This is a genomic window from Kitasatospora sp. A2-31, from assembly GCF_022288725.1.
In the GTDB taxonomy this organism is placed as follows: domain Bacteria; phylum Actinomycetota; class Actinomycetes; order Streptomycetales; family Streptomycetaceae; genus Kitasatospora.
Map to the genome: position 1 here is coordinate 741,749 of NZ_JAKNTA010000002.1, position 56,545 is coordinate 798,293.

The 56,545-nt window shown below is 72.7% G+C and carries 53 protein-coding genes (2 of these 53 cut by a window edge); 22 read left to right on the forward strand and 31 right to left on the reverse strand.

What is annotated here, in order from left to right; all coding sequences use genetic code 11:
- Window positions 1-42: the start of a DUF6480 family protein gene (locus MCM47_RS08250; protein WP_238859879.1), read on the reverse strand. The gene continues 177 nt to the left of window position 1, outside the view; only the first 42 of its 219 coding nucleotides appear in the window; the start codon lies at window positions 40-42; its stop codon lies beyond the left edge, outside the window.
- A 278-nt stretch (window positions 43-320) separates the two neighbouring features.
- On the opposite strand from MCM47_RS08250, the gene MCM47_RS08255 reads away from it, so the two are divergent.
- Both MCM47_RS08255 and MCM47_RS08260 read left to right on the forward strand, forming a co-directional pair.
- Window positions 321-530 (forward strand): hypothetical protein, encoded by a 210-nt coding sequence (locus tag MCM47_RS08255; protein WP_238859882.1) that lies wholly within the window; start codon window positions 321-323, stop codon window positions 528-530.
- Entirely contained in the window at window positions 527-2,041 is a 1,515-nt protein-coding gene (locus MCM47_RS08260; protein WP_238859884.1) for a cryptochrome/photolyase family protein, read from the forward strand. The genes MCM47_RS08255 and MCM47_RS08260 overlap by 4 nt, the downstream gene beginning before the upstream one ends.
- 240 nt (window positions 2,042-2,281) lie before the next feature.
- On the opposite strand, the gene MCM47_RS08265 is transcribed toward MCM47_RS08260, so the two are convergent.
- Complete coding sequence (locus tag MCM47_RS08265; protein ID WP_238859886.1) at window positions 2,282-2,920, reverse strand: carbonic anhydrase; 639 nt, start codon at window positions 2,918-2,920, stop codon at window positions 2,282-2,284.
- Between the two features lie 289 nt (window positions 2,921-3,209).
- On the opposite strand from MCM47_RS08265, the gene MCM47_RS08270 reads away from it, so the two are divergent.
- From MCM47_RS08270 to dmpI, 3 genes are all read left to right on the forward strand, one after another.
- A complete protein-coding gene (locus tag MCM47_RS08270) occupies window positions 3,210-4,577 on the forward strand; it encodes an MFS transporter (protein WP_238859888.1) in 1,368 nt (455 codons plus the stop codon).
- Between the two features lie 619 nt (window positions 4,578-5,196).
- Window positions 5,197-6,093: a LysR family transcriptional regulator gene (locus tag MCM47_RS08275; protein WP_238859890.1), complete on the forward strand. Its 897-nt coding sequence runs from the start codon at window positions 5,197-5,199 to the stop codon at window positions 6,091-6,093.
- Between the two features lie 111 nt (window positions 6,094-6,204).
- Window positions 6,205-6,387: a 4-oxalocrotonate tautomerase DmpI gene (gene dmpI / locus MCM47_RS08280; RefSeq protein ID WP_238859892.1), complete on the forward strand. Its 183-nt coding sequence runs from the start codon at window positions 6,205-6,207 to the stop codon at window positions 6,385-6,387.
- A 382-nt stretch (window positions 6,388-6,769) separates the two neighbouring features.
- On the opposite strand, the gene MCM47_RS08285 is transcribed toward dmpI, so the two are convergent.
- Window positions 6,770-7,066, reverse strand: coding sequence for a hypothetical protein (locus MCM47_RS08285; RefSeq protein ID WP_238859894.1), 297 nt, complete (start codon window positions 7,064-7,066; stop codon window positions 6,770-6,772).
- Between the two features lie 260 nt (window positions 7,067-7,326).
- Entirely contained in the window at window positions 7,327-8,559 is a 1,233-nt protein-coding gene (locus MCM47_RS08290) for an alpha/beta hydrolase (RefSeq protein ID WP_238859896.1), read from the reverse strand.
- A 104-nt stretch (window positions 8,560-8,663) separates the two neighbouring features.
- Between MCM47_RS08290 and MCM47_RS08295 the strand changes: the two genes are divergently transcribed.
- Window positions 8,664-9,692 carry a helix-turn-helix transcriptional regulator gene (locus tag MCM47_RS08295; RefSeq protein WP_238859898.1) on the forward strand — a complete coding sequence of 343 codons (1,029 nt, stop codon included), beginning with the start codon at window positions 8,664-8,666 and terminating at the stop codon, window positions 9,690-9,692.
- Here MCM47_RS08295 and MCM47_RS08300 read toward each other — a convergent pair.
- Window positions 9,679-10,323 (reverse strand): dihydrofolate reductase family protein, encoded by a 645-nt coding sequence (locus tag MCM47_RS08300; protein ID WP_238859899.1) that lies wholly within the window; start codon window positions 10,321-10,323, stop codon window positions 9,679-9,681. The genes MCM47_RS08295 and MCM47_RS08300 overlap by 14 nt on opposite strands.
- A 502-nt stretch (window positions 10,324-10,825) precedes the next feature.
- On the opposite strand from MCM47_RS08300, the gene MCM47_RS08305 reads away from it, so the two are divergent.
- Both MCM47_RS08305 and MCM47_RS08310 read left to right on the forward strand, forming a co-directional pair.
- Window positions 10,826-11,458: a hypothetical protein gene (locus MCM47_RS08305; protein WP_238859900.1), complete on the forward strand. Its 633-nt coding sequence runs from the start codon at window positions 10,826-10,828 to the stop codon at window positions 11,456-11,458.
- 11 nt (window positions 11,459-11,469) lie between these two features.
- The gene (locus MCM47_RS08310) at window positions 11,470-14,610 is read left to right on the forward strand and encodes a M48 family metalloprotease (RefSeq protein WP_238859901.1); all 3,141 of its coding nucleotides are present in this window, start codon (window positions 11,470-11,472) and stop codon (window positions 14,608-14,610) included.
- A 191-nt stretch (window positions 14,611-14,801) separates the two neighbouring features.
- Here the strand turns inward: MCM47_RS08310 and MCM47_RS08315 are convergent, their stop codons facing one another.
- From MCM47_RS08315 to chvE, 6 genes are all read right to left on the reverse strand, one after another.
- The gene (locus MCM47_RS08315; RefSeq protein WP_238859902.1) at window positions 14,802-15,632 is read right to left on the reverse strand and encodes a hypothetical protein; all 831 of its coding nucleotides are present in this window, start codon (window positions 15,630-15,632) and stop codon (window positions 14,802-14,804) included.
- On the reverse strand, window positions 15,629-16,159 hold the full coding sequence (locus MCM47_RS08320; RefSeq protein ID WP_238859903.1) for a SigE family RNA polymerase sigma factor: 531 nt from the start codon (window positions 16,157-16,159) through the stop codon (window positions 15,629-15,631). The genes MCM47_RS08315 and MCM47_RS08320 overlap by 4 nt, the downstream gene beginning before the upstream one ends.
- Before the next feature lie 131 nt (window positions 16,160-16,290).
- Window positions 16,291-17,307, reverse strand: a complete 1,017-nt coding sequence (locus tag MCM47_RS08325) for an expansin EXLX1 family cellulose-binding protein (protein WP_238859904.1) — start codon at window positions 17,305-17,307, stop codon at window positions 16,291-16,293.
- Between the two features lie 480 nt (window positions 17,308-17,787).
- Complete coding sequence (gene mmsB / locus MCM47_RS08330) at window positions 17,788-19,023, reverse strand: multiple monosaccharide ABC transporter permease (RefSeq protein ID WP_238859905.1); 1,236 nt, start codon at window positions 19,021-19,023, stop codon at window positions 17,788-17,790.
- A gap of 2 nt (window positions 19,024-19,025) precedes the next feature.
- Window positions 19,026-20,573, reverse strand: a complete 1,548-nt coding sequence (gene mmsA / locus MCM47_RS08335) for a multiple monosaccharide ABC transporter ATP-binding protein (RefSeq protein WP_238859906.1) — start codon at window positions 20,571-20,573, stop codon at window positions 19,026-19,028.
- A gap of 96 nt (window positions 20,574-20,669) precedes the next feature.
- On the reverse strand, window positions 20,670-21,764 hold the full coding sequence (chvE, locus tag MCM47_RS08340) for a multiple monosaccharide ABC transporter substrate-binding protein (protein WP_308222299.1): 1,095 nt from the start codon (window positions 21,762-21,764) through the stop codon (window positions 20,670-20,672).
- Between the two features lie 283 nt (window positions 21,765-22,047).
- Here chvE and MCM47_RS08345 point away from each other — a divergent pair, with 283 nt between their 5' ends.
- From MCM47_RS08345 to araA, 4 genes are all read left to right on the forward strand, one after another.
- Entirely contained in the window at window positions 22,048-23,082 is a 1,035-nt protein-coding gene (locus MCM47_RS08345) for a LacI family DNA-binding transcriptional regulator (RefSeq protein WP_238859908.1), read from the forward strand.
- 302 nt (window positions 23,083-23,384) lie between these two features.
- Entirely contained in the window at window positions 23,385-25,088 is a 1,704-nt protein-coding gene (locus MCM47_RS08350; RefSeq protein WP_238859910.1) for a ribulokinase, read from the forward strand.
- Entirely contained in the window at window positions 25,085-25,753 is a 669-nt protein-coding gene (locus tag MCM47_RS08355; RefSeq protein WP_238859912.1) for an L-ribulose-5-phosphate 4-epimerase, read from the forward strand. Before MCM47_RS08350 ends, MCM47_RS08355 begins: the two co-directional genes overlap by 4 nt.
- Window positions 25,754-25,764: 11 nt before the next feature.
- Window positions 25,765-27,273 carry an L-arabinose isomerase gene (gene araA / locus MCM47_RS08360; RefSeq protein WP_238859914.1) on the forward strand — a complete coding sequence of 503 codons (1,509 nt, stop codon included), beginning with the start codon at window positions 25,765-25,767 and terminating at the stop codon, window positions 27,271-27,273.
- Between the two features lie 593 nt (window positions 27,274-27,866).
- Here the strand turns inward: araA and MCM47_RS08365 are convergent.
- From MCM47_RS08365 to MCM47_RS08405, 9 genes are all read right to left on the reverse strand, one after another.
- Window positions 27,867-28,355 (reverse strand): universal stress protein, encoded by a 489-nt coding sequence (locus MCM47_RS08365; RefSeq protein ID WP_238859916.1) that lies wholly within the window; start codon window positions 28,353-28,355, stop codon window positions 27,867-27,869.
- Window positions 28,356-28,418: 63 nt separating this feature from the next.
- A complete protein-coding gene (locus tag MCM47_RS08370) occupies window positions 28,419-29,669 on the reverse strand; it encodes an SLC13 family permease (RefSeq protein ID WP_238860060.1) in 1,251 nt (416 codons plus the stop codon).
- Window positions 29,670-29,966: 297 nt separating this feature from the next.
- A complete protein-coding gene (gene galT, locus MCM47_RS08375; RefSeq protein WP_238859918.1) occupies window positions 29,967-31,070 on the reverse strand; it encodes a galactose-1-phosphate uridylyltransferase in 1,104 nt (367 codons plus the stop codon).
- A gap of 225 nt (window positions 31,071-31,295) precedes the next feature.
- Window positions 31,296-32,102, reverse strand: a complete 807-nt coding sequence (locus tag MCM47_RS08380; RefSeq protein WP_238859920.1) for a DeoR/GlpR family DNA-binding transcription regulator — start codon at window positions 32,100-32,102, stop codon at window positions 31,296-31,298.
- Between the two features lie 348 nt (window positions 32,103-32,450).
- Entirely contained in the window at window positions 32,451-33,860 is a 1,410-nt protein-coding gene (gene aspA, locus MCM47_RS08385) for an aspartate ammonia-lyase (protein WP_238859922.1), read from the reverse strand.
- Between the two features lie 38 nt (window positions 33,861-33,898).
- Entirely contained in the window at window positions 33,899-34,915 is a 1,017-nt protein-coding gene (locus MCM47_RS08390; protein ID WP_238859924.1) for an asparaginase, read from the reverse strand.
- A gap of 101 nt (window positions 34,916-35,016) precedes the next feature.
- Window positions 35,017-36,456 carry an amino acid permease gene (locus tag MCM47_RS08395; protein ID WP_238859926.1) on the reverse strand — a complete coding sequence of 480 codons (1,440 nt, stop codon included), beginning with the start codon at window positions 36,454-36,456 and terminating at the stop codon, window positions 35,017-35,019.
- Window positions 36,453-37,130, reverse strand: a complete 678-nt coding sequence (locus MCM47_RS08400) for a FadR/GntR family transcriptional regulator (protein ID WP_238860061.1) — start codon at window positions 37,128-37,130, stop codon at window positions 36,453-36,455. The genes MCM47_RS08395 and MCM47_RS08400 overlap by 4 nt, the downstream gene beginning before the upstream one ends.
- A gap of 85 nt (window positions 37,131-37,215) precedes the next feature.
- Window positions 37,216-38,004, reverse strand: coding sequence for a gamma-glutamyl-gamma-aminobutyrate hydrolase family protein (locus MCM47_RS08405; RefSeq protein ID WP_238859928.1), 789 nt, complete (start codon window positions 38,002-38,004; stop codon window positions 37,216-37,218).
- 261 nt (window positions 38,005-38,265) lie between these two features.
- On the opposite strand from MCM47_RS08405, the gene MCM47_RS08410 reads away from it, so the two are divergent.
- Window positions 38,266-39,204, forward strand: a complete 939-nt coding sequence (locus MCM47_RS08410) for a LysR substrate-binding domain-containing protein (protein WP_238859930.1) — start codon at window positions 38,266-38,268, stop codon at window positions 39,202-39,204.
- Between the two features lie 46 nt (window positions 39,205-39,250).
- On the opposite strand, the gene MCM47_RS08415 is transcribed toward MCM47_RS08410, so the two are convergent.
- A complete protein-coding gene (locus tag MCM47_RS08415; RefSeq protein ID WP_238859932.1) occupies window positions 39,251-40,513 on the reverse strand; it encodes a hypothetical protein in 1,263 nt (420 codons plus the stop codon).
- 460 nt (window positions 40,514-40,973) lie between these two features.
- On the opposite strand from MCM47_RS08415, the gene MCM47_RS08420 reads away from it, so the two are divergent.
- From MCM47_RS08420 to MCM47_RS08430, 3 genes are all read left to right on the forward strand, one after another.
- A complete protein-coding gene (locus MCM47_RS08420) occupies window positions 40,974-41,870 on the forward strand; it encodes an RNA polymerase sigma-70 factor (protein WP_238859934.1) in 897 nt (298 codons plus the stop codon).
- Window positions 41,871-42,227: 357 nt separating this feature from the next.
- Window positions 42,228-42,644, forward strand: coding sequence for an SRPBCC family protein (locus tag MCM47_RS08425; protein WP_238859936.1), 417 nt, complete (start codon window positions 42,228-42,230; stop codon window positions 42,642-42,644).
- 160 nt (window positions 42,645-42,804) lie between these two features.
- Window positions 42,805-43,416: a dihydrofolate reductase family protein gene (locus MCM47_RS08430; RefSeq protein WP_238859939.1), complete on the forward strand. Its 612-nt coding sequence runs from the start codon at window positions 42,805-42,807 to the stop codon at window positions 43,414-43,416.
- 72 nt (window positions 43,417-43,488) lie between these two features.
- Here the strand turns inward: MCM47_RS08430 and MCM47_RS08435 are convergent, their stop codons facing one another.
- From MCM47_RS08435 to MCM47_RS08445, 3 genes are all read right to left on the reverse strand, one after another.
- A complete protein-coding gene (locus MCM47_RS08435) occupies window positions 43,489-43,896 on the reverse strand; it encodes a hypothetical protein (protein ID WP_238859941.1) in 408 nt (135 codons plus the stop codon).
- The gene (ctaD, locus tag MCM47_RS08440; protein ID WP_238859943.1) at window positions 43,893-45,620 is read right to left on the reverse strand and encodes a cytochrome c oxidase subunit I; all 1,728 of its coding nucleotides are present in this window, start codon (window positions 45,618-45,620) and stop codon (window positions 43,893-43,895) included. The genes MCM47_RS08435 and ctaD overlap by 4 nt, the downstream gene beginning before the upstream one ends.
- Before the next feature lie 410 nt (window positions 45,621-46,030).
- Window positions 46,031-48,841 carry an aconitate hydratase gene (locus tag MCM47_RS08445; RefSeq protein ID WP_238859945.1) on the reverse strand — a complete coding sequence of 937 codons (2,811 nt, stop codon included), beginning with the start codon at window positions 48,839-48,841 and terminating at the stop codon, window positions 46,031-46,033.
- 187 nt (window positions 48,842-49,028) lie between these two features.
- Between MCM47_RS08445 and MCM47_RS08450 the strand changes: the two genes are divergently transcribed.
- Window positions 49,029-49,613 (forward strand): hypothetical protein, encoded by a 585-nt coding sequence (locus MCM47_RS08450; RefSeq protein WP_238859947.1) that lies wholly within the window; start codon window positions 49,029-49,031, stop codon window positions 49,611-49,613.
- 305 nt (window positions 49,614-49,918) lie between these two features.
- Window positions 49,919-50,272 carry a hypothetical protein gene (locus MCM47_RS08455; protein ID WP_238859948.1) on the forward strand — a complete coding sequence of 118 codons (354 nt, stop codon included), beginning with the start codon at window positions 49,919-49,921 and terminating at the stop codon, window positions 50,270-50,272.
- Window positions 50,273-50,560: 288 nt separating this feature from the next.
- Here MCM47_RS08455 and MCM47_RS08460 read toward each other — a convergent pair whose 3' ends face one another.
- Window positions 50,561-50,977 carry a hypothetical protein gene (locus MCM47_RS08460; protein WP_238859949.1) on the reverse strand — a complete coding sequence of 139 codons (417 nt, stop codon included), beginning with the start codon at window positions 50,975-50,977 and terminating at the stop codon, window positions 50,561-50,563.
- Window positions 50,978-51,422: 445 nt separating this feature from the next.
- Between MCM47_RS08460 and MCM47_RS08465 the strand changes: the two genes are divergently transcribed.
- The 3 genes from MCM47_RS08465 (at window position 51,423) to MCM47_RS08475 (ending at window position 52,822) form a co-directional block, all read left to right on the forward strand.
- Window positions 51,423-51,659 (forward strand): DUF6296 family protein, encoded by a 237-nt coding sequence (locus MCM47_RS08465; protein ID WP_238859950.1) that lies wholly within the window; start codon window positions 51,423-51,425, stop codon window positions 51,657-51,659.
- A 241-nt stretch (window positions 51,660-51,900) separates the two neighbouring features.
- The gene (locus MCM47_RS08470; protein ID WP_238859951.1) at window positions 51,901-52,296 is read left to right on the forward strand and encodes an STAS domain-containing protein; all 396 of its coding nucleotides are present in this window, start codon (window positions 51,901-51,903) and stop codon (window positions 52,294-52,296) included.
- A 115-nt stretch (window positions 52,297-52,411) separates the two neighbouring features.
- Complete coding sequence (locus MCM47_RS08475) at window positions 52,412-52,822, forward strand: ATP-binding protein (protein WP_238859952.1); 411 nt, start codon at window positions 52,412-52,414, stop codon at window positions 52,820-52,822.
- A 179-nt stretch (window positions 52,823-53,001) separates the two neighbouring features.
- Here the strand turns inward: MCM47_RS08475 and MCM47_RS08480 are convergent, their stop codons facing one another.
- The 5 genes from MCM47_RS08480 to MCM47_RS08500 all read right to left on the reverse strand — a co-directional run bounded on the left by MCM47_RS08480 (window position 53,002) and on the right by MCM47_RS08500 (window position 55,468).
- Complete coding sequence (locus tag MCM47_RS08480) at window positions 53,002-53,412, reverse strand: SRPBCC domain-containing protein (RefSeq protein WP_238859953.1); 411 nt, start codon at window positions 53,410-53,412, stop codon at window positions 53,002-53,004.
- Window positions 53,409-53,723, reverse strand: coding sequence for a helix-turn-helix transcriptional regulator (locus MCM47_RS08485; RefSeq protein ID WP_238859954.1), 315 nt, complete (start codon window positions 53,721-53,723; stop codon window positions 53,409-53,411). Before MCM47_RS08485 ends, MCM47_RS08480 begins: the two co-directional genes overlap by 4 nt.
- A 124-nt stretch (window positions 53,724-53,847) precedes the next feature.
- A complete protein-coding gene (locus MCM47_RS08490) occupies window positions 53,848-54,540 on the reverse strand; it encodes a hemerythrin domain-containing protein (protein ID WP_238859955.1) in 693 nt (230 codons plus the stop codon).
- A gap of 177 nt (window positions 54,541-54,717) precedes the next feature.
- Window positions 54,718-55,011, reverse strand: coding sequence for a WhiB family transcriptional regulator (locus tag MCM47_RS08495; protein WP_238859957.1), 294 nt, complete (start codon window positions 55,009-55,011; stop codon window positions 54,718-54,720).
- A gap of 286 nt (window positions 55,012-55,297) precedes the next feature.
- A complete protein-coding gene (locus MCM47_RS08500; RefSeq protein ID WP_238859959.1) occupies window positions 55,298-55,468 on the reverse strand; it encodes a hydrophobic protein in 171 nt (56 codons plus the stop codon).
- 197 nt (window positions 55,469-55,665) lie between these two features.
- Between MCM47_RS08500 and MCM47_RS08505 the strand changes: the two genes are divergently transcribed.
- Entirely contained in the window at window positions 55,666-56,052 is a 387-nt protein-coding gene (locus MCM47_RS08505) for a hypothetical protein (protein WP_238859961.1), read from the forward strand.
- 211 nt (window positions 56,053-56,263) lie between these two features.
- Here the strand turns inward: MCM47_RS08505 and MCM47_RS08510 are convergent, their stop codons facing one another.
- Window positions 56,264-56,545, reverse strand: partial view of a PRC-barrel domain-containing protein gene (locus MCM47_RS08510; protein ID WP_238859963.1) — the 3' portion only. It continues 87 nt past the right edge of the window; only the last 282 of its 369 coding nucleotides appear in the window; its start codon lies beyond the right edge, outside the window — the gene reads right to left on this strand; it ends in the stop codon at window positions 56,264-56,266.

Here is a 56,545-nt window from a genome sequence, read left to right on the forward strand (position 1 = left end):
AACGGCTCGCTCGTGCACGGGGGCCTGTCGGTCCAGTGTCATGACGTCCTCCCGCAGTGGTGGTTCGGAGGGTTTCGGGGGCTCCGGGGTTCCGTGGCCCGATGCGGAGTCACGGTCCCACGGTGCAGCGCTGCACCGGACGGGGACACTTGGATCGTTTGTGCAGCGTCCTCCTCCGAGGGCCGTGGTCCCGCGCCCGAAGCGATGCGGCACCGATGCGAGTGTCGCCGTCCGCCCTCGTCGACGGAACCTTGGCGTTGGGGCCCGTACCTCGGTCCCCCGACCGAGCTGCGGCGAACGGAGCGGACTAGGAGCGGACCATGAGACAGCAGAACGAAGTACCCGCCGACCACCGCCTCTCCCGGCTCCCCCGCGCGGGAGCCGGACGGTGCGGTGCGGCACTGCTGGCCTTCGGCGCTCCGGGCCGCGCGGACGGGCTCTCGTCGTCGGCCGCTCGCTCCACCGCCTCGCCTGCTCCGGCACGCGAGGGCCGCCGTCGTCCCGCCGTCCTGCCCGGACGGCCGGTGTGAGCGGCCCGCGCCCGCACTGGGTCTTCGGCGACCAGCTCGGCCCGCACTTCCTCGCCCCGGGCGAGGGCGGCCCGGACGAGGGAGCCCCGGTCGTCATGATCGAGGCGCGGTCGGTGCTGCGGCGGCGCCGGTTCCACCGGGCCAAGGCCCACCTGGTGCTCTCCGCGATGCGCCATGCGGCCGACGCCCTCGGGGACCGCGTGCGTTACGTGCAGGCCGAGACCTACCGGGAGGGCCTGGCCGAGGCGGTGGGGCGGCGTCGGGTGACCGTGTCCCACCCGACCTCGCGGGCGGCGCTCGGCCTGGTGGAGGAGCTGCCCCGCGTCACCGTGCTGCCGCCGCGCGGCTTCCTCGTCCCCTTCGCCGACTTCCGCCGCTGGGCCGGCGCGCCGGGTGGGCGGCGGCTTCTGCTGGAGGACTTCTACCGCCGGGTGCGCCGCGCCGAGCACCTGCTCCTGGAACCCGACGGCTCGCCGACCGGCGGCCGGTGGAACCTCGACCGGGACAACCGCGAGCCGCCGCCCAAGGGGGCGACCACGCTGCCGCTGCCGCCGCCGTTCGAACCGCAGGAGGACGAGATCGACCAGCGGGTGCGGGCCGACCTGGACCGCTGGGAGCGCGCCGGTGAGGTCGCGTTCGTCGGCCGCGACGGCCCGCGTCGCTTCGCCGCGACGCGGGCCGAGGCCGAGCAGGCCCTCGCGCACTTCGTCGAGCACCGCCTGGCCGACTTCGGCCGCTTCGAGGACGCCATGCTCCGCGCCGACCCGTGGATGGCCCACAGCGCCCTCTCCGTCCCGCTCAACCTCGGTCTGCTGGACCCGGGCGAGTGCGTGCGCGCCGCCGAGACCGCCCACCGGGCCGGCCGGGTGCCGCTCAACAGCGCCGAGGGCTTCGTCCGGCAGATCGCGGGCTGGCGCGAGTACGTCTGGCAGCTCTACTGGCACCTCGGCGAGGGCTACCGGGACTCCAACGGCCTCGGCCACCACGAACCGCTCCCGGCCTGGTTCCGCGACCTGGACGCCGGGGCGGTCACCGCCCGCTGCCTCTCCGGCGTCCTGGCGGAGGTCCGGGACCACGGCTGGGTCCACCACATCCCGCGGCTGATGGTGCTCGGCAACTGGGCGCTCCAACACGGCTGGGACCCGCGCGAACTCACCGACTGGTTCCACCGCTGCTTCGTCGACGGCTACGACTGGGTGATGACGGCCAACGTCATCGGCATGTCCCAGTACGCGGACGGCGGGCTCGTCACCACCAAGCCGTACGCCGCCGGCGGTGCCTACCTGCACCGGATGGGCGACCACTGCGGACCGTGCCGCTACCGGCCCACCGAACGCCTCGGCCCGCAGGCCTGCCCGTTCACCACGGGCTACTGGGCGTTCGTCCACCGCCACCGGGAGCTGCTCGCCGCCAACCACCGCACCTCGCGGGCCGTCGCCGGCCTGCGCCGCCTGTCCGGGGTGCCCGAACTCCTCGCCGCCGAGCGCGACCGCGGCCAGTCACCGCCCTGAGCCGGCCGGCGCGGCCACCCCCCGGGGCGCGACACCGGGTTGCCGGCCGCGCGGTGGCGTTGCGCCGCTGCTCCCGGCCTCGCTGATGCCACCTCACTCGGCCGTGGCCGCCCGCAGGCCGGGCTTCACCGACGTGGGGGTTCCGCCGAGCGAGCCGGGGTGGCGCCGTCCAACCCCGGCCCACACGGCAGCCGTACGGGGCGGGCGCCGCTCCTGCCCGTGGGCCGGGTTACGAACGGGTCAGGCGGGGGAGCCGACGGGAAGGTCGAGCCCGCGGGCGGTGACCAGGCGGGCGGTGCCGTCGGCCAGCCGGTACGAGAGGCCGACCACGGCGGTGTGACCCGCGTCGACGGCACCGGCGAGAGCCCGGGAACGATCGAGGAGGAGGTCGACGGTGTGCTGTATGTGGGTGTCGATGAAATCGGCCTCCTCGGTGTGGCCGGCGGCGCGGGACGCCAGGACGCTGGGGGTGACGCGCTCGATCACGTCCCGCACGTAGCCGGTGGCGGTGGTGCCGTCCTGGACGGCGGCGCGGGTGGCGGCGACCGCGCCGCAGGAGTCGTGGCCGAGGACGACCACCAGCGGGCTGCCGAGCACGTCGACGCCGTACTCGATGCTGCCGAGCACCTCCGGTCCCACGACGTGGCCGGCGGTGCGGACCACGAAGAGGTCGCCCAGCCCGCGGTCGAAGATGATCTCGGCGGCGAGGCGGGAGTCCGAGCAGCCGAACAGGACCGCGAACGGACTCTGGGCCGGGGCGGTGGCGGCGCGGCGGGCGGCGTCCTGGTTGGGGTGCTCGGGGGTGCCCGCGGTGAAGCGCCGGTTGCCGGCCAGCAGTGTCTCGAGCGCGGTGCGGACGGTCATTCGATCACTGGTCATGGGCGCAGCCTACGACGCGCGGCCGCGGTACGGGCCACCGGTACCGGCTGACGGGGGAGGGGCGCCCCTTCCCGCCGTTCCCGCCGGTGCCGGGGGCTGCGGCCGCTCGGGCGGCCCCGGACCGCGTCCGCGGTTCGGGAGGGGCGAGCCCGCGCCCGTGTCCGCGCCCGTGCCCGCCCGCGTGCCGCGCTCGGGCCGCGCCCGACGTATTTCCTTCAACATGTGCGTACGCGTGCACATGTGGGCTAGCCTGAAGGGGTCACCTCCCTCCGAGCCGGGATACGTCCGCATGGTCGCCGTTCTGCGCAACCGCACGTACCGCCACCTCTTCACCGCCCAGGTCGTGGCGCTGGTCGGCACCGGGCTGGCGACCGTCGCACTGAGCCTGCTCGCCTACCGCATCGCCGGCGACGGAGCCTCGGCCGTTCTGGGAACCGCACTGGCGATCAAGATGATCGCCTACGTCGGGATCGCCCCCGTGCTCGGCGCGGTGGCCGACCGGATACCCCGGCGGGCGGTGATGGTCGCGATGGACCTCACACGCGCCGTGGTCGCGCTCGCCCTGCCCTTCGTCGACCAGGTGTGGCAGGTCTACGTCCTGATCTTCCTGCTGCAGTCCGCCTCGGCGGCGTTCACCCCGACCTTCCAGGCCACCATCCCCGAGGTCCTCCCGGCCGAGCGCGACTACACCCAGGCGCTGTCCATGACCAGGATCGCCTACGACCTGGAGAGCCTGTTCAGCCCGGCGCTCGCCGCCGCCCTGCTGACGGTGGTCACGTACAACTGGCTGTTCATCGGGACGGCGGCGGGCTTCCTCGCCTCGGCCGCCCTCGTCGTCTCCGCCGTGCTCCCCAGGCCGAAGCCCGTCGAGCGGCCGGGCGGGCTCCACCACAAGGCCGCGTTCGGCACCCGTCTGTACTGGGCCACGCCGCGGCTGCGCGCCCTGCTCGCGCTGGACCTCGTCGTGGCGGCGGCCGGCGCCGTCGTCTTCGTCAACACGGTCGTGATCGTGCAGGGGCACTTCCACAAGCCGCCCGGCTTCGTCTCGCTGGCCCTGGGCGCGTACGGCGTGGGCTCCATCCTCGCCGCCCTCCTCCTGCCCGCGGTGCTGCGCAGGCTGGGGGACCGGTCGGTCATGCTGCCCGCCGCCTTCACGCTGCCCGGGGTGCTCGCCGCCGTCGCCGCCGTCACCTCGGCCGGCCCGGACGGCTGGTCCTGGGCCGCGCTCCTGGTGTCCTGGGCCGCGATCGGCGCCGCCTGCTCCGCAGTCCTCACGCCGGCCGGGCGCGTCATCCGCCGCTCGGCCGGCGACGCCGACCTGCCCGCCGCCTTCGCCGCGCAGTTCTCGCTGTCGCACAGCTGCTGGCTGGTCACCTATCCGCTCGCGGGATGGCTGGCCGCGGGCGCCGGCCTGGCGGTCACCGCCATCGTCCTCGGCGTCGTCGCGCTGGCGGCGGTCGTCGGCGCGACCGTCCTCTGGCCCCGGCAGGACCCCGCGACCCTCGGCCACGTCCACCACGACCTGCCGGACGACCACCCCCACCTCGCGGACGCCCGCCGGACCGGCGACGGCTGGTCGCACGGCCACGACTTCGTCATCGACGCCCTGCACGCGCGCTGGCCACGCCCGGTGGAACGCGCGGCCGGCCGGGTCTGACCGGGGCGGCGGGGGCGGCATCGGGGATGATGTGCGGCACGATGAGCGCCGTGCCCGACCTCGCCGACCCCGCCGCTCCGCTGCCCTCCCGGGCGCGGACCGGGCGTCGCGCGCTCCCCGCCGGCCGGGCGGCGCTGTACGGGGGTGGGGGCGGACGCCGCGTCCGCCAGACACCGCGTCCGCCCCGCACCCGCGCGACGGAGAGCGACCCGGGCCGTCGCGTTCCGCCTCGGCGGACGACGAGCCCCCGCAGCGGTGCGCCGTTGGTGGACGGCGAGGTCGGGAGGCGCGGTCGTCACCCTGCCGGCCCCGGTGCCGTGAGGAACGGTACGCGTCGGCGGCCCTCCGCATGCCCGCCGATGCGCAGGGGGGTGCTCCGGCTGCCCGGTGGCCGCGGTGGCTGATCCCGCCGTCCAGGAGCAGACCCGCGAACCCGGCCGACCTCCGCCGTGGACCTCACCGCCGAGCTGGCGCCCGGGCTCCCGCCCCAGCACGCATCCGAGCACGCACCCGCCGGGCGCGGCCACGCCCCTGCGACCCCGGGCGGCAGGGGGGGCGTCGGCGGCTTGCGCCCGGCCTGCGACCATGGCCCCGACGCCTTACCGAGCAGGGGGACCGCATGGAGCTACGACAACTGCGCTGCTTCGTCGCCGTCGCAGAGGAGCTGCACTTCGGCCGGGCCGCCGAGAGGCTACTGCTCGGCCAGCCCGCGGTGAGCCAGCAGGTCCGCCGTCTGGAGCGGGAGTTGAAGGTCGAACTGTTCGACCGCTCGCCCCGGTACGTCCGGCTGACCCCGGCCGGGGAGCGCTTCCTGCCCGCGGCCAGGGGAGTACTGGCGGCCGAGGACGCCGCCCGCGCCCTCGCCGCGGATCTGGCCGCGCCCACCGTGCTCCGGCTCGGCACCGTCACCGGGCTCGGCGAGAAGCTCGACCTGATCCTGGACACCTACCAGCGACGGGCCCCCGACGTGCTCGTCGAACTCCACGCCGCCCCGGTGCGGGACCGGCTCGCCCGGCTGTCGGACGGCCGCCTGGACGCCGCCTTCGTGCGCGGTGCCCCCGCGGACGGCGGCGGCGATCTCCGCTTCCTGCCCGTCTGGCAGGACGAGCTGGTGCTCGCGCTACCCGCCCGGCACGCCCTCGCCGACCAGGCCGAGGTCGACCTCGCGGAACTCGCCGCCCTCCCGCTCCGGCTGACCGAACGCCGCAATCACCCGGCGCTGGTGGACCTGGTGATGGACGCCTGCGCACACGCGGGCTTCCGGCCGGTCCTCGGCCCGGCCCACACCACCCTCCAGGACACCCTCGCCGCGATCGGCACCGGAATACCGATGTGGACGGTGGTGTACGCCGCCAACGCCCGGATGACGAACACCCCCCGGATCGCCTTCCGGCCGTGCCGGACTCCCCTGGCGCTGCCCACCTCGATCGCCATGCGCCGCTCCGCCCCGCTCCCTCGGCTGCTCCTGCAGGCCTGCCGCCAGGCGGCCCCCACCTCGGTCGATCAGGATTCGTGATCGCTGCCGGAGCGAATCGGGTCTGGGTCACGGACGGCCCGATCGGGTGGACTGTTCCTGGCCGGAACACCCGGCGGAGAAACCAGAGAAGAACCAGGTCAGGAGCCGAAGATGCCGATCGTCACCATCCAGCAGGGGCCGCGCGGGGTCGAGCAGAAGCGCGAGTTGGTCGAGAAGGTCACCGAGGCCTTCATGGCGGTGCTGGAGGTGCCCGCCGAGAGCGTGTTCGTCTGGATCCAGGAGTACCCGGCGGAGAGCTGGGGTGTGGCCGGGAAGCTCACCGCGGACCGGTAGCCGGCGCATCGGGACTGCCGAGGCGGCCACTGCGATTCGACCACCCCCCGCCCGGCACCGGGTCCGGCGCGCCGCGGCGTGACGGGAACCCGATCACCGGGTGGGTGGCCGAACCGCCGGCCGCACCGTTGGCCGCACCGTTGCCCCGGGCGCGACGTGGCGCGACCCCGGGGCCGGTCGCCCCGGGGTTGGGAGGCCGCGTCCGACCACTGGTCGTTCCGTGCGCGGATCGGCGGGCCACGGCACGATCGGACCGCCGGAACGAAGGTTCGAGGGTCCGTGGAGTCGAGGATCCGCGGAGTACTGCGCGAAACGGCGGCGCGTGCAGGGTCCCGGGCCGGAGCACCGAGAGGCCACGACGAATCCGGCGGGTCCTCGGGAATCAGGTGCCGGAGTTGTCGACGAATCCCACGATTTCGAGGAATTCGATTCTGGGCGGGACGCCGTAGATCCCCGTCACTTTGTCGACGATCTCTTCCGTGAAGAAGGAGCGGGCCTTCTCCTCGTCGTCCCACACGTAGAAGTTCCTTGCCTGACGGCCGTCTTCGTCCAGCATGAAGCTCTTGAAGCGAAGGCCGGCCATGCCTTCGAACGGTACGCGGAGTTCGCCGGCGATCTCTGCGACAGTTGAACGGTCGAACTTGTCGGTCTGCGTGAACGTCACGAGCACGCCGATCATCGGGCCTCCTGTTGACTGGGTGAGCAACGATCGATCGAGTGATGCTAGCGACGGATCCTATGACACCCCGTCGGAAATTCCGGTCGGTCGGGCCGCGAGTCGGAGAAATGGGCCCGCAGTCGCGATGCGGGCAACGGAGTGCGTCAACACTGGCATGTGCTGACGCTCGCTCGAACGGCGGGCGATGTCGTGCCCGCCGTTCCGACCCGTACCCGCGGCCGTGCCGACCTGACGCGTATCGAGCCGCTGTCGCCCGCCGATCAGTGGCCGGACAGGTGCCGTGCGAAGAACCTGCGGACCGTGCGGCGGACCAGGGGGACCGCTACGGTCGGCTCGACGGTGCCGATCAGCACGTTCCTCTCCGCGGCCGTCATCAACCCGGCTGCCTGGAGCCGTGGGAGCATCGCCGCGAGGTCGGTGAAGACCCAGTGGTCGGCGTCGGCCACTCGCGCGCTGCGGACCCACCGGTCGGAGAGCGCGGCGACGGCCGACCAGGAGCGGTCCAGTTCCTCTCGCCGGTCGAACCGCTCGCTGCCGAGCAGAAGCAGGGGCCGGTCGACCCCGCCCGTCGTGACCGGGAACGGTTGGGCGGCGGCACCGGGCGCGGAGGGAGGGTGGTCCAGATAGCCCTCCAGGTTGATCCCGGCGCGTACCCGCCGGTCCTCGTACATCACCTCGGTCACGGCACTGCCGCCGGCGGAGTGTCCGTACACGCCGAGGCGGCGCAGGTCGAGCGTCTCGGCGAGACCGTGCGGCAGGGGCAGGTCGGCCGCGTGCCCGAGCCGGTCGAGGACGCAGCGCAGGTCGGCGATCCGCGCGTCGATCATCGTGCGGGCCACCGCCGGCTGGTCCCGCGGGTCGCCGCGGAACACGGTCGTCCGCACGGTGTCCGTCCGGTACGGCTTGACATCCGGGAACTCCACCGCTGCGGCGTCGCCGGGGTGGTCGACCGACACGACGACCGCGCCGTGACTCGCCAGGTCCTCGGCCAGGGACGTCCCCAGACCGCGCGGATCGCCGCCGCCCGGGCTGTGCACCAGCACCGGCCATCGACCCGGCAGCGGCGGCGCGCCCTCGAACGCGTGGGACCGGGTGGCACCCCAGTCCACGCCCGCAGCGGGAAGGTGGAGCGGCGTGAGCGGGGTGATCCGTCCGAACCAGGTCGCGGCCTGCGGCGGCATCTGCGGAGCCGGGGCGAGGCCGGTGACGTCGCGGGCCGGGTAGAAGACCGTCAGCATGAGCTCCCGCACCGGGATCGCGGGATCCCAGGGGTCCCGCCGGGAGTCGTCGACGAGGTACACCGGCTGGCATCCCACCCGGTGACGGCCGGTGGGCCTGGGTAGGGCGAGCGCGACGTCACCCGGCGCCTGGGCCGGGGCGCCGGCCCGGGAGCCGGCGTGGGCGCGGCCACCGGCCCCGACCGACAGCGCGGCGGAGCCCGCCAGGAAGGACTTGGCGACGGTACGTCGGCTCATCAGGAAGTCGTAGGTCATACCGCGCATGCTGTCCCGCCCGGACCGACGCGCACGATCGTTTAGGTTTGAGGCTCAGGGATGGTGCCCCGCCACACTGATGGGGCTGACACACAGGGGGCGCCGTGCTCCGGATCCACTTCACGCCGGACGACTTCGCCCGGGTCGGCCTCGCGCCCCGGCCGGCGCCGCTCCAGGAACTCAACGTGGCACTGATGCTGATGTGCCGCCAGGACGGCGAGCTCCTCCACGGCTCCTGGCGGAGAAGGGCGTTGCGCGCGCTGCCGAAGGCGGCCCTCCCGCTCGCGGACCTCGTCCCGGCCGGCCTGGCACCGAGCTTCCTGGACGTCCTGGCGGATTCCCTCCCGGACGCCCTGGAGCAGGTCCGCTCGGCCCCGGCCGGGCTGGTCGGTGCCGAACTGGAACGGGTCTACGCACCCGCGCGCACGCCCGCCCCGGCGTGGATCCACGAACTGCACCGGGGCGCTCCCGAGGCGTGGCGCTTGATCCGTCGTGCGCAGCACGCAGCGTTCGAGGTGCTGCTCGGCCCGGTCTGGGCGCAGGTGCAGGACCTGCACCACGCGGAGTTCGTGCGCCGGGCCGTGCAACTCGCCGAAGGCGGCGTCGGCTCGGTGCTGGCCGGGCTGCTGCCCGGCGCCCGGCTGCACGGAGGCGTCTGGGAGCTCCCGGGCAGGCCGCGGGAGGTCCGTCTCGACGGGCGCGGGCTGCTCCTCCTGCCCACCTTCCACTGGACCGGCGGACCGCTGGTGTCCGACCTGCCCGACCGCCCGGTCGCCGTCACGTACCCGTCGGGCGCCGGCTCCTTGCCGCAGCCCGACGGCTCCGCCGGTCCACAGGCGCTGGGCAAGGTGATCGGGCACACCCGCGTCGAGCTGCTGCACCTGCTGGCCGGGGAGCGCACCACGACCGAGCTCGCCCGACGGCTCTGCGTCAGCGCCGCCACGGTCTCGGCTCACACCGCGGCCCTTCGAGGCGCCGGACTGATCTCCACTTCACGTGCCGGCAAGGCGGTTCTGCACCGGCGCACCGCGCTCGGCAGCCTGTTGCTACGGCAGGACGCCCGGGACGGCAGGCCGACAGCCGGCTCCTCCGGTCCGGGCGCGGCTGCCGCCCGTGACCTCAGACGCGCGTGAAGGTCACGTGCGTCACCCCGCTCGGGCTGGTCACCGCCTCGGTGCGGAACCGCTCCTCGATTCCTTCCAGTCCGTCCCACAGACGCTCGCCGCGCCCGAGGAGGATCGGCACCACGACGACGTGCAGGTGGTCGACCAGATCGGCGGCCAGGAAGGCGCGTACGGTGCGGGGCCCGCCGCCGATCCGGACGTCGAGGCCGCCGGCGGCCGCCCGGGCCTGGCGGAGCGCCTCCTCGGGGGAGGCGTCGACGAAGTGGAAGGTGGTGCCGCCCGCCATCTCCACCGAGGGCCGCGGATGGTGGGTCAGCACGAAGACCGGGGTGTGGAAGACCGGATCCGGCCCCCACCAGCCGTTCCAGTCGTGGTTCTCCCAAGGGCCGCGCTGGGGGCCGAACTTGTTGCGCCCCATGATCTCCGCACCGATGCCGTCGCCCCAGCCGCGGGCCATCGCGTCGTCCACGCCGGTGTCGCCGCCCTCCTTCCCCTGCATCCGGTGGAACGTCCTGGTGCCGAAGAACCAGCGGTGGAGGCGGTCGCCGGCGTGCCCGAACGGGGCCTCCAGGCTCTGCCCCTCGCCGGTCCCGTAACCGTCGAGCGAGACCGAGAAGTTGTGGACGCGGACCAGGGACACGGAAGACCTCCGGCGTTCGGCGCTCCGGCGGGCGGGCCGCACCGGCCGGAGTCCGAGGCTAACCCGCGTCCACCGGGCTGCCCGGTGACCGACGCGCCCACGGCCCGGGTCGGGCGGGGGAACACGGGCGGCGGCGCTCGTCCTCCGAGCCGATCCGGCCGGCTGCCGTCATGTCGGGTGCATGCGGGGCCCGCGATCGTGGCTGTCGGTCACCGCGGTCCGGACGGACGCGCGGGCCCTTCCCTGGAACGGCTGCCCACGGACGGTCGGGCCGCGCGCGGCTTCCCGTCTGACGATCCATCAGCTGTCCGCTGGGTGGGTTTGTGAAGTCGGCCCTGGTCAAAGGTGGTTGGTCAATTCTTTATCCGGATCCCTCTTCCGGTGGCGGTGGTGAACTGGGAGAGTCGCCCACCACGCGCCCGGGCGCCCCGGGGCGGTGACCGGCCCGGAGCGTTGGCCCGGGACAGACCGGCATGGACACGCACAGTGGTGGGAGACCGGAGTGGCTGACACCGGAGCCGTATCGGTTGAGGAGTTCGTACGGGAGGCGGTCCGTCGGCATCGGCCCGAGGAGCTTGCCCGGGTCGACGACGCGCTGACCATCTACTTCGCCAATCCCGGGACAGTGCTCGCCACGAGGCGCCGCGAGGGTGAGGCAGGGGCAGGTGCGGGGATCGGCGCAGCGGCCGCCGTGGTCGCGCCGGCGTTGCTCGCGATCCTGCACGACCTCGCGATCGCCCTGACCGCCGATGCGGCCAGAGGCGGACTGCGGGCGGTGTGGCGCCGGGTGCGGGCGCGGTTCGGCAAGCCGGAGCTGGCCGTGCGGCGGGACGGACCGGTGACGCTCCTCACTGTCGACCAGGTCGCCGCGCTGCGGCCGGAGATCGAGCGGAAGCTGGCACGTCGGCTACCGGCCGAGCTGGCCAAGGCGCTGACGGACTACCTCTGCGAGGAGCTCCTCGCGGCGGATGCCCCAGCGCCTGGCGACGGACCGGAGACGGGCGCACGGGCCGAAGCCGGCGTCCGCGCCCGAACAGGAATCCGCGCCCGAGCCGGCATGCACCCCGAGAGGAGGAACCGGTCCGCCACGGCGGAGCCGGGCGGGGAGGGTGCCCGGCCCGGACTCGGCGGCTGAGGCGAGGCGTCGTGTCGGCCACCCGTGAAGACGCCGTCCGCCCACCCGCGGCGAGTACCGCCGCCGTCCTGCAGGCCCCGTCAGCCACCTGGACGCGCTTCGTCCTCTTCGGTGCGACCTTGCTGTTCGCGGCGATCCCCTTCTACCACTGGCTCCTGGAGATCGCGTTCCGCTGGACCCCGGACGTGGGCGACTGCTCGCGACGGACCGCCTCGGCCACCGACCCCGGCGCATACGCGTCGGCCCTGGCCGGCTGCCCGACCGAGACGTTCCGGTCGGCCATGCTGCTCGACCTCGCCCCGCTCGTCGCGCTCCTCGCCCTGGCGGGCATCCGCTACCTGCGCCACCCGGCCAGGATCCGTCGCCGCCGGCACCTCGTCCCGCTGGCGCAGTCGACGGTCCTGCCCGCTGACCACCGCCTGGCCGTGGAGGCCGAGCTGGCCCGGCTGGCCGACGAGAGCGAGGTGCGTGGGCTCCCGGTCTTCCTGACCCATGACGACGACCGCGGCAGCGCCTCGACCTTCGGCCTCCCGCCCCGCCACGAGATGCGGCTCGACGCCGGACTGCTGATGAGGGCGAAGTCGGACGACGAGGTCGACCGGCAGCACTTCCGCGGCACGGTCCGCCACGAGCTGGCCCACCTGCGCAACCGCGACATCGGCATCATCCAGCTGACGGACGCGCTGCGGTGGGCGTTCCTCGTCCTGACGGCCGGCCCGGTGCTGGCCGTCGCCGTGTTCGACCTCACCCGCGACACGGCATGGGCGGAATTCGTCGCGGGCGAGGTGCGGGGCCTCGCCGCCGTGGTCGTCCTGGTGCTCCTCGCCCATCGCTCGGTGAGACGCGCCCGTGAGCACTACGCGGACCTGCGAGCCGCCCTGGTCGACGGCGGCGTGTGGTTCGCCCGCTCGGTGGCACGGGCCGCGGAGGAGGAACAGGAGGAGACGCGACGGCTGCACGGGCGGGCGGCCCGGCTGCGCCACTGGTACGACCGGGCCGTCGATCGTCACCCGTCGCCGACTCGGCGGGTCGAGGTGTTCGGCGATCCGACCGTCCTGCTCCGGTTCCACCTGGGTGAGGCCGCCGTGGCCGGGACGGCGGCCGGGCTCGGCTACCAGGGGGTGCACCTCGCGATCTCCCGGCTCCTCGGGACGTGGCCCTGGGCCCCGGTCCTGGTCGGCATCATCCTGGCGCTCCCGGTGGCCGCGGTTCTCGCCGCAGGTGCCCTCCGCGAGGCCTGCGCCGGGCCGGCACGCCGCCGGTTCGTACTCGCCCGGGCCCTGGCGGCGGGGCTGGTGACGGTGGCGGGGCTGCTCCTCGGCGAGAGCCTGAGCTGGAGTGCGTTGGTCGTCCGGTGGTGGCCGGCCACGCTGACCGAACCCGGAACCGGACTCGTGGTGGCCGGTGTACTGGCGGCAGGCGTCGTGCTCGTGGTGGGGTGGCTGGTGGTCTCGGCCGACCTCGCGGTGTCGAACGGCGCTCTCCGGCGGCCCCGCCTGCTGCTGGCGGCCGCCACCGGCGCGGCGGCCGTTCCGCTCGGCGGGCTGTTCGCCTTCTGGGGGCAGGCACACTTCAGCGGCCTGGGCGAGTCCTGGTCGCGGCAGCTGTCACTGACCTACCTGACGATGACGACGGCCCACAAGGGCTTCCTGACCGCCGCACTGGTGGTGCTCGCCGTCCTTCCGCTGGCTGCGGCCTGCCTGGCCGCCCGCCGCCCCGGCGCGGATGACGGCCCGTCGGGCCCCTCGGACCGGCGCCCGCCTTCGACCCGAGGCATGCCGCTGGCGCTGGTCTTCACGCTGTCGGCGGCGGCGGCCGTCGTGGCACTCGCCCTCACCCTGCTGACCGACGGCTGGTGGTCGTCGACGCTGAGCCATCCCGTGGTGGACCCGTCCGGCACCGGCCTCGCGCCCCGGCTGACGGCGTTCGCCGTGCTGCAGGGGCTGGTGGCGCTGGCTGTGGCCACCGTGGCGGGTCGGCGCGGGACCGGGCTCGGCTGGGTCTCCGGCTTCGCGGCTGCCGTGCTCGCCGGTGTCCTCGTCACCGGCGTGGTGGCCGGTGACAACCTGGTCCGGCGATCGGTGCCGGACGGCGGCGTCCCCTGGGGAGAGTTCCGCAACGCCTGCGTCTGGCTGCTCGGCCAGGGGGCGCTGGTGGCCCTGCCCGTCGCGCTGGTCGGCGCCGCCCTGGGCCGCTGCACCGCACTGGTCCGGCGCGGCGATCCGGCGGGCACGGTGCCGGCGGCCGGTAACCCGGCCCACCCGGGCAGGTCGTGGCGGGTCGCTCGGGTGGTGCAGCTCCCCGCCGTGCTCATGGTCCTGATCCTCGGAGTGGCGGCCGTCGGAGCACCCCCGCAGTTGCCGGAGAACGAGTTGCCCGTCGACCGGTCGGACCGGCTGGCCCTCCCGCCGGACCTCGGCGCGGCGTCCCTGTGCGCCTGGCTGCCGCCGGACGAGGTCTGGCTCTTCAAGACCGTGCCCGCCGCGCGTACGAAGAAGGAGGGCGGGAACGCCGATCTGGTGGGCCGGCTGACCTGGTACGGGTCCGTCCTGACCCACGCCGACGATCCGGAACTGGCCAGGCTCGGTCGGGCGGTGGTCGACAGCACCCGGGCGCCCGATCCGGCGGGGGCGACCGACGCCTTCACGGCGCTGGGCAACTACTGCCTGACTCTCGACCCGGAAGCCCCGCACCCGGCCGGCACCCCGGTGGACCGTGCCCCGGACGGCTGCCTGCCTGGGCGCTGGCGGCTGACGAGGAGCACCGAACACCTGAACCTCTCGTCGTTCGGGCTGGGTGTGGTCGACGTAACCGGCGCGTCCTCCTTCACCGTCACCATCGCACCCGACGGGACAGCCGTCGACGACTCCCCGTCGCTCGCCATGTCAGGACGGGCACCCGACGGCAGCACGGTGACGATGCTGGAGTCCCGGCACGCCACCTACCGGTGGACGGCCGGTCTCGGAGTCTTCCTGTCGAACGGGCAAACCGCCGAAGGGGTGCTCACCATCAGGCAGGGAGACCGGGAGATCCATCGCGAGCCGCTGCGTGCGAACCCGGAGAACCGGGGAGACCCCTACACCTGCTCGTCCACCACACTCCGCTTCGACTACGTCGACGGCGTCTTCGAGGAGTTCACCCGGGTGGACTGACGACACCTCGGCCGCCGCCGGAGCCACCCCCGGCCGCGTCCGGATCCGGGGCGGCCCGCTCGGAGGAGCGGGCCGCCCCGGCGGCCGCGGCCGCACCCGGCGTGCAGGGCTCCCGGGCGCGTGAGGCCCGGGCGACCGGCGGTACGGCAGCCGCCGACCACGGCGCGCCGGGCCCTCGGTCTGCCGGGCCCTCAATGTGCCGGGCCGAAGCCTCCCCAGACCGAGGCGGGGCCGCCGGCCGACTGGGCGTCGACCCGGTAGCCGTCGTTCGCGGCGCTGCGCACGCCGACGGCGTGGTTGAACTGGCCGGCGAACTGGTGCTGTCCGACCGGGACCGTGCGGCCCGGCTTCAGGACCCACCGGTAGAGCAGCACCCCGCCGGACTCCTGGACGGTGACGGTGAAGTCCTCGCTCGGCAGGGTCCGCCAGTTGCCGGTGTCACGGACCTCGCCGGTCTGGGCGATCCGCAACTCGACGGTGAGGGCGGTGAGCGGCTGGCTGGTCCTGAGGACGAGGTTGCTCTGGGCCCAGTAGACGGTGCTGTGCGGATCGACCGATCCCTCCGACGACAGCGATCCGTTCTGAGGGCGGCTGCTCGCCGAAGCGGTCGGGTGCGGGGTGGCCGGAGCGGCCGGGGTGGTCGGCACGGTCGGGGTGGTCGTGCCGGGGGCGGGTGGTGGCGCCGGCGCGACGGGCCGCGGGGCGGTCGACGGCGTCGGTGAAGGGGTGGCCGACTCGGACGGTGTGGCCGCCGGGGGCGGCGTGGTCGGAGCGGTGGTGACGGTGCCCGACGGCGGCTGCGTGCGGACGATTCCGGCGACGGCGAGGCCCCCGGTCGCCAGGATGCCGGCGGTGGCGAGGCCGGCGAGGGCGGCCTTGGACCACGACCTCGCGAACGAGGGTGCGCGGTGACGGACGGCCGGGCCGGCTGCGCCGCGTTCGACCCGGGCCAGCATCCGTGCGCGGTCGGGTCGGTGGGCTTCGGCGGCCTCCCGCAGCTGCCGGGTGATGTGCTCGTTCACCGGTTCCTCCTTCCTGTCGCCAGTTCGCCGACCGCTCGTGCACCGAGTGCGCGTTCCAGCTCGGCCATGCCCTTCGAGGTCTGGCTCTTCACCGTACCGACCGAGACGCCCAACGCCGCGGCGGTGTCCTTCTCCGACAGGTCGAAGGCGTGGCGCAGCACCACGCAGGCCCGCTTGCGGAACGGCAGTCGGGCGAGCGCCGTCCGGACGTCCAGCACGGCGGCCGTGTCCGGACCGTCCGTCCTCTCGGGGACGCGGGACCAGAAGAGCAGGACCCTGCGCCGCTCCCGGACGGCGCTGCGGATCCGCGCCCGGGCCATGTTGGCGACCACCCCGCGGGCGTAGGCGAGCGGGTGGTCGGCGGCGCGGAGCCGGTCCCAGCGTTGCCACAGCGCGATCAGGGCGTCGGCGGCAAGGTCGTCGGCCGCGTCCGTCTCGCCGGTGAGGAGATGGGCGAGACGGGCGAGTTCGGCGTAGTGGCGTTCGAAGAATTCGTGGAACTCCGCGGACGCGTCATCGAGGAGCATTTCCCCCGGTCGCCCTCTCCCTGCAGTGTGAGCGTTAACAACAGGCGTGAGCGTAGCAGTGTCCGTATCCGGCTCCGGTCGGGGGGCGCCCCGGCGGGGGAGCACCGCCGGCTGCCGGGCGAGCGGCGCGGTCAATGCCGGGCGAACTGGACTCGGGTCGGCTGGGCGACGTCCGGCTTGACGGCGATCCCGTCGACGGTCAGTTGTTCCCCGTAGACGTCGGTGACCCTGAGCGGCGCGCCGCACCCGCTGCCGTCGGGGGAGAGGAAGTAGTTGTAGTCGGTCCGGGTGAGCTGTCGCCAGCCGGCGGTGGTCCGGACCTCCAGCGCCGCCACCGGGTTCCGGTGGCCGATCACCTGGATCCCGCACCACCACTGGCTGGAGCCGGTCTTGTAGCGGATCGACATCGTGTCCGGCGCCGTGGCGGGGCTCAGCACCGTCCAGCTGATCGGGAGGCGGCCCACCGAGAGGTCGGCCAGTCGGGCGAAGGCCTCGTGGCTGAGGTCGAGCTGCCCGGGCGCGCAGGGCAAGGGGCACTCGTTGACGATCCGCACCGTGATGCTCGCCCCGTTGGCGGCACGGACGAGCACGGACGCCCCGCAGGCCCTGGACGACTCGTAGTCGGTGTGGTTCATCGCCGCGACCATGAGGTCGCCCGCTGGGCCGAACGAGCAGGCGCCGTTGCCGTCGGCGGCGTCGTAGGAGGTCGCGACGCCTTGGTAGTCCGTCCCGGGCTTGATCCGCCCGGCCGGGGGCGGGGTGGTCGGTGCGGTGCCCTGGCCCCGGGTGGGGGCCGGGGCGGCTGAGGCGCGGGCGGGGACCGAGGTGGCCGAGTCGGCCGACGGGGACGGGATCGCCGTGCCGGCGGTGGGGGCCGACGGCCGCGGGACGGAAGTGGCGGAGGTCGACGGGGTGCCGGTGGCCGACGGCGACGGCGGGCCGGTCACCGAGGGGGACGCCGCCGGGAGCGTGGGATCGGCCGGGACGTCGGTGCCGGGCGGCGCACCCGGCCCGGTGGCGGCGACGGCCGCGACGGAGGCGGCGGTGGCCGGCCTGGCGGAACCGGCGTCGCCCCCGCCGCCCGGCAGGAGCCCGAAGGCCAGGCAGACCGGTACCCCTACCGCCACCAGCGCCAACGCAATGCCCATGACCGGCCCACGTCTGCGGTTCCGCTGCGGGGCGGCGTGCTTCGTTGCCCTCATTCCCATCCATTCGGTAGATCGACTCGACGCTGCACTGCCCAGTGGGCGCCGACGAGCCGAAAGGTTGCCGCGCCGGCGAAAGTTCTTCTCCGGGGTCTTCCCGGGCCGGGCCCGTGGGCGGGCGCCGCGGATCCGCCCGGCCCGTTCGGCGGGGCCGCTCCCTGCTTCGGCCCTGCCGGCGGCACCCGTCGGCCGGGCGGGTGCCGCCGGCGGTCGGCGGGTGCTCGATCGGATGACCCTTGAGCGGTGTCCGTTCGCGGTCACCCGTCAGTTGCCGCCGTGGCGGCAGAGGTTGCCGCTCGCCCGGGAGGAGCCTCGGGTCAGCTGTTGCCGACCCGGTCCGAGGGGCCCGGAAACGCATGTCGCCCCCGGCCGTCCGGTGGCGGACGGCCGGGGGCGAGGGGCACCCGGGACGGTGTTCCGGGGTCAGGAACCGGCCCGGCGCTTGTTGTAGACGTCGAAGCCCACCGCCGCCAGCAGCACCAGGCCCTTGATCACCTGCTGGTAGTCGGTGCCGACGCCGACCAGCGACATGCCGTTGTTGAGCACGCCGAGCACCAGGCCGCCGATGATGGCGCCGAGGACGGTGCCCACGCCCCCACTGGCCGAGGCCCCGCCGATGAACGCGGCGGCGATCGCCTCCAGCTCGAAGTTGATGCCCGCCTGCGGCGTGCCGGCGTTGAGACGCGCCGCGAAGACCAGTCCGGCGAGCGCGGCCAGGACACCCATGTTGGTGAAGGCGAGGAAGACGACCCGCTTGCTCTTCACCCCGGACAGCTTCGCCGCCGCCTCGTTGCCGCCGATGGCGTAGGTGTGCCGGCCGATGATCGAGTTGCGCATCAGGTAGCCGAACCCGACCAGCAGCGCACCGAGGATCAGCAGGACGATCGGGACGCCGTGGTAGCTGGCCAACAGCAGGGTGAAGACCAACACGGCGGCGGTGATCACGGCCAGTTTGGCGAGGAACAGCCCCAGCGGGAGCACATCCAGCCCGTACGAGGCGGTCCGCCGCCGCCCGCGCACCTCCTGGAGGACCGCGACGGCGAGGACGGCGAGTCCGAGCAGCAGGGGGAGGTTGTGGTAGTTGGTGTGCGGGCCGACCTCGGGGAGGAAGCCGCTGCTGATGCTCTGGAAGCCCTTGGGGAACGGCGCGACCGACTGGCCCTGCAGCAGGATCTGGGTGCCGCCGCGGAACAGCAGCATGCCGGCCAGGGTGACGATGAACGACGGGATCCCCAGATAGGCGATCCAGAACCCCTGCCAGGCGCCGGCGACTGCGCCGACCAGCAGTGCGGCCAGCGCGGCCACCGGCCACGACACGTGGTGCTCGACCATCATCACCGCGGCGGCGGCCCCGACGAAGGCGGCCAGCGAGCCGACCGAGAGGTCGATGTGCCCGGCGATGATGACGATCATCATCCCGATGGCCAGGATGAGGACGTAGCCGTTCTGCTGGACCAGGTTGGTGATGTTGAGCGGCTGGAGCAGGATGCCGTCCGTCCAGATCTGGAACAGCAGCACGATCAGCGCGAGGGCGACCAGCATGCCGTACTGGCGCACGTTGCCGCGCAGCGCGCGGGCCAGCACACCGCCGACGGAAGGGCTCGGGCCGGACTGCGGGGCCTTCGGTGACGAATCCGGGATGATCTCGGTCTGGGCCATGCCTACACCTGCTCGTTGCTGGATGCGGTGCTCATGGTCATGAGCCGCATGAGGGATTCCTGGGTGGCGTCGGCGCGGGCCACCTCGCCGGTGATCCGGCCTTCGGCCATGGTGTAGATCCGGTCGCACAGGCCCAGGAGTTCGGGGAGTTCGGACGAGATGACGAGCACCGCCTTGCCCTGGTCGGCCAGCGCGGCGATGACGGTGTAGATCTCCGCCTTCGCGCCGACGTCGATGCCGCGGGTGGGCTCGTCGAGGATCAGCACCTCCGGTTCGGCGAAGATCCACTTGCTGAGGACGACCTTCTGCTGGTTTCCGCCGCTGAGCGTGCCGGTCCGGGTGAACACCGTCGGGGCCTTGATGTTCATGGTGCGCCGGAAGGACTCCGCGACCCGGGCCTCCTCGTGCCGGTCGACCCGGCCGAACCGGGCGACCTTGCCGAGCGCGCTCAGCGAGATGTTCCGGCTGATGTCGTCGATGAGGTTGAGGCCGAGCTGCTTGCGGTCCTCGGTGACGTACGCGAGGCCGTGCCCGATCGCCTCCGGCACCGTCCGGGTGTGGATCTCCCGGCCGTGCAGCCGCACCCTGCCGGCGGCCCACCGGCCGTACGAGCGGCCGAAGACGCTCATGGCCAGCTCGGTCCGGCCGGCGCCCATCAGGCCGGCGATGCCGACGATCTCGCCGCGCCGCACGTTGAGCGAGGCGCCGTCGACCACCATGCGCTGCTGGTCGATGGGGTGCCGCACGCTCCAGTCCTCGACCTCGAAGGCGACCTCGCCGATCTCCGCGGCGCGCTCGGGGTAGCGGTGCTCCAGGTCGCGGCCGACCATTCCGCGGATGATCCGCTCCTCCGAGATACCCTCGTCGCCGATCGCGAGGGTCTCGATGGTGCGCCCGTCGCGCAGGATGGTCACGGCGTCCGCGACCCGGGCGATCTCGTTCAGCTTGTGCGAGATGACGATGCAGGCGATGCCCTGCGCCTTGAGCTCCAGGATCAGGTCGAGCAGCTTGCGGCTGTCCTCGTCGTTCAGCGCGGCGGTCGGTTCGTCCAGGATGAGGAGTTTGACCTTCTTGGCGAGCGCCTTGGCGATCTCGACCAGCTGCTGCTTGCCCACACCGAGGTCGGCGACCCGGGTGTGGGGGTTCTCGTCGAGGCCGACCTGGCGGAGCAGCTCGGCGGCGTGGGTGAGCGTCCGGTGCCAGCCGATGATCCCCCGCGTGGCGTGCTCGTTGCCGAGGAAGACGTTCTCGGCGATGGACAGGTAGGGAACCAGCGCCAGTTCCTGGTGGATGATGACGATGCCGCGCTGCTCGCTGGCCCGGATGTCCCTGAACCGGCAGGGCTCGCCCTCGAAGAGGATCTCGCCCTCGTAGCTGCCGTGCGGGTGGACGCCGCTGAGCACCTTCATCAGGGTGGACTTGCCGGCGCCGTTCTCGCCGCAGACGGCGTGCACCTCACCGGGGGCGACGGTCAGGTTGACCTCGGCGAGTGCCTTGACACCGGGGAACGACTTGCTGATCGACCGCATCTCGAGAACGGGTCCAGCCATGGTTGTGCGTCCGTATCGTTCGGGGCGGTGCGGTGGGGAGGCCCGGGACTGCGCACCGCCGGTTCGGCACGGGCCCGTCGAACGGGCCCCTCGGGGCTACTTGAGCTGGTCCGCGGTGTACTGACCGCTGTCGACCAGGACCTTCTGGTAGTTGTCCTTGTCGACGCTGACCGGCTGGAGCAGCTGTGCCGGAACGGTCTTCACGCCGTTGTTGTACTGGCTGGTGTCGTTGACCTCGGGCTTCCCGCCGGTCAGCAGGGCGTCGCCCATCTGCACCGCCACCTTGGCCAGCTGGCGGGTGTCCTTGTAGACGGTCTGGGTCTGCTCGCCCGCGATGATCGACTTGACCGAGGCCAGCTCGGCGTCCTGCCCGGTGACGACGGGAAGCGACCTGCCGGTGCCGTAACCCACGCCCTTGAGGGAGGAGAGGACGCCGATCGAGATGCCGTCGTACGGGGAGAGGACCGCGTCGATCCGGGCCGAGGTGTAGGACTTGCTCAGCAGGTTGTCCATCCGGGACTGGGCGAGACCGCCGTCCCAGCGCAGCGTGGCGACCTGGTTGAAGTCGGTCTGGCCGCTCTGCACGACGAGCTTCTTCGCGTCGAGGTACGGCTTCAGGACGCTCATCGCGCCGTTGAAGAAGAAGGTGGCGTTGTTGTCGTCCGGCGAACCGGCGAACAGCTCGATGTTGAACGGGCCCTTGCCGTCCTTGAGGCCGAGCCTGTCGGCGATGTAACCGCCCTGGAGGACACCGACCTTGTAGTTGTCGAACGTTGCGTAGTAGTCGACGTTGCCGGTGCCGCGGATCAGCCGGTCGTAGGAGATCACCGGGATGTGCGCGTCGGCGGCCTTCTGCAGCACGTTGGTGAGGGAGGAACCGTCGATGGCGGCGATCACCAGCAGCTTGGCGCCCTTGGTGATCATGTTCTCCACCTGGGAGACCTGGTTCTCCACCACGTTGTCGCCGTACTGCAGGTCGGTCTTGTAGCCCTTGGCCTGGAACTCCTTGACCATGTTGGTGCCGTCGTTGATCCAGCGTTCCGACGACTTGGTCGGCATCGCGATGCCGACCAGCCCGCCCTTGGCGTCCCCCTTGGCCGCGCCGTCGCCGACGCCGTTGGCGCTCTGACCGCAGGCCGCCAGCGAGAGCAGCAGGCCCGCGGCGACGAGGCCCGCCGAGATCTTCCGCACAGTTCCTCCAGTGATGTTCGGCGACCGTCACAGAGCGACCCTGACCGGGCGGCTGGGAGCGGTCGGGCGGGGCCGGGGAGCGGACCCCGGGTGGGGAGCAGGGCCCCGGCCTGGTGAGACATGAGTGTTAACGCTCACAATGGAACCGTCAAGAGTCCTGGATCACGGTTCGGTACCCGACGGACGGCGGCGCCGGAGCGCTCGTCGCCGCTGGAATCCCCGGACCGCGGCCCGGGGTGGAACCGGTCGCGTAGTGTGGTCCAAACCGAGGAGGGAACTGCGAGTGGGAACCGATAGCGCCGGGACGGAACAGCGCCAGCCCGTGATGGCGGACGTGGCGAAGCTGGCCGGAGTGTCCCACCAGACGGTGTCCCGAGTGCTCAACGGCGCCCCGCACGTCCGGCCGGACACCCGCGAGCGGGTGCTGGCCGCGATCCGGGAGCTCGACTACCGGCCCAACTCCGCCGCGCGCGCCCTGGTCACCCGCCGGTCGCAGACGCTCGGCGTGGTGAGCTTCGACTCGACCCTCTACGGCCCGGCCTCGATGCTGGACGGAATCGAGCAGGCCGCGCGGAGCGCCGGGTACTTCGTGAGCGTGACCAGCCTGCGCTCCCTGGACGGCCGGTCGGTGCAGGGGGCGGTCGACCGGCTGCGCGACCAGGGGGTGGAGGGCGTGGTCGTGATCGCGCCGCAGACCTCCTCCGTCAGTGCGGTGGCCCGGCTCTCCAGCTCGGTGCCGGTGGTCGCGGTCGGTTCGGGCGACCAGACCCAGGTGCCCATGGTGTCGGTGGGCAACCGCTCCGGCGCCGAGGCGGCCACCCGTCACCTGCTCGACCTGGGGCACCGCACCGTGCACCATCTGGCAGGGCCGGTCAACTGGCTGGAGAGCCAGGACCGGGAAGAGGGCTGGCGCCGCACGCTCGAGGCGGCCGGGGCCCCGGTGCCGGACGTGGGGCGCGGCGACTGGAGTGCCCGCTCCGGCTACCAGGTGGGCCTGCGCATCGCCGAACTGCCGGATGTCACCGCCGTCTTCTGCGCCAACGACCACATGGCCCTCGGTCTGCTGCGCGCGCTGCACGAGGCCGGCCGGTCGGTGCCGCGCGACATAAGCGTGGTCGGCTTCGACGACATCCCGGAGGCCGCGTACTTCACCCCCCCGTTGACCACGGTGCGCCAGGACTTCGGTGAACTCGGCCGCAGGGCACTGGAGCTGCTGGTCGAGGAACTGGAGGGTGCGGCGCTCTCCCGGGCGGCCCATGTGCAGATCTCCCCGGAGCTGGTGCTGCGGCGCAGCGTGGGCCCCACCGGCCGTCGCTGAACGGCCGCCGGACCGCGGCGCCCCGCCAGCCCGCCAGCCGGCTCGGACGAGGTCGTCCACTTCCCTTGACATCGCAAATGTGAGCGCTAACAATCCGTGTGAGCGTTAACAGGAACGCCCCGAACTCCGCCGGCCCGACGTCGTCCCTGCTCCTCGGCGCGCCGGCCGGCGGCCCCTCGTTCCGCCCTCCTGACGGGAGGAGCGGAACGAACCTGTCGCCGGTGTCCTCCGCCCTGCCCCGGTCGAGGAGACAGCACCGGCGACAGGCCGCACCGCAGCCCTCCCGCACGAAGGATGAGGAAGTGACCGTGATCCCTGCCGCCCACGACCCGGACCGCTACGTCGTCGGCGTCGACTTCGGTACCCTCTCCGGCCGCGCGGTGGTCGTACGCGTGCGGGACGGGGAGGAGGTCGGCACGGCCGTCCACGACTACCCGCACGCTGTCATCGAGCGCGAGCTGCCCGGCAGCGGGCGGCCGCTGCCTCCCGACTGGGCGCTGCAGCACCCCGCGGACTGGCGCGAGGTGCTGCGCACCGCCGTCCCGGCCGCGCTCGCCGCCTCCGGCGTGGATCCGGCGGACGTCATCGGGATCGCCACCGACTTCACGGCCTGCACCGTCCTGCCGGTGCTCGCCGACGGCACCCCGCTCGCCGAGACCGCCGCCTGGGCGTCCCGGCCGCACGCCTGGCCCAAGCTCTGGAAGCACCACGCCGCCCAGGGTCAGGCGGACCGGATCAACGCCCTGGCCCACGCCCGGGGGGAGAAGTGGATCTCCCGGTACGGCGGCAGGATCTCCGCCGAGTGGCAGTACGCCAAGGCGTTGCAGGTCCTGGAGGAGGACCCGGCCGTCTACGCCGCGTGCGAGCGCTGGATCGAGGCTGCCGACTGGATCGTCTGGCAGCTCACCGGCGCCGAGAGCCGCAACACCTGCACGGCCGGTTACAAGGGCATCCACCAGGACGGGAGCTACCCGAGCGCGGACTACCTCGCCGCGCTCCACCCGGACTTCGCCGACTTCGCCCGCACCCGCCTGGAGCACCCGCTCTCCCCGCTCGGCTCCCGGGCCGGCTCGCTCACCGCGCAGGCGGCGCAGTGGACCGGCCTGCCGGAGGGCATCGCGGTCGCCGCCGGCAACGTGGACGCGCACGTCGCCGCACCGGCCGCGCGCGCCGTCGACGACGGCCAACTCCTCGCCATCATGGGAACGTCGACCTGCCACGTCGTCAACGGAGCGACGCTCGCGGACGTCCCCGGCATCTGCGGCGCGGTGGAGGACGGCATCGTCGCCGGCTCCTACGGGTACGAGGCCGGTCAGAGCGCCGTCGGCGACATCTTCGCCTGGTGGCTGCGCCAAGGGGTCCCCGCCGACTACCTGGCCGAGGCCGAGGCCGAGGGCAACGGCGAGGACCTGCACCGGCTGCTCACCCGCAAGGCCGCCGCCCAGCCCGTCGGCGCGCACGGCCTGGTGGCGCTCGACTGGATGAACGGCAACCGCTCCACCCTGGTCGACCACCACCTCTCCGGCGTGATCGTCGGACTCACCCTCGCCACCCGCCCCGAGGAGATCTACCGGGCCCTGCTGGAGGCCACCGCCTTCGGCACCCGCGTCATCGTCGAGGCCCTGGAACAGGGCGGCGTCCCCGTCACCGAGTTCATCGTCACCGGAGGCCTCAAGAAGAACGCCCTGCTGATGCAGATCTACGCCGACGTGCTGCGCCGCCCGGTCTCGGTCGCCGAATCGGAGCAGGGCCCCGCGCTCGGCTCGGCGATCCACGCCGCCGTCGCCGCCGGGGCCCACCCGGACGTGCGGACCGCGTCCGCCGCCATGGGCCGGGTGCACCGGCACGCCTACCAGCCGGACCCGGCCGCCGCCGACACCTACGACCTGCTGTTCGCCGAGTACCGCGCCCTGCACGACCACTTCGGCCGCGGCGCCGACAAGCTCCTGCACCGCCTGCGCGACATCCGCAACGCCGCCCTCACCACTTCGAGCGAGGACCTGTGAACGCGACCACCGACCTCATCCGCCGCCAGGTCAGCGACCTCCACCAGGAGCTGGTCCGCTACAACCTGGTGGTCTGGACCGCCGGCAACGTCTCCGCCCGCGTCCCCGGAGAGGACCTGCTGGTCATCAAGCCCAGCGGCGTCTCCTACGAGGAGCTGACCCCGCAGAACATGATCGTCTGTGACCTGGAAGGCAACGTCGTCGAGGGTGATCACGCGCCCTCCTCCGACACCGCCGCGCACGCCTACGTCTACCGTCACCTTCCCGAGGTCGGTGGGGTGGTCCACACCCACTCCACCTACGCCTGTGCCTGGGCCGCCCGCGGTGAGGCCGTCCCCTGCGTGCTCACGGCGATGGCCGACGAGTTCGGCGCCGAGATCCCGGTGGGACCGTTCGCGCTGATCGGCGACGACTCGATCGGCCGCGGGATCGTGGACACCCTCAAGGGCCACCGCTCGCCCGCCGTCCTGATGCAGAGCCACGGCGTCTTCACCATCGGCAAGGACGCCCGCGCCGCGGTCAAGGCCGCCGTGATGTGCGAGGACGTCGCCCGCACCGTCCACCTCTCCCGCCAGCTCGGCGAGCCGCTGCCGATCGCGCAGGCGGACATCGACAGCCTCAACTTCCGCTACCAGAACGTCTACGGCCAGCCCCAGGCCCGGTGAGGAGCCACCCCATGAAGAAGCCACCGGAGCGCCGCCAGGTCTGGTTCCTGACCGGCAGCCAAGGACTCTACGGCCAGGACACCCTGCACCAGGTCGCGCAGCAGTCCCGGCGGATCGCCGAAGCACTGAACGGCGACCCCCTCCTGCCGGTCGAGATCGTCTGGAAGCCCGTCCTCACCGACGCCGCCGCGATCCGCCGGGTCTGCCTGGACGCCAACTCCGCCGACGACTGCATCGGCCTGATCGCCTGGATGCACACCTTCTCCCCGGCGAAGATGTGGATCGCCGGCCTGGACGCCCTGCAGAAGCCACTGCTCCACCTGCACACCCAGGCGAACGTCGACCTGCCCTGGCAGACCATCGACATGGACTTCATGAACCTCAACCAGGCCGCCCACGGCGACCGGGAGTTCGGCTACATCCAGTCCCGCCTCCGGGTCCCGCGCAAGACCGTCGCCGGCCACGTCAGCGACCCGACCGTGTCCGCCCGGATCGCCACCTGGGCCCGCGCCGCGACCGGCCGCGCCGAACTGCGCAGCCTCAAGCTCGCCCGCTTCGGCGACAACATGCGCGACGTCGCCGTCACCGAGGGCGACAAGGTCGAAGCCCAACGGCGCTTCGGCGTCTCCGTCAACACCTACGGCGTCAACGACCTCGTCACCGCCGTGCACGCCACCGACGACGGCGACGTCACCACCCTCACCAAGGAGTACCAGGACGCCTACCGCCTCGCACCCGAGCTGCGCACCGGCGGGGAGCGCCACGAGTCACTGCGCTACGCGGCCCGGATCGAACTCGGCCTACGCGCCTTCCTGGAGCAAGGCGGCTTCCGGGCCTTCACCACCAACTTCGAGGACCTCGGCGGCCTGCGCCAACTCCCCGGCCTGGCCGTTCAGCGGCTGATGGCCGACGGCTACGGCTTCGGCGGCGAGGGCGACTGGAAGACCGCCACCCTGCTGCGCACCCTCAAGGCGGCCGCCACCGGACTGGCCGGCGGCACCTCGTTCATGGAGGACTACACCTACCACCTGGAGTTCGGCCGCGAGCTGATCCTCGGCGCCCACATGCTGGAGGTCTGCCCCAGCATCGCGGCCGGCACGCCCTCCTGCGAGATCCACCCGCTCGCCATCGGCGGACGTGAGGACCCGGTCCGGCTGGTCTTCGACGCCGAGCCCGGCTCCGCGGTGGTGGTCGGCCTCGCGGACCTCGGCGACCGCTTCCGGCTGGTCGCCAACGAGGTCGACGTGGTCGCACCGCCCGCGCCGCTGCCCCGGCTGCCGGTCGCCCGCGCCGTGTGGAGGCCGCGGCCGGACCTGCACACCTCCACCGAGGCCTGGCTGACGGCCGGCGGACCGCACCACACCGTGCTCTCCGGCGCGCTCGGCACCGAGGAGCTCGAGGACCTCGCCGAGATGCTCGGCGTCGAGCTGCTGGTGATCGACGACGACACGAACCTCCGCCGGTTCACCAAGGAGCTTCGCTGGAACCAGGCCTACCACCGCCTGGCCCAGGGGCTCTGAGGCCCCGTCCGGCGCCGGCGCCGCCCGCCCGCCCGGCGGGCGCCGCCCCCTTCCCCGTCGTGTCGAGCGGAGCACGCCGTGTCCGGAGGCGCACTCGTCTTCCCCTGACGGGCTGACGGTGGCCCGGCAGGCCCCCGTGGGCTGCGGGACCGGGGGAGCAGTACCGGTCAAGGACGGTGTACCGCTTCTCGGCCGGGTGGTGAACGCTCCGCCGGGAGTGAACGGGGCGGTGGGCCCGGCGGGGCCCACCGCCCCTCGCGCGTCAGGAGGCGGCGAAGACCCGGACCTCCCGGGCGTCGGGGCCTACCGAGCGGCCGGCGGAAACCGCGTCGCCGGACAGCACAGCCGGGCAGCACAGCCGGCGAGCACAGCCGGACAGCACAGCCGTCGAGGTCGACCGGCGCCGGGACCGCGACCGGCTGCCGGCTCCGGTCGTGCACCCCGCGGACACCGCGCCCGTCCGGCGACGTCCCGGTCGTAGCCGGGACGGGCCTCGGCAGGTCGTACCAGCCGCCGACCGGAACGGGGCGCCAGCCGGCGGCGAGCTTCCGGGCGAGGTCGCGTCCGGTGCGGCGCGGGCACGGGGGCGGACCCTAGGCTCCGTCGGGCGGGGGAGGGATCGTGGCGGTGCCGGGTGCCGCTTCCGGCCAGACCAGCAGCACGGGGCAGGGAGCGTGGTCGACGACGAAGCGGGTGGCGGGACCGAGGCTGTGCGGCCCGAGACGGCTGCGGTCGCCGTCGCGCGCGAGCACGAGCAACTCGGCGCCCTCCGCCGCCGCGACGACCTCGCGCTCGACGCGGCCGGTGCGCTCGACCCGGGCGCACGGCCGGCCGAGGCGGTCGGCCGCGGCCGCCAGGAGGTGGCGGGCGGAGGCCGCCGCCAGGGTCTCCACCCGGGTGCCGGGGTCCCGCTCGCGGTGGCCGCGTCCGAGCAGCCCGGCGAACGCGCCGTGTGCCACGCCCGGCACCTCCTGGCCGCTCACGTGGAGCAGGACGATCCGGGTACCCTCCGGGACGTGCGCGCGAGCCGCGTCCACACAGGCGGGCCAGGTGCCTTCGGCGATCCAGACGACGACGGTCACGTGCTCGTTCTCCTCATGCTCCCGGTGCTCCTGACGTTCCCCACGGTCCGCTGCTCCTCGTCCTCAGAGGACCTGCAGTGCTCCCCACAGTGCCACCACTGCCAGTACCAGGGCGGCGGGCACGACGAGCAGTCCGAGCCGGGTGAACTCGCCCAGGCCGATGTCGGTGTCGTGCTCGCTGACGATGCGTCGCCACAGCAGGGTGGCCAGGGACCCGGCATAGGTGAGGTTGGGGCCGATGTTCACGCCGAGCAGCACCGCCAGGACCGCGCCGGCGCCGGACGGGACGGCCAGCGGGAGCAGCACGAGGGTGGCCGGCAGGTTGTTGATGATGTTCGCCAGTGCCGCCGCCAGCGCCGCCGTGCCGAGCAGCGCGGGCAGCGAGGTGCCGTGGGGGACGAGGTGCCCGAGCGCGGAGGCCAGCCCGTTGTCGACGACGGCCCGGACCACGATGCCGAGCGCCAGTACGAAGGCCAGGAACGGCACGGCGGCCGAGCGGACGATCGCGACGGGGGTGGTGCGGTGCCGGACCAGGGCCCGGACGGCGAGCACGAGCGCGCCCGCCAGGGCCGCCCAGGCCGGGTCGATGCCGACGACCGAGGTGAGGACGAATCCGGCGAGCGTGCAGGCGACGGTGGCGAGGGCGAACACGGGCGTCGCCGGTGCCGTGACCTCCGCCGCGGGCGGGGCCGCGGCGTCGAGATCGGCGGTGAAGAACCGGCGCAGCACCACGTACTCGACGGCGATGGCCACCGTCCAGGGCAGCGCCATCAGCGCGGCGAACCGGGTGAAGCCCAGCCCGCTGGCGGCGAAGGCCAGCAGATTGGTCAGGTTGGAGACCGGCAGCAGCAGCGAGGCGGTGTTCGACAGGTGGGTGCAGGCGTAGACGTGCGGTTTGGGCCGCGCACCGAGCCGGGCCGCGGTCACGAACACCACCGGCGTCAACAGCACCACGGTCGCGTCCAGGCTCAGCACCGCCGTGACCACCGAGGCGGCCACGAACACCTGCGCCAGCAGCCGCCGCGGGCTCCCGGCGGACGCCCGGGCCATCCATGCCCCGCAGGCGCGGAACAGGCCCTCGTCGTCGCACAGCTGCGCCAGCACCAGGACCGCGGCGAGGAAGCCGATGACCGGGCCCAGTCGCTCGGCCTCGTCCGCCGCGTGGGCCGGCGAGATCGCGCCGGTGGCGATCACCAGCCCGGCGGCCGGGACCGCGACCACGGCCTCCGGCCAACCCCACGGCCGAACCACCGCGCAGAGCAGAACCAGCGCCAGCAAGCCGATGGACAGCGCTTCTGCGGTCGACGTACTCAGGGGTCTGCTCCTTGCGTCCTGCGTCCTTGCGTCCTGCGTCCTTGCGTCCTCGCGGCGACGGTGACCGCTGACAGCATCCGCAATCGAACCCGAAACACCACGCCACGGCCGGTCGGCTGGCACCGACGGGACCCGTTGCTCACCCGGTGGACGTAACGCGCTCCGCATCCGCCGCTGAACGGCGTCCGCCGACCGATCGAGGAGACGGGCCGCAGGACGGTCGCGGGCCGCAGGACGGCCGGGCCGGTGAGGGCCCGGTGCGGACGACGGGTACGGTCTCCTCCCGCGGGCGCCGGGTCAGCCGGCCGCGACGCCCCGCAGCCGCTCCGCGGCGGCCTCGGGACTCACGTCGGTGACGAAGGCGTCCAGCCCCGATTCCACCCCCGCCAGGTACTTGAGCTTGCCGGGCGCGCGCCGGACGGTGAACAGCTCCAGATGCAGCGCCAGTTCGTCGCCGCCGCCCTTCGGCGCCTGGTGCCAGGCAGCGATGTACGGTGTGCGGTTCGGTGCGGAGCCGGCCGGCGCGGGGAACAGACGGTCGAAGCGGCGCAGCAGGTCGAGGTAGAGGCCGGGGAACTCGGCGCGCTCGGCCTCGTCCAGCGCGGTGAGGTCGCGGACCCGGCGGTTGGGGGAGAGGTGGACCTCGTACGGCCAGCGGGCGGCGAACGGTACGAAGGCCGTCCAGTGCTCGCCGCGCAGCACCAGCCGCTCGGGGGCGGCCCGTTCGGCGGTGAGGAGGTCCTCGAAGAGGTTCCGCCCGGTGCGGATCCGGTGCGCCGCTGCGCGGGCGATCATCCGGGTGGTGCGGGAGGGGACGAAGGGGAAGGCGTAGATCTGGCCGTGCGGGTGGGGGAGCGTGACACCGATCTCCTCGCCGCGGTTCTCGAAGCAGTAGACCTGCTGGACGTCGGGCAGGGCGGACAGTTCCGCCGTGCGGTCGGTCCAGGCGTCCAGGACGAGGCGGACGGCGGCCTCGTCCAGGTCGGCGACGGAGGCGTGGTGGTCGGGGGAGAAGCAGACCACCTCGCAGCGGCCGGTGCCCGGCCGGACGGTGTGCAGCGGGTCGTCGTGGGCCGCGACGTACGCTGCGGAGTCCGTGGCGAGCGAGGGGAACCGGTTCTCGAACACCACCACCTCGTAGTCGGCCGCTGGGATCTCGCTGAGCCGATCATCCTGGGAGGGGCAGAGCGGGCACTCGCCGGCCGGCGGGTGGTAGGTCCGCTGCTGGCGGTGGGCGGCGACCGTGACCCACTCGCCGAGCACCGGGTCGAGCCGGGTCTCGGAGAGGCTCGCGGCGGGCACGAGCGGGCGCCGGTCCACGGCGGCGCGGTCCGCGGCCCACTCCTGGTCGTAGTAGAAGAGTTCACGGCCGTCGGCCAGCTTGGTCGCGGTCCTGTGCACCGCTGTGCTCCTTACGCAGGGGGCGTCGGCCACCGAGCCGATCTTCAACAGAATCAAACATATGCAATCACATGTCAACGATGTGGACCGGGGCGACCGATCACCGAGGGTCGCTAAATGCGGCCTTGTTCCCAGCTGAGCCCAGACTGTGACCCCGGGCGCCTGGCATGTTTGATTATGTTGAAATCGGCTCCGCCGGCCGTGGTAACCCCTGGAGAGCCTCGGTCAGCCGGCCGCCGGAACGACGACGAGCTCGCCGACCGCCTCGGCGAGCGCGCTGCGGGCCGCCGCCGGAAGGGCGTCGTCGGTGATGAAGCAGTCGACCTCCGCCAGGGTCGCGAAGCTGCTCAGGCCGACGACGCCCCACTTGGTGTGGTCGGCGACCACGACCGTGCGGCGGGCGGAGGCGATCAGGGCCCGGTTGGTCTGGGCCTCGGCCAGGTTGGGCGTGGTGAGCCCGGCCCGCTCGCTGACGCCGTGCACGCCGAGGACCAGCAGGTCCACGTGGAGCGTACGGATCGTCTGTTCGGCCAGGGCTCCCACCAGGGCCGCGGAGCGGGTCGGTGCGCCTCCCGTCAACAGGAGCGTCGGGACGGACTCCCTCCCGTCGTTCTCCGCCGCCCACAGCAGCTCGGCGATCCGCAGGGAGTTGGTCACCACCGTCAGCTGCCGGACGTCCAGCAGACGGGCGGCGACCGCGTAGGTGGTGGTTCCGGCGGACAGCGCCACCACGCTGCCCGCTTCCACGAGCTGTGCCGCCGCGCCGGCCAGCGCGGCCTTGGTGCCCTCCTCCAGCGCCGACTTGGCGTCGAAGCCGGGTTCGAAGGTGCTGGCGGCCCCGGTTGCCACCGCTCCGCCGTGGACCTTCTGGACGGTGCCCTCGCGGGCCAGCGCGTCCAGGTCCCGGCGGATCGTCATGTCGGACACGCCGAACTGCGCGACCAGGTCGGCGACGCGGACGGCGCCCGTGCGACGGATCTCGTCGAGGATCAGCGCACGCCGCTGCGCGGCGAACAACGTCTGGTCAGCCACGGAGGTCCTTCCGGTCGGCCGGGTACTGGGGTGGGAGCGGTCTCGTCCGTTGGCCGGGACACGTTCGGGTCGGCCCGGTCCATTGTCGGCCGGACCCGTCACCGGACCCGTCACCGGACCCGTCACCTGACCCGTCACCGGCCCCGGCGGCCGGCTTCAGCGGCGTAGCGGGTCCGGCAGGCGCGGGGCCCGCGCGCACGACGAACGGGGCGGGTGGCCCGTAGGACTCCACGGGCCACCCGGCCCCTCCGCCGAGGGCTCGCCCACTTCTCGGTCGGGCCGAGGTCCGGCTGCTCCGGAGCTCCACCGTGTGGGGGAGCCTCGCGGCCTGCAGCCGCCGGGCAGTCCTCAGACCACGGCCACGCCGCTGCCGGCGATGACCTCGGGCCGGAGCAGGGCCGCGAGCCGTTCCGCGGGCAACAGCCCCCGCTCCAGCACGAGTTCGGCGACCCCCCGGCCGCTGGCCAGGGCCTCCTTGGCGATGTCGGTGGCGGCGGTGTACCCGATGTGCGGGTTGAGGGCGGTCACCAGGCCGATGGAGTTCTCGACGGTCGCGCGCAGCACTTCGGTGTTGGCGGTGATGCCGACCACGCAGCGCTCGGCGAGGGTGAGGCAGGCGGCGCGCAGGTGGGTGATGGACTCCGACAGCGAGTGCAGGATGATCGGTTCGAAGGCGTTGAGCTGGAGCTGCCCGGCCTCGGCGGCCATGGTGATCGCGACGTCGTTGCCGATCACCTCGAAGGCGACCTGGTTGACGACCTCGGGGATCACCGGGTTGACCTTGCCCGGCATGATGCTCGAACCGGCCTGCACCGGCGGCAGGTTGATCTCGCCGAGGCCGGCGCGCGGCCCGGAGGACAGCAGCCGCAGGTCGTTGCAGGTCTTGGACAGTTTGACGGCGATGCGCTTGAGGACGCCGGACATCTGGACGAACGCGCCGCAGTCCTGGGTGGCTTCGACCAGGTTGACGGCGGTGACCAGGGGCAGCCCGGTGATGTCGGCGAGGTGGCGCCGGGCGGATTCGGCGTACCCGGCAGGGGCGTTCAGGCCGGTGCCGATCGCGGTGGCGCCGAGGTTGATCTCGTGGATCAGCTCGACGGCCTCCGCGAGCCGGCTGCGGTCCTCGTCGAGCATGACGGCGAAGGCGGAGAACTCCTGGCCGAGCGTCATCGGCACGGCGTCCTGCAACTGCGTGCGGCCCATCTTCAGGACGTCGCGGAACTCGACGGACTTGCGGGCGAAGGCGTCCTGGAGAACGGCCATCGCGTCGAGGAGGCCGCGCACGGCGAACACGGTCGCGATCCGGACGGCGGTCGGGTAGACGTCGTTGGTGGACTGGCCGAGGTTGACGTCCTCGTTGGGGTGCAGGTGCCGGTACTCGCCCTTGGCGTGTCCCAGCAGTTCCAGCGCCCGGTTGGCGAGGACCTCGTTGGCGTTCATGTTGGTCGAGGTGCCGGCCCCGCCCTGGATGACGTCCACGACGAACTGGTCGTGCAGCCTGCCGCCGCGGATCTCCCGGCAGGCGGTGGCGATCGCGGCGGCCTTCGCGGGTTCCAGCAGGCCGAGTTCCTCGTTGGCGAGGGCGGCCGCCTCCTTGACGGCGGCCAGCGCGTCGACCAGGTGCGGGTAGGCGGAGATCGGCGTGCCCGTGATGGGGAAGTTCTCGGTGGCGCGCAGAGTGTGGACGCCCCAGTAGGCGTCGGCGGGGACGTCGCGGTCCCCGAGCAGGTCGTGTTCGCGGCGGGTGGCGGCGGTCATGGTCGTGCGGGTCCTCTTTCTCGCAGTGATGGTTCGGGTCACGGGCGGGCGAGCAGGGCCGCCGGTTCCAGCGCGGCCGCCGGGCGCACGCCGCCGACGGGCCGGCCGCCGCCGAACGTCGGCTCGCCCGCGAAGCCGGTCAGCAGCCGCGGGTCGACTCCCGCCAGCGCCAGGGCGGCTGCCGTCACCGGGATGCGCGCCCGGTCCGCCCCGTCGGCGATCTTCAGGGCGACGGCGCGGCCGTCCGGCAGCGCGGCGATCTGGACGCCCTCGAAGCCGTCCTTGGCGAGCAGCCCCGGCACCGCCTGCATCAGTCGAGCCACGTCCCGCCCCGCGCCGGAGGCCATCTCGGGGTGGCTGCGCAGCGCGTCCGCCACCCGGAACTCGGGTGTCCCGGGCGCCCCGGTGGCGATGCGCGCGGCGGCACGGGCCAGACCGTGGAGGGAGACGGCGAACAGCGGGGTGCCGCAGCCGTCCACCGTGACGTGGGCGATGCGCTGGCCGGTGAGGTCCTCCACGACTTCCGCGATCACCCGTTGGAGCGGGTGCTCGGGGGCGTCGTAGTCGTCCAGCGGCCATCCGTTGAGCTTGCAGAGGGTGAGCATCGCGGCGTGCTTGCCCGAGCAGTTCTGGGCGAGCCTGGACGGGGGCCGGTCCTGCCGGATCCAGGTGTCGCGGACGGCCGGGCCGTACGGCAGGTCCGGGACGTTGCGCAGGTCGTCCTCGGTGAGGCCGGCGAGCGCCAGGATCCGCCGGGTGGCGGCGAGGTGGCGTTCCTCGCCGGAATGGCTGCCCATCGCGAGGGCGAGCAGTTCGCCGTCGAGCGGCAGTCCGGCGCGGACCATCGCGACGGCCTGGACGGGCTTGAGGGCCGACCGCGGGTAGCACGCGGCCTCCGCGTCGCCGAGGTGGAACCGGAGCCTGCCGTCGCCGTCGAGGACGACGACGGAACCGTAGTGGGTGCCCTCGACCACGCCGGCACGGGTGACGTGGGCGACGGGTGCGTGGCGGGGCTCGCGGATCGCGGGCGCGTCCGCGAGGGGGCTGGTGAGCATGACTGCCTCGATCGTGATGGCTCGGGACTGCTGGTCTGGTGCCTGCGTGCGGCCGGCCCGGGCGGATGCGCGGTCCGCGGATCCGCCCGGGCCCGCCGGGTTCAGTCGTCGGTTCCGGCGGCGACGCGCGCGATGCGTCCGCGGATCGCGTACCAGCCGGCGACGAGTGCCGCGGCGATCAGCGGTACGCACAGCACGGTGGTGCGTCCGGCGCCGCCGTCGGCGTACATGAGGACCAGGACGGCGGCGAGGAAGGCCAGGGTCACGAGTTCGGTCCAGGGCGAGCCGGGCAGGCGGTAGGCGGGGCGGGTCAGTTCGCCGGCCGTGGTCTTCCGCCAGAACAGCAGGTGGCAGACCATGATCATGCCCCAGGTCGCGATGATGCCGATGGCCGCGAGGTTGAGCACGATCTCGAACGCGTCGGCGGGGACCACGAAGTTGAGGCCGACACCGAGGACGCACATGCCGCTGGTGAGCAGGATGCCGCCGTAGGGCACCTGGGTGCGGCTCATCCGGGCGGTGAAGCGCGGCGCGGATCCGTTGACGGCCATGGAGCGCAGGATGCGGCCGGTGGAGTAGAGGCCGGAGTTGAGCGAGGACATCGCCGCGGTGAGGACGACCAGGTTCATCACGCTGCCCGCGGCCGGCACGCCGATGTGGGAGAGCACGGTCACGAAGGGGCTCTGGCCGGAGGTGTACCTGTTCCACGGCATCAGCATCGACAGCAGCACGACCGAGCCGACGTAGAACAGGCCCACGCGCCACATGATGGAGTTGATCGCCTTCGGCATGATCTTCTCGGGGTTCTCGGTCTCACCGGCCGTCACGCCGACCAGTTCGACGGAGGCGTAGGCGAAGACGACGCCCTGGATGATCAGCAGCATCGGCAGCAGGCCGTTGGGGAAGATCCCGCCGTTGTCGGTGATCAGGGACGGGCCGGGTACGACGCCGTCGACCTGGTGGCGGGTGACGAGCAGGAAGATCGCGATGCCCATGAAGATGACCAGGGCGCTGACCTTGACGATGGCGAACCAGAACTCCAGTTCGCCGAAGATCCGTACCGAGATGAGGTTCACGGTGAGGACCACGGCGAGGGCTATGAGCGCGATCACCCATTGCGGGACGTCGGAGAACAGGTGCCAGTAGTGGGTGTACGTGGCCACCGCGGTGATGTCGGCGATGCCGGTGGTCGCCCAGTTGAGGAAGTACATCCAGCCGGCGGTGTACGCGCCCTTCTCTCCCAGGAACTCCCGGGCGTACGACACGAAGGCGCCGGAGGAGGGGCGGTACAGGACGAGTTCGCCGAGCGCTCGCACGACGAGGAACGCGAAGACGCCGCAGACGGCGTACGCGACGAACAGGGAGGGCCCGGCGTCGGCGAGCCGTCCGCCCGCACCGAGGAACAGCCCGGTGCCGATGGCTCCGCCGATGGCGATCATGTTGACGTGCCGGGCCTTCAGGGACTTGCTGTAGCCGGTGTCGCCGGCATCGACGTGACGGGTCGTGGGGCGCTTCTCGTCTTTGAGGAACTGCTCGCTCACGCCTCGGCCCTGCCTTCTCTTGAGGTGTCCGCGCGCTGGGGGCGCACGATGTCGGTGAGGGTGGCCTCCACACGGTGGAGGTGGTGGGACATCGCCTCGACGGCGTCGGGCTCGGAACCGTCGATCAGGGCCTCGACGATCGCCCGGTGCTCGCAGTTGGACTGCTCGCGGCGACCGCCGAGTTCGTTGAGGAAGGTCGACTGACGCGCCAGTGCGTCACGGATCTCCTCGATCACCCGGCGGAACACCGGGTTGCCGGAGGCCTCGGCCACCGCCAGGTGGAACACGGTGTCCAGGGCGACCCACGCGGTGGTGTCGGTCTCCCGCTCCATCCGGTCGAGCAGGTGGCCCAAGTGGTCCAGGTCCTCCGGGGTGCGGCGCAGCGCCGCGTAGCCGGCGACCGGGATCTCGACGTGCCGGCGCACCTCCAGGAGATCGCTGGCCGCGTAGTCGCCGAAGGTCGGGTCGTCGACCGTGTTCGCCACGACGAAGGTGCCCTTGCCCGTCCGCGAGACCGTCAGGCCCATGGTCTGCAGGGCACGGAGTGCCTCCCGCAGCACGGGCCGGCTGACCTCCAGGGTCCGGCACAGCTCGGCTTCCGAGGGGAGCTTGTCTCCCACGGCGTACTGACCGCGCTCGATGGCGCTGCGCAGGTGGCCGAACACCGCTTCCATCGCGCTGACGCGCCGCGGGGCCGGACCACCTGTCTGGCTGTCTGACAGGTTCACGGGCTGATCCTGGGGCCTGCAGTGACGTCTGTCAAGACACCGGCGTCGTACCGGAGAGCTCCGAAGCGCTCCGCCGGACAGGCACCTTCCGCTCGTCGGCACCCGTCGGCGCAGGGCTCTGGGTCGACCTGGCCGCGGCCACCAGGGCGTGCACCACCGCCGAGTCGAAGGCCATTTCGGGGTGCCACTGCACGCCGACCGCGAAGCGGTGCCGGGTGCTCTCGATCGCCTCGACGGTGCCGTCCGCCGTGCGGGCGCCCACGACCAGGCCGGCTCCGAGGGACTCCACCGCCTGATGGTGGTGCGTGGCGACCTGGCGGGTCCCCGGAAGGAGCGCGCCGATCCGCGTCCCCGGCACCGTGGTGACGGCATGGGGGGAGAAGTGGCCGCCGTGCAGGTTGTGCCCGTGGTGGCCCACGGTCTCGGGGAGGTGCTGGATCAGGGTGCCGCCCGCGTGCACGTTCATCAGCTGCATTCCGCGACACACTCCGAGCACCGGCATGTCACGCGCGAGAGCCTCGTCCAGCACGGCCCACTCCCACCGGTCGCGCTCGCGCATCGGCGGCCCCGTGCAGGGATGCGGCTGCGCCCCGTACAACGCGGGATCCACGTCCTCGCCGCTGGTGAGGACGATCGCGTCCAGGCGTGCCACGACGTCCGGCGCGGCCTCCGGCGCGTCCGGCGGCAGCAGCACCACCCGGCCGCCCGCCGCCCGGAGGCAGCTGACGTACGCCGCGGGCAGCAGCGCGGCGGGCAGCTCCCACTCACCCCACTGAGCGTCGGCGAGGTAGGTGGTCAGTCCGATGAGTGGCTTGGGCATACCACTTCCTTTCAGCAGCGGGGGCGGATCGTCGACGGCCGTCCCCTCCGCGGCCCGCCCGACCGATGCGGGTGCGGGCGGGTCGCGGAGGAGGGGGTGCACGGCCCGCGGGCACACGAACGAGCCCGAGGAGGGTGGGGATTGGTCGCGGACCCGGGAGCGGAGGCTTGCACATCCGGGCCGCGAACATGAATCCTGCTGCCGTTCACGCTTAAGTACAAGAAAAGACATCTTCGCGACAGATAAGTGAGCCTTAACTCCGTGCAGAGACTCGACCCCCGGCTGCTCGCCACCCTCGAGGCCGTGGTCCGCCACGGCTCCTTCAACGCCGCCGCACGCGAACTGGGCTACAGCGCGCCCGCCGTCTCGCAGCAGATCGCCGAACTCGAACGCCGCGCCGGCCTCATCCTGATCGAGCGGCGGCCCGTGCGCGCCACCCCGGCCGGGATGGTGCTCCTCGACGCCGAACAGCGCGTCCGGGGCGCACTCGCGGCTGCGTCCGTGGAACTCGACGCCATGCGGGCGGGCACCGCGGGACGGATCAGACTCGGCGCCTTCGCCTCGTCCGCCGCCGGCATCGTCCCGCAGGCGCTGGCGGAACTCCACGCGACCTATCCGGACATCCAGGTCAGCCTCTCCCAGGTGGAACCGGACGCCGGCTACAGCCGCCTCAAGCGGGGAGACATGGACCTGGCCCTCAGCTACGACTACGACTTCATCCCGATGCCACCGCCCCGGACGCTGCGCCGAACGCTGGTCGCACGCGACCCGGTCGTGGCAGTCGTCCCGGCCGACCACCACCTCGCCGACCGGGACGTCATCGACCTGGCGGACCTCGCGTCCGAGACGTGGATAGCAGCTCCGGAGGCCGCGTTGCGCCTGGAGCTGCTCGCCCAGATGGCCAAGACACCGGCATTCCAGGCCCGCCTGGAATACGACGGCGACGACTTCAACACGGTGCTCGGCTTCGTGGCTGCCGGCCTCTGCGTCGCCGTCATGCCGCGGCTGGCCCTTCCCCCGGGCAGCACCCAGGTCGTGGCGCGACCCCTCGCCGACCCGGAGCTCACGCGCTTCATCTACACCGTCCGCATCGACACCCGGCACGCCCCGCGCGCCCTGCTGGCCCTGGAACGGATGCTCGCCGCGCAGGCACTGGCCGCCCTCTCCGGAGCCGCGGGCAACGCCCCGACGAGTGCGTGACGGAACGCCGCCGCCCCTCCTGCGGGCAGGGCCTCCGGGCAGCCGCTCACGCCTCCGACCGGTGGCCCCGGTCGGCGGTGAGCCGCTCACGCCACTCGGCCACGGCGACGGGGGACATCGCCGCGAGACGAGCGATCGCCTCGTCGTCCCGCCCGTCGGTCCAGCTGAGGACCCGGGTCAGGACGGTGTTCCGGACCAGGCGCACCTCCTTGAGCAACTCCTCCAGGCGCTCGAGTTCCTCCCCGGTGGCGGCCAGCGTCTCGTCGACCGCCGACCTCTCCTCGGCGCGCTGCTGCCGCAGGTAGGCCGGGAGGCCGGTGAGGACCACGCCGTCGTCGGCGGCGGCGCTGCGGAACGTCTCGGCGAGGTGGTTCAACACGCAGTCGGTGGCGTCGGCGAGACTCGCTCCCACGACCTTCGCGTCCTCCCAGCTGCTCCGTCCGGCCTCGCTGGTCCGCAGCCAGAGCCCGGCGTCGACCGGAGTGCGGTCGCCGCAGGCCGCCGCGCGGTAGGCGTACAGAGCTGCACGGTGGCCGTAGAAGGCGTAACCCTCCTCGATCCGGACGCCCGCCTGGGCGCAGACCCGTCCCGGCACGCCGCCGTAACCGGAATCGGGTTCGTAGGCGGCCCAGTCGTCCAGCTCGGCGTCGGTGGCTGTCGCCCAGGCCGGGTCGCACAGCTCCGGATTCCGGTCGAGGAAGTCCGCCACTTCGACCCGCCACGCGGGAACCGGGTTCGCGCGGGGTTCGGCCCAGGCCGCCGTCCCCGTCGCGTGGAGCGTGAACCGGCAGGCCTGTTCGAGGTCGGTCCAGGCCGTAGCAGCCTCGGCGGACCATTCCAGGCTCCCGCTCGGGCCCACCCGGTGCAGCGAGTCGATCACCCGCTGGACCAGGGGCAGGACCCGCCGGACGAGCGCATGGAGCTCCTCGGCGCTGAAGAAGCGCCAGACGTCGGAGCCGTGGTCGTCCACCGTGCGGTGGGCGAGCGGGACCGTGAACACGGCCGGGGACGGCAGTGCGCCGTCGCCGACCGTGGCCCGGCGATGTCCCGGGAGCTCGGGGGCGGTCTCCTCGCCCTGTGCTCGCCAGTCGGTGTCCCCGAACCAGACGGCACCGGTGGCGAGATCGACGGCGAGCCACTGCTGGTAGCAGTTGCCCGGCCCGAACCGGTCCCGGCGGTGCTCGGCCTGCCGGTCGTGCCACACGTATTCCGCCGGAGGCGGACTGAACTGGACGGCGACGAAGGCGTCCTGCGGGGTATACCCGACGACCACGTGTGCCGTCGGTTTGCTGTGCTCGGTCCCGGACATGCGGCTCCCTCCGTGCCGGAACGTGGCGGTTCCACCACTGTGCGGCACCGAGCCTGCCTTGCGAGAGCCGTACGATCAAATCCGATCAGTCGGGGACGTCTCGTCGAAAGGGTCCGTGCACGAGCGGAGCCGACGCCAGGCGACCGCAGGCTGCCGGCGCCCCTCCCCGGCGAGTCGGGGCAGGTACCGCACCTTGACGCCGCGCCGTCGGGCGGCGCATCATCGAGCCGCACCTGTCAGACAGCAGGACAGCCTTCGACGCCCCCGACCCCGTCACCATCCCCCTGTGGCTGCTGCGCCCGGCACCAGCGGCCCGCACCGTCGTGTCCACCGTGTTGCGTCGGCCGGCCGGCCGACGCCAGGCCCGAGGCTGGGCCCGGCTGGACCCGATCCTCCTGAGAAGCGCGGCCGGGCTCAAGTCCCTTGCCCGGGCGGCGGCCACCCTGGCAGCCTGACCGCCATGATCAACTCTTCCGCCGCGCACCCTTCCGCCGACGAGGCCGCCGGCCTGGACGACTTCACGGAGCACCGGCGGCTCCTGTTCGGGACCGCCTACCGGCTCCTGGGGAGCGTGGCCGACGCGGAGGACGTGCTGCAGGACGCCTGGATCAAGTGGGCGCAGACGGAACGGGGGGTGGTGGCCAATCCCCGCGCCTACCTGGTGCGCACGGTCACCAACCTGTCGTTGAACCGGCTGACCTCGGCGCGCGCCACTCGCGAGTCCTATGTCGGCCCGTGGCTGCCCGAACCCCTGCTCACGGCCCCCGACATCGCCGAGGAGGCGGAGCTGGCCGACACCGTCTCCACGGCGATGCTCGTGGTGCTGGAGAGCCTCACCCCCGTGGAACGCGCCGTCTTCGTGCTGCGCGAGGCATTCGGCTATTCCCACGTGGAGATCGCCGAGATCCTCGGCCGCAGCGAGGCGACGGTCCGCCAGACCGCGCATCGGGCACGGGGGCACGTCCAGGCCCGCCGTCCCCGCTTCGACGCCGACCCGGCGCAGCGCCGCGACGTCACCGACCGCTTCCTCGCCGCCTGCACCGGCGGCGACCTGAACGCGATGATGGAACTGCTCGCCCCCGATGTCACCGCCTGGTCCGACGGCGGCGGCAAGGTCACCGCCGCTCGTCGGCCGCTGCACGGGACCGATCCGGTGGCCCGCTGGATGCTCGGCGTCCTGGCCAAGCCGGAACTGCGGGGGATGGCCTGGCAGGCGGCGAGCATCAACGGCGAGCAGGGGGTGCTGTTCACCATGGGCGGTCACCCCGTCGGCGCCCTCAGCTACGACATCGCCGAGGGCCTCATCCGGAACCTGCGGTTCCAGGTCAACCCCGACAAGCTGCGCGGGCTCAACTGAGCTTGACGTGCATCCGATTCGGCCCCTGCTCGGGGTGCATGAGTGCGAGCCGGGCAGGGGCCGATCGCCGTCTGGTCGCACGTCGTCGGAGGGGCCCGTGAGGGCGCTCCTCCATGCACGCCATTACCTCTATTCGAGTTACCTCGTTTCGATGTACAGTTCCGTGTGTGGAGGCTCCTTCCTCCCCGCCGCGGGTTCTCGCTGTCGCCGTCCGGCAGGGCCTTCCGGCTCCGGCCGGTCCCCTCCGCCCGGAGCCGATCCCCGGCACCGCCGGCACAGGCGACCAGCCGCCCCGCGCAGATGCTCTGCGCGCCGATGATCCGCAACTGCACACCTGTCAATGAACCGGAGGCCACCGTGTGGAAGTACGAACACAGCGTCGAGACCAGCGCCGCACCCTCTGCCGTCTGGCGCATCTGGGCCGATGTCGCGACCTGGCCCGAGTGGAACACCGACATCGAGAAGATCGAGTTGCGCGGCGGCTTCACCGACGGCGGTGAGATCACCATGGTGCCCCGGGGGCAGGACCCGGTCGAGCTCCGCCTCGACGAGGTGACCCCCGGTGAGAGCTTCGTCGACGAGGCGGTCTTCGGTCCGGTCCGCCTGCGCACCGTGCACCAGGTCCTCCCGGTGGAAAGGGGTGCTCGCATCACCTACCGGCTGGAGATCACGGGGGAGGGCTCCGACGACGCCGGCCCCGGGATCGGCCCGCAGATCACCGCCGACTGGCCGGAGACCATGGCTGCGCTGGCCCGCCGGGCCGAGCGGTACTGAACCCGCCCGTCCGGCCGGCGGGCCGTCCCCGTCAGCGCCTCCCGCCGGCAGCGGCCCGTGACGCGCCGGGCCGTTCGGCCGATCCGCACCGTGCCGTCACTCGGGGGTGGCAGCGCCGGGAAGAGGCGGCCCCGGCCGCCCAGGAACAGAAAGGGACGTCATGAACCGCTTGGTCGTGGCGATGCAGATCTCCATCGACGGCTGTGTGAGCAGCACGCTCGCGGATTCGACCTGGCAGCTGTGGAACTGGGGGCCGCAGTGGCCCTGGAGCGAGGACCTGCGCGAAGCGTTCAACGACCTGTTCGCCGACGCCGCGGGGATCCTCCTCAGCCGTCCGATGGCCGACGAAGGCTACCTCGCCCACTGGGACGCGATGGCCCGCCGACACCCGACCGACGGGGAGTGGAACTTCAGCCGCGCCATCGGCGCTCTGCCCAAGTTCGTCGTCAGCCGAACGGGCCGGCCGGAGCGCGCCTGGCCGAACACCACCGTCCTCAACGGCGAGTTCGACCAGGCCGTCGCCCGGGCCAAGAAGGAGGCCGCCGGCGACCTGCTGTGCTTCGGCGGCGCGGGGTTCGTGACGTCCCTCCTACGGCAGGACCTGGTGGACGAGTTGAGGCTCTTCACCAACCCCGGCTTCGCCGGATCCGGGGCCGGCATCTTCGGCCCCTGGCTCGCGGACCGTCGTCTCCGTGCCGCCGCGGCGCACGCCTACACCTGCGGCATCGCGGAAACCCGCTGGGTCAGGCACTCGACGACGACCGACGCCTGACCCCCGGCCGGCTGGACGGACGCGAGGTGCCCGGCTTCGGCGGGAAGGCGGGCACCGTCGGGCCCCGGCCGGTCAGCGGTGGATCAGGCTGAGGACGGCGCACAGCACGGCCGTGGTCGTCACGAGGAGTGCGGTGAGCACGCATCGCGCCCGCAGGTGGCGGTAGCGGGCCTCGTACTCGGCGCGCAGTTCGTCGCGGCGACCGCGCAGCCGGGTGAGGTACGCGCGGGACACGTGGAGGTGGGCGCGGGTGTAGTGGTGTTCGAGGTCGTGGCGCTGGGTGCCGGTGAGCCAGGGGAGGTGGTCGGCCAGGTCGCGGGCGGCCTGCCGGGCCTCTTCGGTTTCGGCCTGCCAGTACAGGTATCCCTCGAGTTGCTGCACGCCGTGGCCGGCATCGGTGTCGGCGGCGAGCGAGGGGCCGGGCGGGGGCGGGCGCCGGGGCTGGTGGGGCCGGGGCTGGTGGGGCCGGGGTGTCCTCATCCGCCGTTCCGGTCCCTGGTGGTCACGGCGGGGGCTCCGCTCTGGCGCCCGGCGTCCTGGAGGTCGTCGGGGATGTCGGGGTGGTGGAGGTTGAAGGCGGGGGATTCGGAGCGGATCCGGGGAAGGGTGACGAAGTTGTGCCGCGGCGGCGGGCAGGACGTCGCCCACTCCAGCGAACGGCCGTAGCCCCAGGGGTCGTCCTCGGCCACGAGCTCGCCGTACTTGGCGGTCTTCCAGACGTTGTAGAGGAAGGGCAGGATCGACAGGCCGAGCAGGAACGAGCCGATGGTGGAGACGGTGTTCAGGGTGGTGAAACCGTCGGAGGCGAGGTAGTCGGCGTAGCGGCGGGGCATGCCCTCGGCGCCGAGCCAGTGCTGCACCAGGAAGGTGGCGTGGAAGCCGATGAACAGCGTCCAGAAGCACATGCGGCCGAGGCGTTCGTCGAGCATCTTGCCGGTCCACTTGGGCCACCAGAAGTGGAAGCCGGCGAACATCGCGAAGACCACGGTGCCGAAGACCACGTAGTGGAAGTGGGCGACGACGAAGTACGAGTCCGAGACGTGGAAGTCGATCGGGGGAGAGGCCAGCATCACCCCGGTCAGGCCGCCGAAGAGGAAGGTGACCAGGAAGCCGACCGACCAGAGCATCGGGGTCTCGAAGCTGAGCGAGCCCTTCCACATGGTGCCGATCCAGTTGAAGAACTTCACACCGGTCGGGACCGCGATCAGGAAGGTCATGAACGAGAAGAACGGCAGCAGTACCTGGCCGGTGACGAACATGTGGTGCGCCCACACCGTCACGGACAGACCGGCGATCGCGATGGTGGCGGCGATCAGGCCGGAGTAGCCGAACATCGGCTTGCGGCTGAACACCGGGACGACCTCGGAGATGATCCCGAAGAACGGCAGCGCGATGATGTACACCTCGGGGTGGCCGAAGAACCAGAAGAGGTGCTGCCACAGGAGCGGTCCGCCGTTGGCCGGATCGAAGACGTGGGCGCCGAACTTGCGGTCCGCCTCCAGGGCGAACAGCGCGGCGGCCAGCACCGGGAAGGCCAGCAGGACCAGCACCGAGGTCAGCAGGACGTTCCAGACGAAGATCGACATCCGGAACATCGTCATGCCCGGCGCGCGCATGCAGATGACCGTGGTGATGAAGTTGACCGCACCGAGGATCGTGCCGAAGCCGGAGAACGCCAGACCCATGATCCACATGTCGCTGCTCACCCAGGGGCTGTGCGTGCCGTCGGACAGCGGCGTGTAGGCGAACCAGCCGAAGTCCGCTGCGCCGTTGGGGGTGAGGAAGCCGCTGACGGCGATGAGGGAGCCGAAGAGGTACAGCCAGTAGGCGAACATGTTCAGCCGGGGGAAGGCGACGTCGGGTGCGCCGATCTGCAGCGGCATGATCCAGTTGGTGAACCCCGCGAACAGCGGCGTCGCGAACATCAGCAGCATGATCGTGCCGTGCATCGTGAACAGCTGGTTGTACTGCTCGTTCGACACCAGCTGGGTGCCCGGGCGGGCCAGCTCGGCCCGCATCACCAGGGCCATCACCCCACCGAGCAGGAAGAACACGAACGAAGTCGTCAGGTACAGCGAGCCGATCTTCTTGTGGTCCGTCGTCGTCAACCAGACCACGACCATCCGTCCGGCGTTCCTCCACCCGGATCTGGAGCGGGTGGGGGGTGGTGCGGCCGCGCTGCCGGGTTCGGTCAGGATGGTCATGGACTGGGTCTCCGTTCTCGTTCGGACACGCCCATCCATATCAGTAGTCGGGGCGACACGCTGAGTGCTGGTGCTCGGCGTGGCGGCTGAACATCACCCCGCCCGAGAGGCGACGACCGGCCGCTCATCGGCTTCATCGACTCGCCGGAGGGCCGGGCTCAGCGCTGCCCGGAGGCGCCGCGGACACACCCGGCAGGCCCGCCGCGCCGCACGCCCGTGCCCGGATCGGCGCCCTGCTTCACACGATGGACGGAGCGCGGGGTGCCCGGGCCGCGCCGTCCTTCCGGTCCACGGCCACGCGAAGCCGTTCCCCGTTCAGCAGTTGTCCGACGGGATCCGCAGCCGCGGGCCGGAGCGGCCGGGACCCTTCCCCGCCGCGGCCGCGGGTGGGTTCGGGCCCCCATGAGGCCTCATGAGGGGAGGAGGCCGCGCAGGGCGTGGGGGAGGATGCCGCCGTGCCGGTAGTAGTCGGCCTCGGTCGGGGTGTCGAGCCGGATGCGGGCCGTGAAGCGGGTCGTCCCGCCGGGACCGGTGGCCTCGACGTCGGCGTCGCCGGACGGGTCGGCGATCCCGCGTACGGCGTAGGCCTCCTCGCCGCTCAGGCCGAGCGACCGGGCGTCCTGCCCCGGCTGGAACTGCAGGGGCAGCACACCCATGCCGACCAGGTTGGAGCGGTGGATGCGCTCGAAGGACTCGGCCAGCACGACCCTGACGCCGAGCAGGGCGGTGCCCTTGGCCGCCCAGTCCCGGGACGACCCGGACCCGTACTCCCGGCCGGCGATGACCAGCAGCGGTACGCCCTCATCGGCGTACCGGACGGCCGCCCCGTGGATGGTGGTCGGTTCGCCGTCGGGCAGGTGGCGGGTGAAGCCGCCTTCGGTGCCGGGCGCCAGGAGGTTGCGCAGGCGGATGTTGGCGAAGGTCCCGCGGATCATCACCTCGTGGTTGCCGCGCCGGGAGCCGTAGGAGTTGAAGTCCCGCGGCGCCACCCCCTGGGCCTGCAAGTACTCGCCGGCCGGGGAGTCACGCCGGATCGCGCCGGCCGGGGAGATGTGGTCGGTCGTCACCGAGTCGCCCAGCAGGGCGAGGACCCGCGCACCGGTGAGGTCACCGGGCGGCCGCGGCTCCGGGCCGAGGCCGTCGAAGTACGGTGGGCATCGCACGTAGGTCGAGTCGGGATCCCACGTGAACAGGTCGCTCTCGGGCACGGGCAGGGCGCGCCAGCGTTCGTCCCCGGCGAACAGGTCGGCGTAGCCGGCGGTGAACATCTCGGGCCGCAGGCTGGTGGCGATCACCCGTTGGACTTCGTCCGGGTCGGGCCAGATGTCGGCCAGGCGGACGGGCCGGCCGTCGCCGTCGGTTCCCAGCGGGTCGCGGGTGAGGTCGAGGGCCATCGACCCGGCCAGGGCGTAGGCGACGACGAGCGGCGGCGAGACGAGGTAGTTGAGTCTGACCTCGGGGTGGATGCGGCCCTCGAAGTTGCGGTTCCCGGAGAGGACGGACGCCACCGTCAGGCCGTCGGCGGTCACCGCCCGCGACACCTCCTCGATCAGCGGCCCGGAGTTGCCGATGCACGTGGTGCAGCCGTAGCCGACCAGGTCGAAGCCGAGCGCCTCCAGGGACGGCAGCAGACCGGCGTGCGCGAGGTAGTCCATGACGATCCGTGACCCGGGCGCGAGACTGGTCTTCACCCACGGCTTGGACTGAAGACCACGCTCCACGGCCTTCCGGGCCAGCAGGGCGGCGGCCACCATCACCTGGGGGTTGGAGGTGTTGGTGCAGGAGGTGATGGCCGCGATCACCACCGAGCCGTGCCCGAGCCGCTGGGTCCCAGGGGGCTCCGGTACGGAGTCCGCGGGCGGGGGCACGTCCCCGGACAGGGGCGCTTGCGCCGCCCGCACCGGCCGGTCGTCGGGGCGCTCGCCGGTCACCGACAGCGGGTCGGAGGCGGGGAAGGACTCCTCGTCGCCCTCGTCCACGCCGGCCCGTCCGCCGGTGTCCGCGCTCGTGTCCGTACCGGTCCGTCCGCCCGTGTCCGTGCTCGTCTCCGTTGCGAGGGCGGCGAGGAGAGCACCGGGCGCGTCCGCCAGGGCGATGCGGTCCTGCGGCCGTTTCGGGCCGGCGATCGAGGGCACGACGGCGGACAGGTCGATGTCCAGGGTCTCGCTGTACTCGGGGGTGTGTGCCGGGTCGTGCCACAGGCCCTGCTCCTTCGCGTAGGCCTCCACCAGCGCGATGTGGTCCTCGTCGCGGCCGGTGAGCCGCAGGTAGGACAGGGTCTCGGCGTCGATCGGGAAGATCGCGCAGGTGGCGCCGTACTCCGGGCTCATGTTGCCGATCGTCGCCCGGTTGGCCACCGGCACCTCGGCGACGCCCGGCCCGTGGAACTCGACGAAGGAACCCACCACGCCGTGGGCCCGGAGCCGCTCGGCGATGGTCAGCACCAGGTCGGTCGCGGTGCTGCCCGCCGGCAACGCCCCGGTCAGCCGCACGCCCACCACCCGCGGGAGCGGCATGCTGACCGGTCGGCCCAGCATCGCGGCTTCCGCCTCTATCCCGCCGACGCCCCAGCCCAGCACCCCGAGGCCGTTGACCATCGGCGTATGGGAGTCCGTACCGACCAACGTGTCGGGGAAGACCAGACCGTCCTCGGTGAACACCACCCGCGCCAGGTGCTCCAGGTTGACCTGGTGGCAGATGCCGGTGCCCGGCGGGACGACCCTCAGGTTGCGCAGGGCCCGCTGTCCCCACCGCAGGAACTCGTACCGCTCCCGGTTGCGCTCGTACTCCAGGTCGACGTTGCGGCCGAACGCCTCCGGGGAGCCGAACCGGTCGGCGATCACGGAGTGGTCGATCACCAGCTCCACCGGCCGCCGCGCGTCGATCAGCGTCGGGTCGCCGCCGAGCGCCGTCATCGCCTCCCGCATCGCGACCAGGTCGACCAGGCACGGAACCCCCGTGAAGTCCTGCATCAGCACGCGGGCCGGCGTGAACTGGATCTCGGTCCCCGGCGCGGCCCGCGGGCCTCCCCACCCGGCCAGGGCGGTGATCTGGTCGCCCGTGACGGTACGGCCGTCCTCGTTGCGCAACAGGTTCTCCAGCAGCACCTTCAGGCTGTACGGGAGCCTTCCGGACCCGGGGACGGCGTCGAGCCGGTAGAGCGAGCGGGACGCACCGAGCACCTGGAACGTGCCGGGGGCGGAAAAGGTGTCCGAGGTCATGGGAACGACTCCTCGCAGGCAGGCAGGCAGGCGGGTAGGCAGGAAGACAGGCCGGCGGCGGGCTCACGACGGTGCGACCCGGCAGGCCGGGAGCCGCGGGTGCGGCACCCCGAAGGCCGGCCGCACGGGCGGCGTTCCGTGCCCCGCGGCTACCCGCCGAACCGCTTCCGAACCGGGGACGCGTGCTATGTTCCCGTCGCGGATCGAACGGCAGTTGCTGGGCACGGGGGCTGGGGTGACTTTGCTGGAAGCGCTGATCACGACCGTCACGGGAGCGGCCTCGGCGACCGTGGGAGTGCTGGTGGGCGGGATCGTCACCAGGAGAGGCCAGGACCATCAGTGGTCGCGCGATCAGCAACTGATCGCCTACCAGGAATTCCTCGGCCACTACGCCAAGTTCACGATGGTGATCAAGCGCGCACACGCCGACCGTCGCGGCTGGGACTACGACTGGGCCGAGTGGAGCGCCGTTCTGACGCGGGTCGGCTTGATCGCTCCCCCGGAGGTCGCGGTAGAGGTCGACGGCTTCGGGCAGTCGGTCGACCGCTTCCTGGACCGCGTCGCGCGAGAGGTCGATCCGGCCCGTGCTCCACTCGGCGAGGAGGAGTTCCGGGAGGCCAGCGCGGAGGTGGCCCGGTCGCAGATACGACTGGTCAATGCCATGCGACGGTCGCTGGGAGGCAGACGGAAGCCCCTGACGTTCTGGATCGGCGGGTCGCACGCCCGCGCAGGGGTTCGCGGATCGTCGGAGCGGTCACAGCCACTCGGTTGATGACGGCGGCGGTGACGGTGGCCTCGTGGCGGACGGCGAGGGACCGAGCTCGGCCACATGTCCCCGCCGCAGGTACGGGCACGCGAATACGCCACCGAGGCGTGCGCGGCGACGCTCGACCGGTTGGCCGGCGCGCCTCGGCGCACCGCTTGTGCCGGTGCCTCACTCGCTGTCACGGCCGGCCCTGTGGCAGCCCGAGGAGCGCTGACACGGGCTGGCGGCCTCGTGCAGCCAGCGGGGGCGGCTTCGTCCGGACGGCGGCTGCGCGGGGGCACACGTCTGCTGCTGCTCCTAGCGTCGGGGTTATGACGATGGAGAACACGGTGGTGGTGGGCGTGCGGTCGGCGGAGGAGGTGTTCGGAGCGCTGGAGGAGGTCGACGCGCGGCGCCGGCCGTTCACCGGCTACGAGCAGGGGCTGCTGGAGGCGTACCGGTGGGCGGTGGGCACGCGGTCCGTCGCGCCGGTGACGGCAGCCGCTACGGCCGGCCCGCTGGGGCCGTGCCGGGCGCAACTGCTCGCCGAGTGCCAGGCCGCGGCCGTGGCGATCCGTACGGGAGCGGACCGGTCGGAAACGGCACGGGTGGCGGACGACGAGCGGATGTTGGGCCTCTACGCGGGACTGGCCTGGTTATGCGGCCACCATGACGACCGGCCCTGACCTGTCCTGACCGGCCCTGACCTGCCCTGCCCTGACCGGCGCTGACCTGCCCTGACCTGACCGGCGCGCCCGCCGCCGGTCCGCGAGCCGGTCGTACGCTGGAAGAACCGGGCGACACAGCCGCCCGGTGCGCCAGTCGGAGCCCCTTCATCGCCCGCACCGCGATCCCACCTCCGGTGCGGGCGGTCGTACGCTCGGCAAGTGGCCCCGGAGCGCCACAGCGCCGGATCGCGTTGGTATGCGCCCGAGGCGCGGTCCGCGGCGCTCGCCCGCGGTCCCGCGCGGTGGTCAGCTGCGGCCGGTGCGGGTCAGCGCGTCCGTGAGGAGGCGGACGGCGGCTTCGGCGTCGGCGAGTTCGTCGTCGGTGGGCAGGACGGCGCCGAAGGCACGCCCGCCGGGGGCGTCCAGGGCCCGCCAGTGGAGAACCGGTGCGAGGTGGCTGCTGGCGTCGGCGAGGAACCAGGCGAGGTGGCCGTGGGTGCGCGCGACGGTCATGGCGAGAGCGGCGAGGGCCTCGCGCAGCGCGGCGAGCCGCTCGATCCTCGGCAGCGCCTCGTGGACGTCCGCGGGGCCGACGGCGCCGGCGAGGGCCGCAGCGGTCTGCCGGGCCAGAGCCGAGTCGGACGCGCTGAGGTCCCACGTCCCGTCGGCGAGCTGGAGTTGCGCCTCGTGAACGACCTGATCGACCGCCTTGAACATGCTCATGGCCCAGACTCTATCCGTGGTGCGGGTGCCACCTCGGGGTGCGGGTGCCACCTCGGGCCTTCCGGGCGGGTCCTTGGCCGCCGAAGTGGGGGCGGGACGGGGCGGTGCCGTGATGCCGGGGCCGTGACCTCGATGCAGAAGGTGGCTGCGGCGTCCGCGAACAGGGGCCGGCCTTCCCGGGCAGTCCGGGCCGGTGAAGCCCGAACAGTCTCGCCCGGGTCCGGAGCGCGAGGTGCGGCGTACGGTGGGGGCATGGGCGTCCTGATCCCCCGGCGGGCGCCCGTGGATCCGCCGCCGCCGGGCGAGGCGTGCGGGCGCGACAGGTGTGGCCATGTCCGACGAGTGGGTGTGGGGAACGGGCGAGCGGCCCGCGCCTGGAGTGCCGGGCACCCTCCTGGGGACCGGGCAGTGCCCGGGAGTCGGCGCCCACGAGGAGGCGGTGGCCATGCCCGTTCACCGGCGTTACGCGGTGACCCTGCCCGGACCGGTCGGCGCACACGCCCGGCCCACGGTGCTCCTGGTGCACCTGAGTGACGACATCGCCCCGGGCGGCGGCCACGTCTGGACGGACACCACCGCACAGTGGCGGCTCCACATCGAGGGAGAGGCGGCGACCGTGCTGTCCGCCCCCGCGGAGTACACGGGCGGACACCCCTGCCTGCATGCCGTCCCGATGCCGTGAACCCGCCACCTCGCCGTTGTCCGGCCGGACCGGCCGGAGGGGCACGGCCCCCGGTCGCATGGCCGGACGACGTGTGGATGCCGCTGTGAGGGGTAGGAGCAGGTCAATCGGTTCCGCCATCGTGGCGTACCGGATGCCCGTCGGCTGTCGCCGCACTGTTCCCCGCCCGATTGCGCGGGTTCGATGCCCCGGCCCACCCCCCCTCTGACGGTGGAGCCTTCGGTGGGCTTGGAGCAGTGCCGTGACCACATACCGAGAACGCGCAGACCTGTATTCGGAACCGGACCTGGGGATCGAGATCAGCCGCAAGGGCGAGGCCGTGGTGTGCTCGCTGGCCGGTGCCCTGCACATGGACAACGAAGAGCTGGTCCGGGACGCTCTGGCCAGGGCGCTCGCCCAGGCGCCGACCCTGCTCGCCGTGGATCTGTCCGCCGTCACCTTGCTGACCTCCAGCGGCCTCAACGCCCTGCTGACGGCCCGCCGCCGCGCGGACGACGACGGCGTGCCGATGGTGTTGGCGGCGCCCAGCCCGCAGGCACGGCGCGTCCTGGGGATCACCGAGGCCGATCTCGTCTTCCCGGTGTACCCGTCCCTGGAGCGGGCGGCGCGCCACTCCGGGGCCTCGCGCACCGTGTAGGACGCGCCGGGCTGGGCACACGCCGGGGTCAGACCCGCTGACCCGCTGCTGCACGGAAGTTCTCATGCCCAGACCGCTGGCCGCTCCCGCCTTCCGCGAACGTCTGGATTTCCCCATGGGCAGCACCCGGTGCTCGCGCCGTGGCCTCGCGTTCGTCCGGGCGACCCTGGCGCTCTGGTGGACCGGTGCGGACAGCACGGCCGGCGACGACGCGTTGCTGGTGGCTGCCGAACTGCTCTCCAACGCCGCCCATCATGCCGGCGGCCCCCTCGTTCTGGACCTCCGGCTCGATCGCAACCGGCAGACATTGCGGATCGCCGTCACCGACGCCGTGCCCGATCCCCCACGGATGCGGAACCCGGAGGCGGGTCAGCCCCACGGCCGTGGCCTGCGCATCGTCGACCGGCTCGCCACCGCCTGGGGCACCACCCCTGCCGGAGCGGGCAAAACCGTCTGGGCCGAGCTCAGACTCCCCCCGGCGGACACCCTGAGCCCGCCGGACGGTGCCCGGCCGTCGCAAGGATGACCACCCGGCGAAGCTCTCCTCTCCGCCACCGCGCGAGCCCCGACGACCGCTCCGGCAATCCGGCCGAACCCCGTCCCTGTCCGGCACCCTGCCGGCGACCTGGACGGACTCCACCTCCGCGGTACGGTCGTCTCGTCCCACGCGCTCCGCCGCGTCAAGCCATCACGACGTCGGCAGGCCTAGGCGGTCTGGGCCAGGGTGGCGTCGAGCCGGTTCAGGACGTGGGGCCAGCCCTCGGCCATGCCGTCGTACGCCTGTCGGCCCATCGGTGAGTCGAGGTCGAAGCCCGCGTGGGTGAGGACGAGGCGGGTGCCCCCGCCCTCCGGGTGCAGCGTCCAGGTGATGGTGGTGTCGAGCGAGCCCTCGGCGAATCGGTAGGCCAGCAGGCGCTGGTCGTCCACCTCGGTGACCTCGCAGGGCTGGTTGCCGAAGGCACCCATGTCGAGAGTGAAGCGGTGCCCGACGACGGGCTTGATGTCGCCGGCGGCCCACCAGCGGGCGTGGAGGTCAGGATCGGTCAGGGCCCTCCACACCGCGGCGGGCGGGTGGGACAGGAACCTCTCGCAGGTGATCCTGTTGTTCTCGGTCATCTCTCGTCGTCCTCGTCCAGGAGATCGGACAGCGCGTCCAGGCGCTGCCTCCAGTAGTGCTCGAACGGATGCAGCCAGTCGCTCACCTCGGCCAGTCGCGCCGGTTCGAGGTGGTAGAAGCGGTGCCGGCCGCGCGGCTCCTCGCGCACCAGTCCGGCGGTACGGAGCACCGCCAGGTGCTCGGAGACAGCAGGCCTGCCGAGCTCGAACATGCCGGCCAGCTCTCCCGTGGAGCGGGGGCCCTCCCGCAGGCTTTCGAGCAGTCTGCGGCGGACCGGGTTGGCCAGCGCGCCGAATACGTCGGTTGGCATGACACCAGTATGCGTCGGAGAATTCCGACGCGTCAACAATCTCCGACGCATCCACGCGGCCGCTCTGCCCGACCGGTCGCGGGTCCGACGGTCGGATGGCTGCCCTGGGGACTGGGTCGGGGTGCTACGGCCGGGAGGCCGCGGCGCCGCTTCGGCGGACGCGGACGGTGGTGCGGTCGTAGAGGCGGGTGCCGAGGGTGCGCCACAGGAGACGGGCAGGGGCGGGCATGTGCGAAAGGAACAGCTGGCGCTCTTGTGCGGTCGCGTCCTCGAGGATCGCGCCCAGGAAGATCAGGAGCTTGGACTTGGGGACGCTGCGACGCCCGCGCTCACCGACCTCGGACCATTCCTCGGCGGTGATGTGGTCCGCCATCAGGGGCAGCAGATGTTCCTCTTCGTCGTCCATGTGGGCGGTGGCGTGCCGGTCCAGTTCGCGCAAGGCGTCGGCGAGCAGGCGGGCGGTGTCGCGGTCGGCCCGGGTACGCCACCGGCGCGACAGCGCGGTGGCCGCGCCGAGCGCGCCGGCGACTGCCTCGTGCTGTCCGGCCATGCGTGCGACGACGCCGTCGCCGGGGGCGGCGCGCTCCTGCAGCTTCGGCCACAGCAGATCGTCCTCGCCCTCGTGGTGCTCGCCCAGAGCGCCGAGGACCAGGTCGAGGTGGTCGGCGAGCGTGGCAGTGCGCCGCCGGTCGCCTGGGGTGGCGGCTTCGACCAGGTCGGCCAGGAGCGGTATCTCCCGGCGGAAGACGCGGTGCAGGACGACCATCTCCTGCGGGTCCAGACGGTCGGTGACGGGGGGCAGACCGGCGGCGGGCATCCGGGTCCTTTTCGATGAGGCCATGCTGATCATTTCGAGGAACCCGCAGCATAGTGGTCTTGGCTGTGCCCCCGGCCACCGGGGCGAGCCAGTCGTGCGGTTCGGCCAGTACACCCCTCTCGTACGGCGGCCGCGCGCGCGTCCGCCGCCACGAGAGGACGCTTCGAATCCGACGGTTCAGGCCACCGGTTGGCGGTGTCGCGGCGCGAGCAGCACGTGCCGCTCGTCCTCGCTCAGTCCGCCCCAGACCCCGTAGGGCTCGCGGGTGGCGAGGGCATGACGCCGGCACTCTATCCGGACCGGGCAGTCGGCGCAGACCGCCTTCGCGGCTTCCTCCCGGGCCTTGTGCGCAGCCCCCCGCTCACCGCTGGGGTGGAAGAAGAGGCTGTTCTCGGCCTGACGGCAGGAGCCCTCCAACTGCCAGTCCCAGAGGTGTTCGTAGGCTCCGGGCAAGCGCGAAACGTCCGTCATTGGGGTGTCCTCTCTGCGGGCGGTTACGAGGATTACGAGATGTCGCCGTTCGTCTGGCCGGGATCCGGCCTTTCATTCACCGCGGTGGCGGGATTTTCGTCCGAGCCGGTTCCAGGACAGCGGTGGACCAGCCGAAGCCGACCGGTGGACACCGCTGTCGCCGAATGCTCGTGTGTTCTTGTGCGCAGTCGGTCCCCGCGCGCTTGCCAGGGAATTCCCGACAGCCGGCTCCCGGCGTACGAAGCCGCACGGAATTCGCCCTGGCCGGCCGGCTCACGCGGTGCGCCTACCAGCGGTACCAGCGGCCGCGAGAGCCTGCCGCGGTGGTACCGCGTGCGATGAAGCCGAGCAGCCAGAGCGCGAAGACGACGAGGGCGACCCACCATAGGACCTTCAGGGCGAAGCCGAAGCCGAACAGCAGAAGGGCGAGCAGCAGGACGAGGGCGAGAGCGAGCATGACGACTCCTCACGATGGAAGAACACGATCACTGTGAACTGCCGACTGCCCCGATCCGGCGTATCCATGCGCGGTCCGGCATCGGCGAATTCGTCAGCGCCCGGCCGGATCCGGCACCGGCGAATTCGTTAGCACCCGGCTCGAACGGGCAGACGGGTCGTCACGTCAGCGGGCCGAGAATGGAGGAGGCGGTCGGTATGCCGTGGCTGGTATTCGTCACGCTCGCGGGGTACGGAGTCGTCGCGGGATTGACGGCGCGCCTGGTCTTCGCGCGGGCACGTGCCGCGTTCGTGGCCGGCCGGAGCGGAGCACCCGCCGAGTGGGCGGAGAAGCGGTTCGAGGAGAACGAGCGCGCCCAGGCGGAGACGCTGGCGCTGGTGTCGGGACTGTGCTGGGTGGTGGCCGTCCCGGTCCTGGCTCTGCGGCGGGTCGTCGCCGTCGTGGTCCTGGCCCGGCCCGACGCGGAGCGCGCGGCGACGCCGCCCCACCTCGTGGGGGAGCGGATCGAGGAGCTCGAAAGAATGCTGGGACTCGGGGAACACACGCCGAACCTCTTGCCCGGTGACCCGCCGCAGCCGGGATGAGTGAAGTCCGACCGCCCGGCCCGCCGCGACACCCGCTGTGGGGCGGGGCGCCCCCCAGACGAGGGGTGTACGGGAAGCCTAAGACGGCCGGCTCTGTTCGTGACAGCCGAGGAAGGGGGGCGCCGGAGAGGCCTCCCCGCACGGTGAGTGCAGGAAATGCGGCGGCGCACCTCTGAACTCCTCAAGAGGTGCGCCGCCGCTCAACGGCCCGTCAGATGATGCGGCCTCCGTAGTAGGGCTCGTAGTACAGGGTGTAGCGGTCGCGGTAGCTCGGTTCCGTGTGGTGTGTGTGCTCGTCGTAGTCGGGACTGTTCTTGATCTCGTCCTTCGTCCGGTCGAGGTAGACCTTGCGTTCGCCGATCTCGATGCGGGTGACCGTGCGGGCGGGCAGCAGAACGTGCTTGCCGAAGATCCAGGGGCCGGTGTCGACGACCAGGTACTGGGCACCGACGTCCTCGGACAGTTTGTGGACCTTCCCGATCGGTCCGTCGGC

Coding starts and splice junctions, on each gene's coding strand:
- MCM47_RS08255 (WP_238859882.1), top strand. CDS start 321: ATGAGACAGCAGAACGAAGTACCCGCCGACCACCGCCTCTCCCGGCTC.
- MCM47_RS08265 (WP_238859886.1), bottom strand. CDS start 2,920: ATGACCAGTGATCGAATGACCGTCCGCACCGCGCTCGAGACACTGCTG.
- MCM47_RS08270 (WP_238859888.1), top strand. CDS start 3,210: ATGGTCGCCGTTCTGCGCAACCGCACGTACCGCCACCTCTTCACCGCC.
- MCM47_RS08275 (WP_238859890.1), top strand. CDS start 5,197: ATGGAGCTACGACAACTGCGCTGCTTCGTCGCCGTCGCAGAGGAGCTG.
- dmpI (WP_238859892.1), top strand. CDS start 6,205: ATGCCGATCGTCACCATCCAGCAGGGGCCGCGCGGGGTCGAGCAGAAG.
- MCM47_RS08285 (WP_238859894.1), bottom strand. CDS start 7,066: ATGATCGGCGTGCTCGTGACGTTCACGCAGACCGACAAGTTCGACCGT.
- MCM47_RS08290 (WP_238859896.1), bottom strand. CDS start 8,559: ATGACCTACGACTTCCTGATGAGCCGACGTACCGTCGCCAAGTCCTTC.
- MCM47_RS08320 (WP_238859903.1), bottom strand. CDS start 16,159: ATGCTCCTCGATGACGCGTCCGCGGAGTTCCACGAATTCTTCGAACGC.
- MCM47_RS08325 (WP_238859904.1), bottom strand. CDS start 17,307: ATGGGCATTGCGTTGGCGCTGGTGGCGGTAGGGGTACCGGTCTGCCTG.
- mmsB (WP_238859905.1), bottom strand. CDS start 19,023: ATGGCCCAGACCGAGATCATCCCGGATTCGTCACCGAAGGCCCCGCAG.
- mmsA (WP_238859906.1), bottom strand. CDS start 20,573: ATGGCTGGACCCGTTCTCGAGATGCGGTCGATCAGCAAGTCGTTCCCC.
- araA (WP_238859914.1), top strand. CDS start 25,765: ATGAAGAAGCCACCGGAGCGCCGCCAGGTCTGGTTCCTGACCGGCAGC.
- aspA (WP_238859922.1), bottom strand. CDS start 33,860: ATGACCGCCGCCACCCGCCGCGAACACGACCTGCTCGGGGACCGCGAC.
- MCM47_RS08390 (WP_238859924.1), bottom strand. CDS start 34,915: ATGCTCACCAGCCCCCTCGCGGACGCGCCCGCGATCCGCGAGCCCCGC.
- MCM47_RS08400 (WP_238860061.1), bottom strand. CDS start 37,130: ATGGAAGCGGTGTTCGGCCACCTGCGCAGCGCCATCGAGCGCGGTCAG.
- MCM47_RS08405 (WP_238859928.1), bottom strand. CDS start 38,004: ATGCCCAAGCCACTCATCGGACTGACCACCTACCTCGCCGACGCTCAG.
- MCM47_RS08415 (WP_238859932.1), bottom strand. CDS start 40,513: ATGTCCGGGACCGAGCACAGCAAACCGACGGCACACGTGGTCGTCGGG.
- MCM47_RS08420 (WP_238859934.1), top strand. CDS start 40,974: ATGATCAACTCTTCCGCCGCGCACCCTTCCGCCGACGAGGCCGCCGGC.
- MCM47_RS08430 (WP_238859939.1), top strand. CDS start 42,805: ATGAACCGCTTGGTCGTGGCGATGCAGATCTCCATCGACGGCTGTGTG.
- MCM47_RS08435 (WP_238859941.1), bottom strand. CDS start 43,896: ATGAGGACACCCCGGCCCCACCAGCCCCGGCCCCACCAGCCCCGGCGC.
- ctaD (WP_238859943.1), bottom strand. CDS start 45,620: ATGACCATCCTGACCGAACCCGGCAGCGCGGCCGCACCACCCCCCACC.
- MCM47_RS08445 (WP_238859945.1), bottom strand. CDS start 48,841: ATGACCTCGGACACCTTTTCCGCCCCCGGCACGTTCCAGGTGCTCGGT.
- MCM47_RS08450 (WP_238859947.1), top strand. CDS start 49,029: ATGTTCCCGTCGCGGATCGAACGGCAGTTGCTGGGCACGGGGGCTGGG.
- MCM47_RS08455 (WP_238859948.1), top strand. CDS start 49,919: ATGACGATGGAGAACACGGTGGTGGTGGGCGTGCGGTCGGCGGAGGAG.
- MCM47_RS08460 (WP_238859949.1), bottom strand. CDS start 50,977: ATGAGCATGTTCAAGGCGGTCGATCAGGTCGTTCACGAGGCGCAACTC.
- MCM47_RS08465 (WP_238859950.1), top strand. CDS start 51,423: ATGCCCGTTCACCGGCGTTACGCGGTGACCCTGCCCGGACCGGTCGGC.
- MCM47_RS08475 (WP_238859952.1), top strand. CDS start 52,412: ATGGGCAGCACCCGGTGCTCGCGCCGTGGCCTCGCGTTCGTCCGGGCG.
- MCM47_RS08480 (WP_238859953.1), bottom strand. CDS start 53,412: ATGACCGAGAACAACAGGATCACCTGCGAGAGGTTCCTGTCCCACCCG.
- MCM47_RS08485 (WP_238859954.1), bottom strand. CDS start 53,723: ATGCCAACCGACGTATTCGGCGCGCTGGCCAACCCGGTCCGCCGCAGA.
- MCM47_RS08490 (WP_238859955.1), bottom strand. CDS start 54,540: ATGCCCGCCGCCGGTCTGCCCCCCGTCACCGACCGTCTGGACCCGCAG.
- MCM47_RS08495 (WP_238859957.1), bottom strand. CDS start 55,011: ATGACGGACGTTTCGCGCTTGCCCGGAGCCTACGAACACCTCTGGGAC.
- MCM47_RS08500 (WP_238859959.1), bottom strand. CDS start 55,468: ATGCTCGCTCTCGCCCTCGTCCTGCTGCTCGCCCTTCTGCTGTTCGGC.
- MCM47_RS08505 (WP_238859961.1), top strand. CDS start 55,666: ATGCCGTGGCTGGTATTCGTCACGCTCGCGGGGTACGGAGTCGTCGCG.